Genomic DNA, 57671 nt, shown 5'->3' with positions numbered 1-57671 from the left:
GGCCCGCGATGGCGCTCACGAGCGCGAACCTCGCGACGATCCAGGGCTCCTACAGCGGCCTCGCCTCCGACGGCTGGACGAACTGGAAGCGCGGACTCGAAGTCGGTCTCGGCTCGTTCGCCGGGTTCAGCGACAAACCCGTCGAACTGACCATCGTGATCACCGACGGCAACCCGAACACGGTCGACCCGAACAACGGCGGCGAGTTCCCCGACGGGTCTCCCGGTGCTCTGGACCCGGCGATCCTCCAGGCCAACGCGATCAAGGGAACACCGTCGCACATGTTCGTGGTGGCGGTCGGTCCCAACGTCTCGCTCGGTCCGATCCAGGCGATCTCGGGCGGCACCGCGTTCGACGGCTCGAACATCGCGACCGCCGACTACATGACCTCGACCAACTACGCGAGCCTCGCCGACGATCTGCAGCTCGTCGCCAAGGCGCTCTGCGGCGGCAACGTCATCATCCACAAGCAGGTCGGTGCGGCGTTCCCCGGTGTCGCAGGAGGGGCGGGTTGGGAGTTCTCGACCGCGACCTCCGACGTCGATCCCACGAGCGACGCCACCGACGCGTCGAGCCAGACCGATCCCTACGAGGTGACCGGCTACGCGGCGCAGCCCGACCCGCCCGCTCGTCAGGTCGTCTTCACCGAGACGGCGAACGGCGGCAGCCTCCTCACGGGGGCCAGGTGCGGCACCACGCCGAATCTGAACGACGCGGCCGCGGTGCCGTTCGACTCGAACGCCCGCACCTTCACGGCCACGGTCGCGAAGGAGACCACGACGCACTGCTGGGTGCTCAACACCTTCGCGCCGCGGTGGCTCGCATGGAAGACGGTGAATCCGAGTGACGGCTCGACCGTCGAGCCCGGCCAGACCGTCACGTACACGCTGCATGCGGAGAACGACGGGGCCGTTCCGGTGACCGGAGCAGAGCTCGTCGACGACCTGAGCGACGTGCTCGACGATGCGACCATCCAGTTGCCGCTCGCGCCGGGGGCCGACCTCGACGGCACGACGCTGACCTGGTCGATCCCGGACCTCGATCCGGGGGGCAGCGCCACCCTCTCGTTCTCCGTGAAGGTCCACGACGACGCATTCGACGAGGTGCTGAAGAACGTGGTCACGCCAGGTGACAACGGGCGGTGCCCCGACGACGTGAAGTCCGTCGCATCGACGACGCCGATCGACGATTGCGTCACGAACAACCCGACGCCCGACATCGCGATCGACAAGAACGTCGTGCAGACGGATCTCGATGTGGCAACGGGGGACTGGACGATCGGCTACACGCTCGATGTCGAGAACACGGGCGACGTCGACACGAACTACACGCTGTCGGACGCCACGGACTTCGGTGACGACATGACGATCACGGCGATCGAGTACTGGGAGCCGGGCGAGGATCCGAACCTTCCGGGACATCCGCTGGTCGGTCCGTTCGATCCGGTCGCCGAGTACGTGCTGGCCACGAACGTGCCCATTGCGGTCGGCGTGACCGACAGCTGGTTCGTCCGCATCACCGCGACCATCGACGACGACGGCACGCCCGAGTACGGCTGCGACGGCGAGGAGGGCGGCGGGTTCTCCAACACCGGCATCGTCACGATCGGCACGGGAGTACGTGAAGACGAGGCCTGCGACGCCCCCGCGCGGCTGACGCTCATCAAGACGGTCGACAACGACGAGGTCGAGGGTATCCCCGACTTCCCGTTCGCCCAGCCGAGCGACTGGCTGCTGAAGGCCGAAGGGCCCGTCACGGTCGAGGATCCCGGCATGTCGGACCCGGGCAGGACCTACCTCGTTCCCGACGGCTGGTACGACCTGAGTGAGCGGCCGAACCCCGACTCCGACAACCCCTACGTCGACGACGGCACCTATGTGCCCGGCGACTGGGTGTGCGACGACGAGGATCCGGAGCTCGCGCGGCTGCAGTCCGACGCCGAGGTCTACGTGCCGGCAGGCGGCCATGTCACCTGCACGATCGTGAACACCGCGGACCCGGCCGACCTCGGCATCGTGAAGGCCTACGAGCTGAGCGAGGGCGTCGAGGCGATCGACAACTTCGATCCCGACGGCGACCCGGCGGACTCGGACTTCTGGTTCACGCTCACGGTGACGAATCACGGACCCGACGTTCCCGGTGCCATGGTGACCGACACCCTGCCCGACACGCTCGAGGTCCTCAGCGCGATCGAGATCACCCCGGCGGACCCCAACTGGGATGCGTCGTTCACGGGCAACGAATTCACCGCGGTGTACGACGGCGTCTACGCCGCCGGATCCGTGACCGAGTTCCGGTTCCAGGTGCGCTTCCTCGGCGAGCCGGTCGTGCCGATCCCCGAGAACCCCGAGGTGCCGCCCGAGCCCGTGCCCGCCGAGCCCGTGATGAACGAGGCGTGCGTCTCGATCGTCGTGCCGGACCCCGAGGCGCCGACCGACGACGTCGCCGCGCTCGCCGCGGTCGATGGTCCGTCGCTGCCCGTCAGCGACGTGAACCCCGGCAACGACTGCGACGACACCACGGTGCCCACGAAGGCCATGCAGGCGAACGCGTACGTCCAGTGCATCAACGATGTGCCGTGGCTGTACCACAACGTCATGACGGCCGGACCGGTGACGCCGTCGGACATCACCGTCACCTGGACGCCCGACCCGGCGTTCTACCCCGACGCCGTGCCGATCGTGCAGACGATCCCGTGGGCCGAGCGCAACGGACGCCTGCTGTGGCCGTACGGCGAGGTCAACGCCGAGGGAATCTCGATCGGCTGGCCAGGATGGCGCCTCGCCGAGCCGGGAGACGTCGTCGGCGAGGGCACGATCGTGGACTCGTGGGAGAACATGGTGAAGGACTCGTCGCTTCCGAGCTACGCGTTCGCCGACCAGCTGCACCCGATGACGATCACCTTCGAGATCAACCCGAGTCAGTCGGTGCTCGCCGTCTACCCGCAGGCGACACCCGCCTGTGCGGTGACCCGCGAGGCAGGGCCGCTGATCGAGAAGACCTCGAGCGTCACCTCGGTGATGCCCGGCGGAACGTTCGACTACACGCTGTCGATCACGAACCCGGGCCTCGGCGCGACGAAGGCGATGGAACTCTTCGACGAGATCCCGGGCCACCTCAAGGTGAACGCGATCACGACGCCGCCGGCTCCGGCGTTCCCGCGCTGGGACGACTGCGAGGTGACGGGCAAGGATGCCGGCGGCTACGGCGGCACCCTGCACTGCGTCCTGAACGGTCAGATCGGCGGCACCCGGCCGGATGCGCCCGACGTGGTGCTCTCGGTCACGCTGAGTCCGACGTCGACCTGGTCGAGCATCGTCAACACCGGTGAGATCTGCTGGAACGACCTGCCCGACGACCAGACCGCCCCGGCGGCCGAGGGAGCGTTCCTGCTCGATCCCGCCGAGCCGATCCTGTGCGACGACTCGACCGTCACCGTGCATGTTCCGCAACCCGGCGCTGCCATCGCGAGTACCGGCTTCGCCGGCGGACCGTTCGTCTGGATCGCGGCGGGCATGCTCCTCGTCGGCGGCATCGCGGTCGCGTTCGTCGTGATCCGGAGACGCCGCGCCGGGGGAGTGTAAGCGCGGGAGCCCAGATACGCGGATGCCGCGGCTCATGTGAGCCGCGGCATCCGCGCGCCCGGCCCGAGGTCGTGCCGCGCAGGATCTGCTTGTCCCCCATTCGGGGCACTTGAGAAAGTCTCGGGTACCCCACCTTCGGGTGACATTTCGTACGAACATCCCGATCAATACGGGATTCTTCGTCGTTTATGCCCCCCGGACTGGTGCCATGGCCGCTCTACCGTGTCCCCCATTTCCTCTGATTGACTCGCCGGGACTGGGCAACGGACTCAGGTTTTTGCTTTCTCACCCGAGCACAAGAAGGCCATCATGGACAGCTGGTTCGGCAACACTTCCCACGACGACGCACGGCCCCGCCGGTCGCGCCGACAGCGAGTGGAGACGAGGAAGCGCAGAGCCACCGCGCTCATCGCATCGCTCTCGGTCGGCGCCCTGCTGGCGATCGGGCTGCCGATGACGGCGTTCGCGGAGCAAGCGGTCGAGCCGGCACCGGATGCCGCGACGACGAGCGAGACGCAAGAGGCGACGACGAGCGACGAGACGTCGAGCGAGGCGCCCGCCACTGAACAGCCGGCCAGCGACGCCCCTGCCGTCGAGACGCCGAGCGAGCCGACTCCTGTCGAGGAGACGCCGTCCGAAGTGCCGGTCGACACTCCGCCGGCGAGCACCCCGCCGGAGGACAGCCTGCCTGCGCCGAACCTGAAGGCGCCGATGGACATCACGCCGATGGCGGTCTTCCCGGCCGACACCGCGGACTGTACGACGAACTGCGGCAGTCTCACCATGACGAACGTCGTCTCCGGCGGATCGGCGACCGCGGGTCAGTGGACCCTGCACGCCGTGCGCTCGAGCAACAGCGACAACTTCAACTTCACGTCGGGGCAGACCCGGCCGGTGCCGCGCAACAACACCTACACCCTCTTCGCCGACAGCGGGCCGGCGGACTACACGACCACCTTCACGTGCACGACCGGCGGCCCGGGCGGCGGCGACCCCACCTGGAACCAGGCAGCTCGAACGGTCACCTTCCCCGACAGCAACAACAAGACCGCGAACTGCACGTTCACGCAGACCTACACGGGCCCCGCCACGATCAACGTCCAGGTGGGCGGCTCGCGCACCGGCACCTCCAGCGTCGGCGGCCTCGGGGGAGTGACCCTGCAGCTCTACACCGACAACGGCGGTTCGTTCGGATCGGTCATCAACCAGCCGTGGGCCACGTGCGTGTCGACCCCCGCAGGCGTCTGCACCTTCAGCGTCCCGAACGCCAACAACTCCAACTTCTGGGTCGCCCAGGCAGTGCCCGGCGTTCCGGCAGGCTGGTCCGCCAATGACACGCTCGCCGTGGGCGAGACCCCCGCTTCCGCGCCCTACCGGTTCCGCATCGCGGACGTCGACGCCGGCGAGACCCTCAGCTCGTTGGCCGATTTCATGATCGCCACGGGCAACAGCGCGAACAACGCGTCCGGCGGCATCTGGCAGAACTCGCTCGCGAACCCGACGCGGGCGCAGCAGTGCGGCGTTCGCATCGCGCTCGTGATCGACCTCTCGGGCTCCGTCGCGCCGAACTTCACCGACCTGAAGAACGCCGCGAAGGGCTTCGTCACTGCGCTGCAGGGCACCCCCTCGCAGGTGGGCATCTTCACCTTCAACAACGTCGCCCCCGCAACGGCCGGCTCGAACCTCGGCATCACGCCGGTGTCGACGGTCGCCGGCGCGAACATCGTGCGCAACCACATCGACACCTTCACGACGCCGACCGAGGCGACGAACTGGGACCGCGGCATCTACCAGGTCGCGACGAGCGGCACGCAGTACGACATCGCGCTCGTGCTGACGGACGGCAACCCGACCGTCTACGCGAACGACGAGGGTCCGGGCAACCGCACCCGCTTCCGCGAGGTCGAGAACGGCGTGTTCTCTGCCAACGCGGTGAAGGCGCTCGGCACTCGCGTCATCGCCTTCGGGGTCGGCAGCGGTGTCGGCGGCTCGCCCGACAACCTCGTCGCCATCTCGGGCGACCAGCTCAACTCCGACTACTTCCAGTCGTCGAGCTACGACCAGGCCGGAACGATCCTCCGCAACCTCGCGCTCGGCGCCTGCCAGGGATCGGTCTCGGTCGTCAAGCAGGTCGTCTCGAGCTCGAGCACCGGTGAGCAGAAGACCGGTCAGACGCCTGCAGGCGGCTGGAAGTTCACCGCCGCACCGACGACCCCCGGCATCACCCCGCCCACCCAGGAGGGGACGACCGCTGCCGGCACCGGCGCCGTGAACCTGCCGCTCACCTTCGCGGGCGGCACCACCAACGGAACGGTGAAGGTCACGGAAGACCCGCAGGGCCACAGCATCGTGCAGACGGGCGGCAAGAACGCGGTCTGCACCGATCAGGCCACGGGCAACGCCATCACCGTGTCGAATGAGGCCAACGGGTTCTCGATCCCGGTGAGCTCGACGCAGGCGATCACGTGCAACGTCTGGAACCGGCCGCCATTGCCGCAGTCGAACTTCAGCGTCAACAAGGTCTGGGTGGTCAACGGCACCACCTACCAGCACGGCAACCAGCCGACCGGCCTCACCGCGCAGTTGACGGTCAACGGCGCCAACGCGCCGTGGGTGACCACGCAGGGCCCGCTGCCGGCGAACACCGTCGTCGCGCTCAACGAGACGACCGGTGTCGGCTCGCGCGACCTCTGCACGATCACCGACCGGAAGGTCACGCTCGCGAACGGCCAGGTGCCGGCCAACGGCTCCCTGCCCTTCAGCCCGACCCTCCAACCCGGTGACAACAGCTACACGATCACGAACACCGTCACGTGCGACTCCCAGCTGACGCTGAAGAAGACGGTGGCGAACGGCGGTGTCGCCGCGACCACGTGGAACCTCGACGCCGTGGCGCCCGGAGGCGCCCTCCCGGGCCCGAACGGAGCCACCGGCAGCGCCGGCGCGACCGCGCTCGTGACGCCGAACGTGACCTACCCGCTCACCGAGAGCGGCGACCCGCGCTACGTGCAGACGCTCGGCCAGAACGCCGTGCCGATTCCGGGCTCATCCGGCAGTTGGGACTGCGTGCAGACGAATGCGCAGGGAGCCGTCGTACCCGGATTCGCCGACGGCCTGAACGGCGGCGTGACGGTCCCGCTCGGGTTCCGCGTGCAGTGCACCGCGGTCAACCAGACCGCGCAGCTCACGCTCGTCAAGAGCGTGCAGGAGCTCGACGGCGTCGAAGCCGATCCGAGCGACTGGAACCTCATCGCGACGCCGAGCGGTTCGATCCCCGGCCTCACGCCCGTGCAGACGACGACCGGCAACACCGTGCTCGTCCGACCGGGCACGAGCTACACCATCTCGGAGAGCGGCGGCCCCGCCGGATTCGAGCAGGTGAGCATCCAGTGCAAGACGAGCCCCGACGGCCAGTACGTCACGACGACGACGATCACCCTGACGGCACTCGCACAGGGCACCTGCGTCATCACGAACAAGCCGATCCCGCCGCAGCTCAAGCTGACGAAGGTCGTCACCGGCAACGTGGCGCTGCCGACCTCGTGGAACCTCGCCGCCAAGGTGGGCGCCGTCATCGTCGCCCAGGGCGACGGCGGCACGGGTGGATTCGTGGATGTGCCCGCCGGTGAGACCATCGCACTCTCCGAGTCGACGGCGTTGCCGAACGCCGACCAGTTCCAGGCCGGCACGTGGCTCTGCTCGAAGAACGGCGGAGCAGCTGTTCCCGGCCCGTCGGTCCCTCCGCTCGCACCGGGCGACAAGGTCGACTGCACCGTGACCAACACGCTCAAGGCGATCACGCCGACGATCGTGAAGACCGCGGCCGTTCCCACTCCCAACGCCGACGGCGTGAGCTGGGACATCGGATACGACATCGTCGTGACGAACCCGAGCGCGTTCCAGGATCTGACGTACAGCCTCACCGACACGCTCGACTTCGGCGACAACGTCACGGTGAACAGCGCGAGCTACCAGCGCACGCTGCCGGCACCGCCGGGCTCGTCGACGCCGTGGAGTGCCGCGTTCGACAGCGAGCAGGCCTTCGCCGGTGAGCCCCCGCTGGTCAAGGGCACCTCGCACACGTGGCACGTGACCGTCAACGCGACGGTCGCACCGGGCGCCGACTTCGGCGGCACGAGCCCGACCGCCTGCGACGCCGGCACCCCCGGCACCGTCGGATTCCTGAACACGGCGGTCATGACCGTCGGCGGTGTCGCGTACCCCGCCCAGGACTGCTCGGTTCCGGTCAAGCCGACGATCGCCAAGGTCGGCGGCACGGCCGTCGACAACGGCGACGGCACGTGGACGCTGCCCTACACGATCACGGTGACCAACCCCTCGGCCACCACGAGCGTGCAGTACGACCTCGACGACGCGCTGGGCTACCCGGCATCCGTCGACGTGCTCGGCCGCACGGTCACCCCGCCGGCCGGCGTCGCGCTCGTGCCCGGCTGGACCGGCATCGCGCCGAACACGCTGCTCGCCGACAACGTGACGCTCGCCGGTACCGCCGGTGTCGACACGCACGTCTACACCGTCGCGATCACGGTCGCGATCGGCGCGGATGCCCCGGCGCTCCTCTGCCCGAACCTCGACAACACCGCGAAGGTGACGGCCGGCAACCAGACCGGCACCGCAACCGGTTGCGTCTCCGTCGACAAGCCGACGATCGTGCACGACAAGACCGTCGTCCCCGGCTCGGTGAGCCAGGCCGCCGACGGCACGTGGTCGATCGCGTACGACATCACCGTCAAGAACACCGGTGCCATCGGCGGCGTCTACGACCTCGTCGACGCGACGAAGTTCGGCGCCGGCGTCGATGTCTCGGGCGCGAGCTACACGCTCGCGAAGAACGGCGGCGCCGCTGCCCCGTGGACGGACGGCGCGTCGCTCGCGACCGGCGCCTACCTCGCGGCCGGCGACCCCGACCCGAGCGACGTGTACCGCATCACGGTGACCGGCATCGTGCTGACCGGCCCCACCCCGCTGCCGTCCCAGACGGCGTGCCCGGGCCCGAACGCCAACGCCGCGGCATTCAACAACGCAGCCACGCTGACCGTCGCCGGCGTTCCGACCGTCGACACCGCGTGCGATGCACCGAGCGTTCCGACGATCGTGAAGTCGGGGGCGACCGCAGCCCAGCAGCCCGACGGCAGCTGGAACGTGACCTACACCCTGACGGTCTCGAACACGGCGCCCGGCGCCAAGCCCTCGTACTACTCGCTCGATGACGAACCCGGCTTCCCGGCTGGTGTCGAGTACCACTCGTACCAGGTCGACGGCGGCTCGGTGGAGTCGTACGCCGGCGGCTCGATCGAGGTCGTCGGAAACACCGCGATCGCGGCCGGCGCCACGCACGTCTACACGATCGTGCTGAACGTCGATGTCCCGTCCGGCTCCGTGCCCGGCGCCGATCTCAAGTGCGTTCCGACCGCTCCGACCGCTGGCAAGGGCTTCTTCAACACGGCGGTGCTCACGAGCGGCCAGTTCGAGCTGGAGGACAGCGACTGCACCGACATCACCGACGGCGGTGTTCCGACGGTCGCGAAGGGCGACCCGACGGTCGTGCAGGGTGCTGACGGCGTGTGGACCATCACCTACCCGATCACGGTCACCGGCAACGCGGACTTCGTCACGAAGTACACGTTGGCCGACACCCTGAAGTTCGGTCCCGAGATCGACGTGCTGACCGCAGCCTGGTCGGGAACCACGTCGGGCAGCTGGGCCGACCCCGAGGGCGACCCGACCGCGACGCTCGTCAGCTCGCCGCGGACCATCGGCGTCGACGTCGTCGAGGAGTTCACGGTCACGGTGACCGCGAAGGTCGACAAGGCGGCCTTCGCCGACCCGACGACCGACACGTGCACGCCGAGCCAGGGTGCCCCGAACGTCGGGTTCCTGAACGAGGCGAAGCTCACCTCCGGCACGAGCACGCAGACCGATACCGGCTGCGGCGTGCCTGCCGAGCCCGAGGTGACGAAGGTCGCCCAGGGATCGGTCACGCGAGTGGGTGACCACTGGGAGGCGACCTACACCGTCACGGTGAAGAACCTCTCGCCGAGCCAGGAGCTCGTCTACGACCTCGAGGACGAGCCCGAGTTCGCGGATGCCGCGACCATCACGGAACGCACGGTCACGAGCGCCGACGCGACGGTCGACCCGGATTGGAACACTCCGTCGACGACCGACTCGATCGTGCAGGACCAGCCGCTCCCGGCCGGCGCGAGCGACGTCTTCACCGTGCTCGTGAAGTTCACGGTCGAATCCACGCCGAGCGATCCGTCGCTGAGCTGCGAGGAGCAGGGCCTGCTCAACACCGCGACCGTCACCTCCGGCGACACCTACACAGATGACGCCTGCTTCGACGTCCCGGTGGTCGTGGTCATCGAGAAGATGTGGACCATCGACGGCGGCTCGCCGATCGCGTGGGACAGCCCGTCCCTCCCGGCTGGCTTCACCGCCCAGGCCACGCTCGACGGCCAGAACGTGCCGTGGAGCACCGAGCAGGGACCGTACGTCGACGGCGCAGAGGTGACCGTCGGCGAGGGAGAGGTGCTCGTGCCGAGCGGCTGCGTCGCCGAAGACCCGATCGGCGTGGGCGACAAGACCCTCGCCGGCACGGTCAACACGTACACCGTGACGAACCCCGTCACCTGCACGCAGACGGTCACCCTCGAGAAGCACGTCGACAACCAGCACGGCGGCGCGGCAGTGCCGGCCGACTGGACGGTGTCGGCGAGCGGACCCGAGGACGGCTTCGGCGGACCGGGCACCGCGACCGGCCCGGTGGACCGAGGTGTCGGCTACACCCTGAACGAGGTCTCGACCGTCTGGGAGGACGGCGTCGAGTACGAGGTCTCGGCGACGTGGACCTGCGAGTCCGAAAGCGGCGAGGACGCGTTCACCCTGGTGAGCACGCCCGGTTCGAGGAGCGCGACCCTCACGGTCACCGAGCTCGGCGCCACCGTGGACTGCGACATCACGAACACGGATGTCGCGCCGAAGCTGACGCTCGAGAAGAAGGTGCTGCCGCTCGCGATCGCACCGGACTTCCCGCCGACGCTCTGGACGCTGACGGCCGCCGACGGCGACACGGAGGTCATCTCCGGCGATGGAACCGCAACGGGAACCGTCGACTCGAACCTGGCCTACACGCTCTCCGAAGCGGCGGCCTTCGCCGGTGCCGACGAGTTCACGCCCTCGCTCTGGAGCTGCGTCTCCACGAACGGCGTCGCGCCGCTCGTGCTCGACGCCGCTGACGGCGACGTCGTGCTGCAGCCCGGTCAGGAGGTGAACTGCGAGATCACCAACACCGCGGCCCCGGCCACGTACCTCTTCGACAAGGAGGTCATCGGGACCGAGCAGAACGCCGACGGCACCTGGACGATCGAGTACAAGATCACGGTGACCGACGAGAGCGTCGTCTCGGCCGTGACCTACGACCTCAGTGACACGCTCGCCGACTTCGGCGAGGGCATCACGATCGACGAGGCGACGTGGACCGGACCGGGTGGGTCGAGCGGCAGCTGGGCTGACCCCGCGATCGAACCCACGGAGGAACTCGCGAACAACGTGATCCTCACGGCGGGCGAGGGATTCCACGAGTACTTCGTGACCGTCGAGGCGACGGTGACCGAGGACGCATGGGTCGAGGAGACCGTCGAGTGCACCGAGGTCGAGGGCGGCTTCCGCAACACGGCCACCCTCACCGTCGGCGACCTGCCGACGGAGGCCAGTGCCTGCGATGAGCCGGGACGTGCCACTGCCGAGAAGACGGTCGTCGGCTCGCCGACGGAGAACCTCGACGGCACGTGGACGGTGAACTACGAGATCGTCGTGACGGCCGACCCCGAGAAGAACCTCTACTACGACCTGAGCGACGAGCCGGCCTTCCCGGCGGGTGCGACGTTCACGGCCACGGCTGAGGACCCGAACGGCGACCCGGTCGCCGACTGGACCGGCACCGGCGACGCCACCGTGCTCGCCGACGACCGACCGATCCTCGCGGGGGTCGACCAGACCTGGTCGATCACGGCCATCGTCGATGTCACGAAGATCACCGACATCGACCTCGCGAAGTGCGTCGCGACCGAGAGCGGCCACGGCTTCTTCAACGGGGCGCTCTTCACGAGCGGCCAGATCGAGACGCCCATCAGCGGCTGCGTCGACATCCCGATCGTCGAGGTCGGCATCGTGAAGACCGCGGTGCTGCCCGAGGGAGTCACCGCAGTCGAGGCCGGCACCGAGGAGAACACGTTCAACTGGGTGCTGACGGTGACGAACAACGGGCCGACACCGGTCGAGGGCGTCGTCGTGAAGGACGTGCTGGCCGACTCGCTCGAGTTCGACCCGGCCGACATCACGCTCGACCCGGTCGGATCGTGGACGTTCCTCCAGAACGGCAGCGAGCTGACCTGGACGACCGATGCGACCTTCGCAACCGGACCGATCGTGACGATCACGATCCCCGTGACGCTGAAGGATCCCGCCGTCGGGCCGGAACTGCCCGAGAACCCCGGTGAGGCTCCTCCGCTCGTGCCGGCGGAGAACATCGAGAACACGGCGTGCGTCGAGATCTCGGAGTTCGACGTCGATCCCACGAACGACTGCGACACCGCAGACGTGCCCACCAAGGCCATGCAGGCGAACGCCTACGTGCAGTGCGTGAACGACGTGCCGTACCTGTACCACAACGTGCAGACGACCGGCTCGGTCGCGCCGGGTCCGATCACGGTGACGTGGACGCCCGATGCGAGCGTCTACCCCGACGCGACTCCGATCGTCATGGAGATCCCGTGGGAGCAGCGCAACGGTCGCACACTGTGGCCGTACGGCGTGGTCAACGACGAAGGCATCTCGATCGGATGGCCCGGTTGGCGCCTGATCCAGGAGGGCGACGTCGTCGGCGAGAACGGCATCGTCGACATCTGGGAGAACATGGTGAAGGACTCGAAGCTCGAGAGCTACGCGTTCGCCGACCAGGTCAACCCGATGACGATCACCTTCCAGGTCAACCCGAGCCAGTCGGTGCTCGCGGTGTACCCGCAGGCCACCCCGGCCTGCGAGGTGCAGCGCGACCCGACGGTCGAGATCCTCAAGACGTCGAGCGTGACCGAGGCGAAGCCGGGCAGTTCGTTCGACTACACGCTCTCGGTCACCAACTCGGGGCTCGGTGCGGTCGAGGCCATGGAACTGTTCGACGAGATCCCCGGCGACCTCAAGGTCACCGCGATCACGACCGATCCCGCTCCCGCCTTCCCGCGCTGGGATGACTGCGAGGTCACCGGCAAGGATTCGGCCGGCTACGGCGGCACGCTGCACTGCGTGTTGAACGGCATGATCGGCGGCACCCAGCCCGATGCCCCGGACGTGGTGCTGACCGTGACGCTGAACCCCGCCTCGAAGAAGTCGAGCATCGACAACACGGGCGAGGTCTGCTGGAACGATCTGCCGGAGCCGCCCGAGGTGCAACCTGAAGGGGAGGTCTCGGTGCTCTCGGTGATCGATCCGGAGCTGCCGGTGATCTGCGACGACTCGACGGTCACGGTCAAGATCCCGCAGGCGGGCGCCATCGCCTCGACCGGGTTCGCGGGAGCGCCACTCCTGTGGGGCGCGGGCGGTCTGCTCGTCGCCGGCGCACTCCTGATCGCCGCGATGATGATCCGTCGTCGCCGTGCGGGGGAGGCCGCCGAGTAACGGCTCCGTCACCGCGAACGGGAAGGGCCGGGTCGTGACCCGGCCCTCTCTCGTGCCCTGACCGACACACGAAACGGGGCCGATGCCGTTCGGCATCGGCCCCGTTCAGGGTCGGTCTGGGGTGCTCGCCCTACGGCTTGCCGCGCATGACGGCCTGCTTGACCTCGGCGATCGCCTTCGTCACCTCGATGCCGCGGGGGCACGCCTCGGTGCAGTTGAAGGTCGTGCGGCAGCGCCACACGCCCTCCTTGTCGTTCAGGATGTCGAGTCGCGTCTGCGCGTTGTCGTCGCGCGAGTCGAAGATGAAGCGGTGCGCGTTCACGATCGCCGCAGGGCCGAAGTACTGGCCGTCGGTCCAGAACACGGGGCACGACGAGGTGCACGCCGCGCAGAGGATGCACTTGGTGGTGTCGTCGAAGATCGCTCGCTCGGCGACCGACTGCACGCGCTCCTTGCCCGCCTCGGGCTTCGAGTTCGCGACGAGGAAAGGCTGCACCTCGCGGAAGCTCGCGAAGAACGGCTCCATGTCGACGATGAGGTCCTTCTCGAGCGGCAGGCCCTTGATGGCCTCCACGTAGATGGGCTTCGAGATGTCGAGGTCCTTGATGAGCGTCTTGCAGGCCAGGCGGTTGCGGCCGTTGATGCGCATCGCGTCGGATCCGCAGATGCCGTGCGCGCACGAGCGACGGAACGTGAGCGAACCGTCCTGCTCCCACTTGATCTTGTGCAGGGCGTCGAGCACGCGGTCGGTCGCGTACATCTCGACGTCGAAGTCCTGCCAGCGCGGCTCGGTGTCGACATCGGGGTCGAAGCGGCGGATCAGGAACGTGACAGTGAACGACTGGATCGCGGCATCCGTGGACTGGGCTTCGAGCGTTGCAGTGCTCACGTCAGTACTTCCTCTCCATGGGCTGGTAGCGGGTGATCGTCACCGGTTTCCAGTCGAGCCGGATGTGGTCCGCCGCATCCGACGAGTGCGCGTCGCCCGACAGATACGCCATCGTGTGCTGCATGTAGTTGGCGTCGTCGCGGTTCGGGAAGTCGTCGCGCATGTGGCCGCCGCGGCTCTCCTTGCGGTTGCGGGCCGAGTACACGACGACCTCGGCGAGGTCGAGCAGGAAGCCCAGCTCGACGGCCTCGAGCAGGTCGGTGTTGAAGCGCTTGCCCTTGTCGTGCACTGCGACGTTCCGGTACCGGTCGCGGAGGCCCGCGATGACCTTCGTGACGTGCTCGAGCGACTCGTCGGTGCGGAACACCTGCGCGTTCTTGTCCATCTCGTCCTGCAGTTCCTTGCGGATCGCGGCGATGCGCTCGGTGCCGTCGGAGTCGCGGAGTTGCTCCAGCATGCCGCGCACGGCCGCGGCCGGGTCGGACGGCAGGGGAGTGAAGTCGACCGTCTTCACGTACTCGACCGCATTGCGCCCGGCGCGCTTGCCGAAGACGTTGATGTCGAGCAGCGAGTTCGTGCCGAGACGGTTCGAGCCGTGCACCGAGACGCAGGCGCACTCGCCTGCGGCGTAGAGGCCCGGCACGACGGTGTCGTTGTCGGAGAGCACCTCTGCTGCGACGTTCGTCGGGATGCCGCCCATCGCGTAGTGCGCGGTCGGCATGACGGGCACCGGCTCGAACACGGGGTCGACGCCGAGGTAGGTACGGGCGAACTCGGTGATGTCGGGGAGCTTCGTCTCGAGCACCTCTGCTCCGAGGTGGGTGCAGTCGAGCAGCACGTAGTCCTTGTGGGGGCCGGCGCCGCGGCCCTCTGCGACCTCCTGCACCATGCAGCGGGCGACGATGTCGCGGGGCGCGAGGTCCTTGATGGTGGGCGCGTAGCGCTCCATGAAGCGCTCGCCCGAGGCGTTGCGGAGGATCGCACCCTCGCCGCGGGCGCCCTCGGTGAGGAGGATGCCGAGGCCTGCGAGCCCGGTCGGGTGGAACTGGAAGAACTCCATGTCCTCGAGCGGCAGCCCCTTGCGCCAGATGATGCCGACGCCGTCGCCCGTGAGCGTGTGGGCGTTCGAGGTGGTCTTGTAGATCTTGCCGAAGCCGCCGGTCGCGAAGATCACGGCCTTCGCCTGGAAGACGTGGAGCTCACCCGAGGCGAGGTCGTAGGCGACGACGCCCGAGGGCTGCTTCGTCTTGGATCCATCCGGTCCGTCGACCTCCGTCATGACGAGGTCGAGCACGTAGTACTCGTTGAAGAAGTTGATGCCGAGGCGGACGCAGTTCTGGAACAGCGTCTGCAGGATCATGTGACCCGTGCGGTCGGCCGCGTAGCAGGCGCGGCGAACGGGCGCCTTGCCGTGGTCGCGGGTGTGACCGCCGAAGCGGCGCTGGTCGATCTTGCCCTCAGGGGTGCGGTTGAACGGCAGGCCCATGTTCTCGAGGTCGATGACCGCGTCGATCGCCTCTTTCGCGAGGATCTCCGCCGCGTCCTGGTCGACGAGGTAGTCGCCGCCCTTGACGGTGTCGAACGTGTGCCACTCCCAGCTGTCCTCCTCGACGTTCGCGAGCGCCGCGGCCATGCCGCCCTGCGCCGCACCCGTGTGCGAGCGGGTCGGGTAGAGCTTCGAGATGACCGCGGTCTTCGCGCCGGGGCCGGCCTCGATCGCCGCGCGCATGCCGGCGCCGCCGGCGCCCACGATGACGATGTCGAACTGGTGGTAGTGGACGCCGTCGATGACCGTGGTCTCGGCGTCGGCGCTCTGGGTGTTCACGGATCTCCTAAGCGGCGCAGAACGAGGGAAGCAGGTCGGCGGGTGCGCCGACAGGGCAGGGCTCGAAGGTGAAGACGACGAGCGTGCCGAGGATGATGAGCACGGCCGCGGCGGCGAAGAGGGCGCCCTTCAGCACCTTCTGCACGACGCCGGGGCTCGTGTAGTCGTTGACGATCGTGCGCATGCCGTTGGCGCCGTGGATGAGGGCGAGCCAGAGCATCAGCACGTCCCACCACTGCCAGAACGGGTCGGCCCACTTGCCGCCGACGAAGCCGAAGTCGATGGCCTTGACGCCGTCGCCGACCATGAGGTTCATGAAGAGGTGTCCGAAGATGAGCACGATCAGCACGACGCCCGAGGCGCGCATGTAGATCCAACCCCACTTCTCGAGGTTGATGCCGCGGCGGCGGGGGCGATCGGCTGGCTTCAGCGCCGACGTTTCGATGGCAGTCATGTCCCGCGGCTCCCTAGTGGCTGAAGACGTTGATGAGGTGGCGCGGCGTGAACGCGAGCATCGTCACGACCCACAGGGCGATGACGATCCAGAAGAGGAGCTTCTGGTTGCGCGTGGCCCAGGACCAGAAGTCCACGAGGATGATGCGCAGTCCGTTGAACGCGTGGAACACGATGGCACCGACCAGGGCGACCTCGCCGAGGCCCATGATGGGCGTCTGGTAGGTGCCGATGACCGCGTTGTACGCCTCGGGGCTGACGCGCACGAGCGCCGTGTCGAGGATGTGCACGAGGAGGAAGAAGAAGATCGCGACACCCGTGATGCGGTGCAGCACCCATGACCACATACCCTCACGGCCGCGGTACAGCGTGCCACCAGGCTTCTGTTTCGCAGGCTTCGCGGGTGCGGTCAGGGTTCCTGCCGAAGTCTCTGGCATGAACAACCCTCCCTGGCTGTGTGAATCGCCCCGAAGAGGCCGGGGCATGACGGGCACACGGCCCGATTCGAGTGTAGACCCGAGCCACAGCAGCCGCCGCTAAGGCCTGCCTAACTCTCTCGACGTCGAGATATCGGATGCCGCGGCGTCCAGGCCCGTGTCGCCGACGGGTGCTCCCGTTAAGCTGTGCGGATGGACGAATCCCCGATCGACGGCTTCTACAGCGTCATCCCCGCCGGCGGCGTCGGCTCCCGGCTGTGGCCGCTCTCGCGCGCCGACGCGCCGAAGTTCCTGCACGACCTCACGGGATCCGGTCAGACGCTGCTCAAAGACACGTGGGACCGGCTCGCACCGCTCTCGGGCGACGGCCGCATCATGGTCGTCACGGGTCGCGCCCACCGCGCAGCCGTCGAGGCCCAGCTTCCCGGGCTCGCCGACCACAACGTCGTGCTCGAGAGCGAGCCGCGCGACTCGACGGCCGCGATCGGCCTCGCGGCGGCGATCCTCGAACGCCGTGAGCCCGGCGTGATCATCGGCTCCTTCGCCGCCGACCACGTGATCTCGGGCACCGCGCTCTTCCGCGCGGCCGTGACCGACGCCGTCGCGGCGGCCCGCGCCGGCTACATCGCGACGATCGGCATCACGCCGACCGAGCCCGCCGTCGGCTTCGGGTACATCGAGTGCGGCGCGCCCCTCGAGGTCCACGGCGCCGAGCACGTCGAGGCTGTCGCGAGCTTCGTCGAGAAGCCAGATCTCGACACCGCCAAGCGCTACCTCGCCGACGGTGCGCACCTCTGGAACGCCGGCATGTTCATCGCACGCGCCGATGCGCTGCTCGCCGAGATCGCACGGAACAAACCCGAGCTGCACGCCGGACTCCTCGAGCTCGCCGAGGCATGGGACGATCCCGCGACGCGCGGGCCGGCCGTCGATCGCATCTGGCCGCGTCTCGAGAAGATCGCCATCGACTACTCGGTCGCCGAGCCGGCGGCCGCGGCCGGCCGGCTCGCCGTCATCCGCGGGCATTTCGTGTGGGACGACGTCGGGGACTTCGCCTCGCTCGCCAAGCTCAACACCGCAGGCCGCTCGGGTGAGCTCGCGATTCTCGGAGAGAATGCACGTGTGCTCTCCGACGCCTCGAGCGGCATCGTCGTCAGCCGGTCGAAGCGGGTCATCAGCCTCATCGGCGTGCACGACATCGTCGTCGTCGACACACCAGACGCGCTGCTCGTCACGACGAGCGAGCACGCCCAACGAGTCAAGGCCGTCGTCGACGCCCTCCGGCTCGGCGGATCCAACGACGTGCTGTAGGCACGAGAGAGCAGGTACCGGATGTCTCAGGGTCGAGGATCGCGCCGGCGAGGTTCCGTTCGTCGGTCGGCGCTGCGCCGAAGCATCTCCGTCGGGGCCGTGCTGGCCGCGGCATCCGTTGCGCTCGCGGCCTGCGCGCCCGCTCCCGAAGCCGGAGCCGGCGGCTCGGCGAGCGAGTCGTGCGTGCGGATGGTCACGAACTCGGGGGGCCTCGAGGACCGCTCCTTCAACCAGTCGAGCTGGGAGGGGCTGCAGGAGGCCGAAGACGAATACGGCATCGAAGCAGAGGCGATCGTCTCGACCGGTGAGACCGATCTCGCCCCCAACGTGGCGCAGGCCGTCGAGTCGGGCTGCGAGCTCATCGTCACGGTCGGTTGGGAGCTCGCGGAGGCGACCCTCGACCAGGCCGGCAAGAACCCCGAGCTCGCCTTCGCGATCGTCGACGAGACGGTCGAGGCCGACAACGTCAAGCCCGTCGTCTTCGACACCGCGCAGGCCTCCTACCTGGCCGGCTACCTCGCGGCCGGCGTCTCCAAGACCGGGGTCGTCGCGACATTCGGCGGGGGCAACCAGCCCCCGGTGACCCTGTTCATGGACGGGTTCGTCGACGGCGTCGCCAAGTACAACGAGGTGCACGGTGCACAGGTGCGCGCGCTCGGCTGGGACAAGGCCGCGCAGGACGGTGCGTTCACGGGCGACTTCGAAGACGTCAACAAGGGCAAGACGTTGACCGAGGGCTTCATCGACCAAGGCGCCGACGTCATCCTGCCGGTCGCGGGCCAGGTGGGCGAGGGGGCGGCCTCGGCAGCGCTCGAACGCGGCGGGGTGTCGATCATCTGGGTCGACAGCGACGGCTACGAGTCGCTCGCGGCGAAGTACCGACCCGTGATCCTCACGAGCGTGCTGAAGAACACGCAGGACGCGATGGTCGAGATCGTCGGCGCCGTGCTCGACGACGAATTCACCAACGAACCGTTCGTGGGCACGCTCGAGAACGGCGGGGTGGAGATCGCCCCGTACCACGACCTCGCCGCGCTCGTGACGCCGGCGCTCGACGGCGAGATCGAGGGGCTCCGTCAGGCGATCATCGCCGGCGAGATCGTCGTGGAGTCGCCGAGCGCGCCGTGATCCCCCCGTACGCGGGACACACGTGGTGCTCATATGAGCACAACATCGCGTCTTGATAACCATTGGATGTCGTGTGCCGTCCGCGCGGCGCAACATTCGGTAACGTGACTGCACGAGCCTCGGAACGGTCGGGGCGACAGTCTTTGGAGGACACAGTGAAGGTCACGACCAAGAAGGCCGCGCTCAGCGGCCTCGCGCTGCTCGGTGCAGCCGTGCTGCTCGCCGGTTGCGCATCCGCACCTGAAGAGACGGGCGACGGTGGCGAGGCCATCGACTTCAAGCCCTGCATGGTGTCCGACTCCGGCGGCTTCGACGACAAGTCGTTCAACCAGCTCGGTTTCGAGGGTGCCACGAAGGCCGCCGAAGAGCTCGGCGTCGAGCTCACCGATGTGCAGTCCGACTCCGAGACCGACTACGCGCCCAACCTGACGAACCTCGTCGACCAGGGCTGCGACCTCATCGTCACCGTCGGCTTCGCGCTCTCGGCCGCCACGGTCGAGTCCGCGCTCGAGAACCCCGACATCGAATACGTCATCATCGACGACGCGGCCGACAACGACTTCGACGGCGAGGTCGACGCGCCGAACATCAAGCCGATCCTCTTCGACACGGCGCAGGCCGCGTTCCTGGGCGGCTACGCGGCTGCCGACTACACGAAGACCAACACGGTCGGCACCTTCGGCGGCATGAACTTCCCGACCGTCTCGATCTTCATGGACGGCTTCAAGCAGGGCGTCGACTACTACAACGAGCAGAAGGGCAAGGGCGTCACCGTCCTCGGCTGGGACGGCACCGACGGCCTCTTCACCGGTGGCTTCGAAGCCAACGACACCGCGCGCCAGACCGCGCAGGGCCTGCTCGACCAGAACGTCGACGTGCTGCTGCCCGTCGGTGGCCCCATCTACCAGTCGGCGGCCGCTGCGGTCCGCGACGCCGGAGCCGACGTCGCGCTCATGGGTGTCGACGCCGACCTGACGCAGACCGACCCGTCGGTTGCCGACCTCATCCTGACCTCGATCCTCAAGGGCATCGACGTCGGCACCTACGAGGCCGTGCTCGCTGCCGGCAACGGCGAATTCGACCCGGCTCCGTTCCTCGGCACGCTCGAGAACGAGGGCGTCGGCCTCGCGCCGTTCCACGACTTCGAGTCGAAGGTCTCCCCGACGCTCCAGGCCGAGCTCGACGACCTCAAGGCCGCGATCATCGCGGGCGACGTGACGGTCAACTCCTACCTCGCCGGCTGAGTCGAGGCACCACCGGATCGGGGAGGTCGGCTTGCCGGCCTCCCCGATCTGCGTCCGGATGCGCGACCGCGCAGGCCGAACAACATTTGAGCGGGCCCGATTCCGGTCCCACAACATCCGCGCAGCATCTCCAACGAATGCGGCACTCTCACTAGGATCGGGAGCATGAAGCTCGAACTTCGCGGCATCACGAAGCGATTCGGCAGCTTGGTCGCCAACGACCACATCGACCTCACCGTGGAGGCTGGAGAGATCCATTGCCTGCTCGGTGAGAACGGCGCAGGCAAGTCGACGCTCATGAACGTGCTCTACGGTCTCTACCAGGCGGACGAGGGCGAGGTGCTCCTCGACGACGAGGTCGTGCACTTCGCCGGTCCGGGCGACGCCATGGCGGCGGGCATCGGCATGGTGCACCAGCACTTCATGCTCATCCCGGTCTTCACGGTCGCCGAGAACGTCATGCTCGGCCACGAGGCGACGAAGGCCGGCGGCATCCTCGACCTCGCGACGGCACGCGCCCGGGTGCGCGAGATCTCCGATCGCTTCGGTTTCGACGTCGACCCCGACGCGCTCGTCGACGACCTGCCGGTCGGCGTGCAGCAGCGCGTCGAGATCATCAAGGCGCTTTCGCACGACGCCAGGGTGCTCGTCTTCGACGAGCCCACCGCGGTGCTCACGCCGCAGGAGACCGACGAGCTGATGCAGATCATGCGTCAGCTGAAGGAGTCGGGCACGTCCATCGTCTTCATCACGCACAAGCTCCGCGAGGTGCGCGAGGTCGCCGACCGCATCACGGTGATCCGCCTCGGCAAGGTCGTCGGCGAAGCGTCGCCGACCGCGTCGAACGTCGAGCTCGCCGCGCTCATGGTCGGTCGAGCCGTCGAGCTCACGGTGCACAAGGACGCACCGAAGATCGGCGACGACGCACTCGTCGTCGAGGGACTCAGCGTCATCGACCACATCGGCCAGCTCGTCGTCAACGACGTGAGCTTCACCGTTCGCAAGGGAGAGATCCTCGCCGTGGCCGGCGTGCAGGGCAACGGGCAGACCGAGCTCACCGAGGCGCTCGTCGGCCTCCAGCCGCGCGTGCAGGGCTCGATCAAGCTCGACGGCGTCGAACTCACGACCGAGAACGTGCGCAAGATCCTCGACGCAGGTGTCGGCTTCGTTCCCGAGGATCGCAACGAAGACGGCCTCGTCGGCGAGTTCTCGATCGCCGAGAACCTCATGCTCGACCGCTCGAGCGGCGCCCCGTTCGTCAAGGCGGGCAACGTCCAGCGCGGGTTCCTCGCCGAGTTCGCACGCGACCGCGTGAAGGAGTTCGACGTCCGCACCCAGGGCATCGACGAGAAGGTCGGCCGGCTCTCGGGCGGCAACCAGCAGAAGGTCGTGCTCGCGCGAGAGCTCAGCCGCGATCTGAGCCTGTTCGTCGCAGCCCAGCCCACGCGCGGCGTCGACGTCGGGTCGATCGAGTTCATCCACAAGCGCATCGTCGCCACGCGAGACGCCGGAGTCCCCGTCGTCGTCGTGTCGACCGAGCTCGACGAGGTGGCAGCCCTCGCCGACCGCATCATGGTGATGTACCGGGGCCGCATCGTCGGCATCGTGCCCGGAGACACCCCTCGAGACGTGCTCGGCCTGATGATGGCCGGCGAAGTCCCCGCAGAAGGAGCCGCCGCATGAGCGACCCCCAAGAGCCGCGGGGCGACGCCCCCGACGGCAACGGCCCAGACGCAGACGTCGCGATCGAGGAGCCGGGCGCGGTCTCGCCCGGAGCCCCCGCTGCGCCTGCCGCCACGCCGGCGAGCAGTGACGAGATCGAGCCGCCCTCGCGCTGGCACACGATGCTCCGTCAGATCTCCACCGGCAACGCGCTCATCTCGGTGCTGTCGGTGCTGCTCGCTCTCCTCGTGGGCGCGATCATGATCGCGTTCACCGATGAGCGGGTGCAGGCCGCGAGCGGCTACTTCTTCGCTCGCCCCGGCGATACCTTCGTCGCGATCTGGCAGTCGGTGTCGGGTGCCTATTCGGCGCTCTTCCAGGGCTCGGTCTACAACTTCCGACGCGACACCTTCGCCGCGGGCATCCGCCCGCTGACCGAGACACTCACCTTCGCCACCCCGCTCATCGCGGGCGGCCTCGGCGTCGGCCTCGCGTTCCGCGTCGGCATGTTCAACATCGGCGGCCGCGGCCAGATGCTCATCGCGGCATCCGTCGCCGGCTGGATCGGCTTCGGCTTCGACCTGCCGATGGGCCTCCACATGCTGGTCGCCCTCGTCGGCGGTCTGCTCGGCGGCGCGCTCTGGGCCGGCATCGCCGGCCTCCTGAAGGCGCGCACCGGAGCGCACGAGGTGATCGTCACGATCATGCTGAACTACGTGGCCTTCTACCTGGTCTCATGGATGCTGCGCACCCCGGGCCTGCTGCAGGCACCGGGATCCTCGAACCCGAAGACGCCGGCGATGAAGGAGACGGCGATCTTCCCGCAGCTGCTCGGGCCGCAGTACAACCTGCACTTCGGCTTCATCCTGGTCATCGCGGCGACGATCCTCGTGTGGTGGATCCTGTCCCGCTCGAGCCTCGGCTTCAAGTTCCGCGCGGTCGGCGAGAACCCGAACGCGGCACGCGTCGCCGGCATCAACGTCAAGTCGATGTACGTCTACGCGATGCTCATCGCGGGCGCACTGCTCGGCCTCGCCGGCATCAGCCAGGTGCTCGGCACCGTGACGACCGGCTTCACGGCCGGCATCGACGCCGGCATCGGCTTCGACGCCATCACCGTGGCGCTGCTCGGGCGATCGACCCCGTGGGGCATCTTCGCAGCAGGCATCCTGTTCGGCGCGTTCAAGGCGGGTGGCTTCTCGATGCAGGCCGCCGAGGGCGTGCCGGTCGAGATCGTGCTCGTGGTGCAGTCGCTCATCGTGCTCTTCATCGCCGCTCCGCCGCTCGTGCGCACGATCTTCCGCCTGCCCGACCCGAAGGCCGGTCCGAAGCGACCGCGACCCATCGTCACGAAGGAGGTCGACGCGAAATGAGCACGACCGCAGAGCACCACCGCACGGCGCCGCGGCCCGAAGCGCTCGACACGACCGTCGTGACGAGCTGGAAGGCCCCGATCGCCTTCGCCGTGTTCACGCTCGCTGCGCTCGCCCTCGCGGTGTTCGCGCCGCGAGAGGGCGTCACGAAGTTCCGGCTCTCCTCGCCCACCGATGCGGTGCAGCTGCCAGAGGTCACGGTGCCGACGATGCCGGCGCTCTGGACCGTCGTGGTCCTCCTCGCGCTCGTGACCGCCTACTCTGCGTGGCTCGTCGCCTCGAAGAAGCGAGTGCCCCTCTGGACGATCGTGGTATTCGCGATCCTCTTCATGTTCGGCTTCCTCACCTGGGCGGCGGCCGGAGCATCGTTGCCGATGATCGGCCTGCTGTTCGGTTCGCTGAGCCTCGCCGTGCCGCTCATCTTCGGTTCGCTGGCCGGCGTGCTCGGTGAGCGGGTCGGCGTGATCAACATCGCGATCGAGGGTCAGCTCCTCGCCGGTGCGTTCACGGCGGCCGTCGTGGCCTCCATCACCGGTCAGCCGTGGTTCGGGCTCATTGCGGCCATGGTCGCGGGCATGCTCGTGGCCTTCGTGCTCGCGGCGTTCGCGATCAAGTACTTCGTCGATCAGGTCATCGTCGGTGTCGTGCTCAACGTGCTCGTCACTGGCCTCACGAGCTTCTTCTTCTCGCAGGTGCTGGCGCCGAACGCGGCCCTGCTGAACACTCCGCCACGGTTCGACCGGCTGCCGATCCCGCTGCTCGGCGACATCCCGATCATCGGGCCGGTGTTCTTCCGGCAGACCGTCGTCGTGTACCTGATGTACATCGCGGTTGCACTCGTCTACGTCGGGCTGTTCCACACGAAGTGGGGCCTCCGGCTCCGTGCGGTGGGCGAGCACCCGCAGGCCGCCGACACGGTGGGCATCAACGTCAATCGCACGAGGTTCTGGAACGTCGCCCTCGCCGGCGCGATCGCCGGCCTCGGCGGCACCTTCTTCACGATCGGCTCGGGTATCGCCTTCAACAAGGAGATGACCGCCGGCGCGGGCTTCATCGCGCTCGCGGCCGTCATCTTCGGCCAATGGGATCCGATCAAGGCGACGCTCGCGGCGCTGCTCTTCGGCTTCGCATCGAACCTGCAGAACACGCTCTCGGTCATCGGCTCGCCGGTGCCCAGCGAGTTCATGCTGATGCTGCCCTACGTCGTCACGATCTTCGCGGTGGCCGGCCTCGTGGGCAAGGTCAGAGGACCGGCGGCCGCCGGCAAGCCGTACATCAAATCCTGATCGGGCGCGCCGAGCGCCCGCAACCGACATCCTGGAACGGGGGAGCACCATGACCGCAACGGATGCGATCGACTGGAACGAGCTCCGCGGGCGCGCCCGCGAGGCGATGGCGAAGGCGTACGTGCCGTACTCGGAATTCCCCGTCGGTGCCGCGGCGATCGTCGACGACGGCCGCATCGTGAGCGGGTGCAACGTCGAGAACGCCTCGTACGGCGTGACGCTCTGCGCGGAGTGCTCGCTCGTCTCGGCGCTCGTGATGTCGGGCGGCGGCAAGCTCGTCGCGTTCGCCTGCGTCGACGGGCACGGTGCCGCTCTCATGCCGTGCGGGCGCTGCCGCCAACTGCTGTACGAGCACTCGGCCGAGGGCATGCTGCTCGACACGGTGTCGGGAATCAAGACCATCGACGAGGTGCTGCCCGACGCGTTCGGTCCGCGGCAGCTCGCCGAATTCAGAGGAGTGAAGTCATGAGCACGGTCGAACCGTTCGACGCCGTCGACCTGATCCGCGCGAAGCGCGACGGGCACGAACTCGAGACCCCCGAGATCGACTGGCTCGTCGACGCCTACACGCGCGGATACGTGGCCGACGAGCAGATGTCGGCCATGACCATGGCGATCTTCCTCAACGGCATGACGCGCCGCGAGATCCGCGACCTCACGATGGCGATGATCGCAAGCGGCGAGCGCATGGACTTCTCGGGGCTCGGGAAGCCCACGAGCGACAAGCACTCGACCGGCGGCGTCGGCGACAAGATCACGCTGCCGCTGATGCCGCTCGTGGCGACCTTCGGCGTGGCGGTGCCGCAGCTCTCGGGCCGCGGACTCGGCCACACGGGCGGCACGCTCGACAAGCTCGAGTCGATTCCCGGTTGGCGCGCCGACCTCACCAACGATGAGATGTTCGCGCAGCTCCGCGACGTCGGCGGGGTCATCTGCGCGGCCGGCGCCGGCCTCGCTCCGGCCGACAAGAAGCTCTACGCCCTCCGCGACATCACGGGAACGGTCGAGGCGATCCCGCTGATCGCGTCGTCGATCATGTCGAAGAAGATCGCCGAGGGCACCGGTGCGCTCGTGCTCGACGTCAAGTTCGGCTCGGGCGCGTTCCTCACCGACATCGACCGCTCGCGAGAACTCGCCCGCACCATGGTCGAGCTCGGTGAAGACGCCGGAGTGGCGACCTCCGCGCTCATCACGAACATGAACGTGCCGCTCGGCCTCACGATCGGCAACGCCAACGAGGTGCGCGAGTCGGTCGAGGTGCTCGCTGGCGGCGGCCCGGCCGATGTCCGCGAGCTCACGATCGCCCTCGCCCGGGAGATGCTCGCCCTCGCCGGGCAGCCCGACGCCGATGTGGAGGCCGCACTCGACGACGGGCGGGCCATGGACACGTGGCGACGAGCCATCCGCGCCCAGGGCGGCGACCCCGACGCGGCACTGCCGGTGGCGCGCGAACGGCACGTCGTGACCGCCGAGCGCGACGGCGTGCTCGTGGAGCAGCAGGCCCTGCCGTTCGGCATCGCCGCCTGGCGCCTCGGTGCGGGGCGCGCGCGCAAGCAGGATCCGGTGCAGCACGCCGCCGGCATCGAGCTGCACGCCAAGCCCGGCGACGTCGTGCGTGCCGGCGAGCCGTTGTTCACCCTGCACGCCGACGAGCCGGCGCGGTTCGCACGGGCGCTCGACGCCGTCGAGGGCGCGTGGCGCATCGGTGACGAGGGGGATCCGATCCACGACGGCGGACCCCTGATCGCCGACCGCATCGGGCGCTGACGGGAGCGTCGGCCATCGCTGCGGCCGGAACCCGGCAAGCGGCTCGCACCGCGGTCGCCTCCTCGCGCACACGCATACGTGACCGCGTGCGTCACCCGCATGACGGGTTGCTTCGAGATTGCCGAGACTTCGCGGGCACCCTGTCGCTATCGTTGACTCGTGAACACGATTCCGACGGAGTACCGCCTCGAAGGCGACGGCACGAACATCCAGGCCCTGCCGAAGATCTCGCTGCATGACCACCTCGATGGCGGACTGCGTCCGCAGACGCTGATCGAGCTCGCCGACGAGATCGGTCACGAGGTGCCCTCGACCGACGCAGACGGCCTCAGCCAGTGGTTCGCCGAGCAGTCGAACTCCGGCTCACTCGTGGAGTACCTGAAGACCTTCGACCTCACGACGGCCGTGATGCAGACTCGCGACGGGCTGGCCCGCGTCGCCCGCGAGTTCGTGCAGGATCTTGCGGCCGACGGCGTCATCTACGGTGAGATCCGCTGGGCTCCAGAGCAGCACCTCACGCGCGGCCTCAGCCTCGACGAGACCGTCGAGGCGGTGCAGTCCGGCATCGAGCAGGGCATCGACGACGTGCGCGGCCAGGGCCGCGGCATCCGCGTCGGCCAGCTCGTCACCGCCATGCGTCACGCCGATCGCGGCCTCGAGATCGCCGAGCTCGCCGTCCGGCACCGCGACCGCGGCGTCGTGGGATTCGACATCGCCGGTGCAGAGGCGGGCTTCCTGCCGAGCCGCCACCGCACGGCCTTCGACTATCTCGCGAGCCAGTACCTGCCGGTCACCGTGCACGCCGGCGAGGCCGACGGGCTCGAGTCCATCCGCAGCGCTCTCTTCGACGGGCGTGCACTGCGGCTCGGTCACGGCGTGCGCATCGCCGAAGACCTCATCATCGATCGTCAAGACGACGAGAACACCTACGTCTCGCTCGGCCCGATCGCCCAGTGGGTGCGAGACCGCGAGATCGCCCTCGAGACGAGCCCGTCGTCGAACCTGCAGACCGGTGCGATCGCGGCATGGGGCGACGAGCTCATCGATCACCCCTTCGACCTGCTGTACCAGCTCGGCTTCCGCGTGACCGTGAACACCGACAACCGCCTCCAGTCGGGCACGACGCTCACCCGGGAACTGGCGCTCCTCAGCGATGCGTTCGGATACGACCTCGACGACTTCGAGACGTTCCAGCTGAATGCGGCGGCGGCCGCCTTCCTGCCGCTCGACGACCGCGAAGAGCTCGCCGAGCAGATCCAGAACGGCTTCGACGACGCCTGACGTACGGATGCCGCCGAGCACCCGCCTGCATCACCTGAACGGACCCCGATGACCCTCCCGCCGCTCCCCGACGAAGCGATCGTGCTCAGGGCGCATGTCGACGACTGGCGCGCCGCAGTGCGTGAGGCCGGCCGGGCACTCGTGCGCTCGGGCTCGACCCGCTCGGAGTACGCCGACCGGATGATCGCGGTCATCGAGGAGTTCGGCGCCTACGTCGTCATCGCGCCCGGGCTCGCGCTCGCGCACGCCAGACCCGGGCCCGACGTCCGCCGCGAGGGGCTCGCCGTGGTGACGCTCGCAGAGCCGGTGCCCTTCGGACACCCGCACAACGATCCGGTGCGTGTCGTGGTCGGCCTCGCCGTGTCGAACGCCGAGGAGCACGTCGCCTCCGTCGCACGGCTCGCGAACGCGTTCAACGACAGCGGCATCGTCGGTCGAATGGCTCGAGCCGATTCGGCTGACGAGCTGCGCGCATTGCTCGGCTTCGACGGAGAGGCGGAGGCGTGAAGATCATCGCCGTCTGCGGATTGGGCATCGGCACCTCCGCGATCCTGAAGGTCAATGCCGAGCGCGCGCTCGACCGCCTGGGCCTCACGGCCGACGTCGATGCCAGCGACCTCGCCGGCATCGCCATCGCGGCAGCCGACGCGCAGGTCATCCTGACCTCGACGGAGCTCGGCGACGCGGTGCGCGCCGCGATCGGCCGAAGCTTCGCCGAGATCGTCGAGGTGTCGAACTACTTCGATGTCGAGGAGATCAGCGCGAAGCTCGAGACGTCGCTCGGCTGATCCGCTCGTCCACCGGCGCAGGCGCCGGCACCGACCCGACCCGACCGGCACCGACCCCACCGGCACTGGCCCGACCGGAACCGTGACGGCTACGCCACGAGCTCCCGCATGCCGGCGTCGAGGGCCGACACGGCGGCGGATGCCGCAGCGCGCCGTTCGGCCACCGATCCCGTCTCGGACACCGCGTCGATGTAGACCTTGAGCTTCGGCTCGGTGCCGCTCGGTCGCACCATGACGCGGCCGCCTCCCTCGAGGACGATGCGCAGCACGTCGGACGGCGGCAACTCGCCGAAGCCGTCGGCGAGGTCTTCGATGCGTTCGACGCGGATGCCGCCGATCGACGCCGGCGGCTCCGCCCGCAACCGCGCCATGATCTCGCCGATGCGTGAGAGCTCGGTGACGCGGATGGAGATCTGGCCGGAGTCGTGGCAGCCGAACCGTTCGACGAAGTCGTCGAGGTGATCGGCGACCGTGCGGCCGCCTGCCTTCAGCTGTGCGGCGAGCGAGAGGAAGGCGACACCCGCGGAGATCCCGTCCTTGTCGCGCACGGTGCCGGGGTTCACGAGGTAGCCGAGGGCCTCCTCGAAGCCGAAGACGAGCCCCGGCGCTCGCGAGATCCACTTGAATCCGGTGAGCGTCGCCTCGAAGTCGAGGTCGTAGGCCCTCGCGATCGCCTCGAGCCCGGGGGAGGAGACGATCGAGCACGCGAGCGCGCCGTTCGGGCCCGAATCCCCGGCGACGGCAGCGGCTCGCTCGGCGGCCTGCCAGCCGAGCACGAGCCCGACCTCGTTGCCGGAGAGCCGCCGGTACCCGGATTCGGCTGCGGCGTCGGGGATCGCGACCGCGAGCCGGTCGGCGTCGGGGTCGTTCGCGATGATGAGCTCGGCGTCGACCTCGCGGGCGCGGGCGAAGGAGAGGTCCATCGCGCCGGGCTCTTCGGGGTTCGGGAACGAGACCGTCGGAAACGCCGCGTCGGGCTCGATCTGGGCCTCGACGAGCCGCGGCGCCTCGAAGCCCGCCGCGTCGAGCACGCTCGCCATCGTCTGCCATCCGACACCGTGCATCGCGGTGTACACGACGCGCGGTTGCGCCGCCGGGGCGGCGGCGACCTGCGCGGTCTGGCGGATGTACTCGTCGATGACGGACTCGGACGCCGTCTCGAACACGCCACGGGGCAGATCGGGCACGAGCAGCGTCTCGGCGACGCGTCGGATCTGGGCCGCGATCTCGGCATCCGCCGGCGCGACGATCTGCGATCCGTGGTCGTCGCCGCCGAGGTACACCTTGTAGCCGTTGTCGTTCGGCGGGTTGTGCGAGGCCGTCACCATGACACCCGCCGACACGTCGAAGTACCGCACGGCGAACGCGAGCACGGGGGTCGGCAGCAGCCGGGGCAACAGGATCGCCCGGACGCCGGCACCCGCCATGATCTCGGCGGTGTCGCGCGCGAACACGGCCGAGTTCTTGCGACCGTCGTAGCCGATCACGATCGACGGGGTCTGCCCGAGCGCCGCGTGCTCGACGAGGTGCGCGGCGAGGCCCGCCGCCGCCTGGGAGACGAGCACGCGGTTCATGCGGTTCGGGCCCGCCGCGATCTCACCTCGGAGGCCCGCAGTGCCGAAGGCGAGGCGCTGATCGAAGCGATCGGCGAGGTCGGCGGATGCCGCGGCGTCGCCGCCGCGCACCGCGTCGACGATCGACGTGAGCTCGGCGACCGTCTCGGGGTCGGGATCCTGATCGATCCACGCCTCGGCGAGGGCGATGCGCTGCTGGTCGGCGTCGGTCTGCGACATCCGCTGCCCCTCAGAGCTCTGCGACGATCTTGGCGAGCAGGCTCGAGATCACCGGTTCGGCCATGCGGCCGGCCTCGATGACCTCTTCGTGGCTCAGCGGCGTCTGCTGGATGCCGGCCGCGAGGTTCGTGATGAGCGACATGCCGAGCACCTCCATGCCGGCCTGGCGCGCGGCGATCGCCTCGAGCGCGGTCGACATTCCGACGATGTGGCCGCCGATGATCTTCGCCATCTGCACCTCGGCGGGGGTCTCGTAGTGCGGCCCGCGGAACTGGCAGTACACGCCTTCGTCGAGGGTCGGGTCGATCGAGTGCGCGAGGTCGCGGAGCCGCTTGGAGTAGAGATCGGTGAGGTCGACGAACGTCGCGCCCTCGAGCGGCGAGTCGGCCGTGAGGTTGATGTGGTCGCTGATGAGGACCGGGGTGCCGGGCGTCCAGTGCTCCTTGATGCCGCCGGCGCCGTTCGTCAGGATCATCGTCGTCGCACCGGTCGCAGCGGCGGTGCGCACCGAGTGCACGACGCGGCGCACGCCGTGGTCTTCGTAGTAGTGCGTGCGGGCGCCGATGACGAGCGCGCGCTTGCCGCTCGGCAGCAGCACCGAGCGCAAGGTGCCGACGTGGCCCTCGAGCGCGGGCTTGGAGAACCCGGGCACCTCGGTCGCGGCGATCGTGTGCGTCGTCTCGCCGATGAGCTCGGCGGCGCGGCCCCAGCCGCTGCCGAGGGTGAGGGCGATGTCGTGGCGCTCCACCCCGGTCAGTTCGGCGATGCGCTCGGCCGCGAGGGCGGCGATCGCGAACGGGTCGGCAGTGGGGTCGTCGAGCGGGTTCACAGCGTGCATCATCCCACTCTAATGAGCAGCGGATGCCGCGGCGAGGGCGTGCTCGTTTGCTGGCGTACGCGCGACAACTGGCAGAATATGAGCATGGCCTATGAGTTCGAGCGCACCCAACGTATTGCCGTACTCGGAGGAGGGCCTGGAGGCTATGAGGCCGCGCTCGCCGGCGCGCAGCTCGGGGCCGAGGTCACGCTCATCGAGCGCGCCGGAGTCGGCGGCGCGGCGGTGCTCACCGACGTGGTGCCGTCGAAGTCCCTCATCGCGACCGCTGAGGCGTCGAACGCGGTCAAGGAGGCCGCCGACCTCGGCGTGCAGTTCTTCGCGAAGGGCGACTCCGAGAAGGCCGTGAAGCCGAACGTCGCGATCAACCTCGCGGCCGTCAACAAGCGACTGCTCGGCCTCGCCGCCCAGCAGTCCGAGGACATGCGATCGAATCTCATCGAGGCCGGTGTGCACCTCGTGCAGGGCGAGGGGCGCCTCGACGGGCCGAACGCGGTCATCGTCTCGACCGCGAAGGGCGGCACCGACTTCGACCGCATCGAGGCCGACACGCTCGTGATCTCGGTCGGCGCCTCGCCCCGGGTGCTCTCGACCGCGGTCCCCGACGGTGAGCGCATCCTCACGTGGACCCAGCTCTACCACCTGCAGGTCGTGCCCGAGCACCTCATCGTGGTCGGCTCCGGCGTCACCGGGGCGGAGTTCGCCTCGGCGTACCGGGCCCTCGGTGCGAAGGTCACGCTCATCTCGAGCCGCGACCAGGTGCTTCCGGGCGAAGACGCCGACGCGGCATCCGTGATCGAGAAGGTCTTCAAGCGCAACGGCATGAAGGTCATGAACAAGTCGCGCGCCGAGTCCGTCGTGCGCGACGGCGACAGCGTCGTGGCGACACTGACCGACGGGCGCGAGGTGCGCGGCAGCCACTGCCTCATGGCGGTCGGCTCGGTGCCGAACACCCTCGACCTCGGCCTCGAAGACGCGGGCGTGCAGCTCGCCGAGAGCGGCCACATCCGAGTGAACCGAGTCGCGCGCACGTCGATGCCGAACATCTACGCGGCCGGCGACTGCACCACGTTCCTGCCGCTCGCCTCCGTCGCCTCGATGCAGGGGCGCACCGCGGTGTTCCATGCGATGGGCGACGTCGTGAACCCGCCCGAGCTGCGCAATATCACCTCGAACATCTTCACCCAGCCCGAGATCGCCACGGTCGGCTGGACCGAGAAGGAGATCGAAGAGGGAGTCGTGCCGGGCGTCGTGTACAAGCTGCCGCTGTCGTCGAACCCGCGAGCCAAGATGATGGGCATCCGCGACGGGTTCGTGAAGCTCTTCGCGTCGAGCGGGTCGGGAGCGATCATCGGCGGCGTCATCGTGGCGCCGAAGGCCTCAGAGCTCATCTTCCCGCTCGCGCTCGCCGTCGAGCACCGGCTCACGGTCGACCAGTTCGCCGAGGCGTTCCCGGTGTATCCGTCGCTCAGTGGTTCGTTGACGGATGCCGCGCGGGCCATGCACGTCGTACGCTGAGGTTTGCAGCGTCGCGGGGGCGGCGCGCTGACCTCTGGGGGTAGCGATGAACCTGCGAGTGAAATCGGTCGAATCCTCGATCGCCGACTCCCATGACGAGGAGCGGAGCCTGAAACGCTCGCTCGGCACATGGGACCTCGCCCTCATGGGCATCGCGGTCGCGGTCGGCGCCGGCATCTTCTCGGTCGGCGCGCAGGCCGCGGCGAACTTCGCCGGGCCGAGCGTCATCGTCTCGTTCGTGCTCGCGGCCGTCACGTGCGGGCTCGCGATCATGTGCTACGCGGAGTTCGCCTCGACCGTACCGGTCGCCGGAAGTGCGTACACCTTCACCTACGCGACGATGGGAGAGCTCCTCGCGTGGATCATCGGCTGGGACCTCATCCTCGAGCTCTTCACCGCCGCGGCGGTGCTCGCGAAGTACTGGGGCGTCTACCTCGGCGAGGCACTGCTCGCCTTCGGCCTGCCGTTCCCGTCGACGTTCCAGCTCGGCGGCATCGAGGTCAGCTGGCCGGCCTTCCTCATCGTGGCAGTGTTCACGGCGCTCCTCGTCGCCGGCACGAAGCTCACGGCGCGCGTCGGCGCGGTCTTCACGATCATCAAGGTCGCGATCGTGCTCTTCGTGATCGTCGTCGGGTTCTTCTTCGTCAATGCGGCGAACTTCACGCCGTTCATCCCCGAATCGGTGCCCAAAGAGGGTGGCGCGACGGATGTCTGGACGCAGTCGCTGTTCTCGTGGATGACCGGCGCCGCGCCCGCGCAGTACGGCGTCTTCGGCATGCTGTCGGCGGCGGCGCTCGTCTTCTTCGCGTTCATCGGCTTCGACGTCGTCGCCACGAGCGCCGAAGAGGTGCGCGACCCGCAGAAGCGGTTGCCGCGCGGCATCTTCATCGGGCTCGGCATCGTGACGCTGCTCTACGTGCTCGTCTCGATCGTCATGACGGGCATGGTGTCGTACACCGAGCTCGCGGCCGAGGAGACGCCGTCGCTCGCGACCGCCTTCCGGCTCGTCGGACAGGACTGGGCGTCGGCCGTGATCTCGCTCGGAGCGCTCGCAGGCCTCACGACGGTCATCATGATCATCCTCCTCGGCCTCTCGCGCATCGTCTTCGCGCTCAGCCGCGACGGACTGCTGCCGCGTTGGCTGTCGAAGACGACCGAGCACACCAAGACGCCGGCGCGCATCCAGATCATCGCGGGCACGGTCGTGGCGTTCGTCGCCGCATTCACCGACGTCGGCCTCCTCGAGGAGATGATCAACATCGGTACGCTCTCGGCCTTCGTGCTCGTGAGCATCGGCGTCGTCGTCCTGCGCCGCACGCGGCCCGACCTGCAGCGCGGCTTCCGCGTGCCCTGGTCGCCCGTGCTGCCGATCCTCTCTGCGGCGCTCTGCGTCTGGCTCATGTTCAACCTGACGACGCTGACCTGGGTGCGTTTCCTCGTCTGGCTCGCGATCGGCATCGTCATCTACCTGTTGTACGGGCGCCGCCGTTCGCGGCTCGGCCTCGAGCTGCGCGTGAGCGAGGTCGAGCTGCCGACGGTGCAGGGCGCGGAGCCGCCGAGGAGTTGATGGCGACACGGGATCGGTCGCTCCGGCGGGGCGATCGATCGCGTCGGCCGCTGCGTGATCGAAACGTGATCCGGAGCGTCGAGTCCGGATGGCCGGTGGCCAGTAGATTCATCTCGCCGGAGCCTTCCGGCATCGGATGGAGGCGTCATGGAACGGCGAACGACCGGGCTCGCGATCCTGCTCTTCACTGCGACGCTGGTGCTGACGGCGTGCGTGCCGTCTCCGCCCGATCCCAAGCCCACCGGCACTCCCACGCCCCATGCGTCGGCGGCGCCGATCGAATCCGTGCCGCCGACGGAGCCTGACGGCGTCGCGGATCCGGTCGTGACGCGCATCGTCGTGCGGCCCGAGCACCTCGAACTGACCAACCGCGCAGGGGCGGTGGTCGATGAACTCTCCTACGACGCCGATGCGGTCGCCTTCGTCGACGCGTTGTCGAACGTGCTCGGCGGTCCGCCCGACGTGGAGGAGCGGCCGGGCGGTCACGAGTGGTTTCCATGGACGAAGTACAGCTGGCCCGGAGTGGTCGTCGTCGACGACCACGAGCCCGACGGCATCTCGTCCGACATGAACGTGGCGGTCGAGTTCACGCATCCGGTCGTCGGCGACGAGATCTCGGTCGCCACCGTCCAGGGATTCCGGCCCGGCGATGACGCACAGGCCCTCGCCGCCGAACTCGGCGAGACATGGCAGGGGAACGGATACGACGAGTTCGCCGCGGAGACCGGCCCGGACATCGGGGAACGCGCCTACTCCGAATGGGATGGCACGTACGGGGAGGCGAATGCGAACGCCGTCGCCGTGAGCCACTGGAGCAGGGAGAGCGATCCGACGGTGACGAGCGTGATCCGCGCGCCGTGGAACTTCGGCATCGGGCACGTCTGAGCATTCGTCGGCTCTGAGCCGCAACATTGTTGTCAACGCCGTTGCGCGGCGTCGTGATGCGCGGTACTGTCCGAATGCAGCATCCGTTCGTCGACCGGTTCCGCGTCTCGCGGCCCGTCGGCGGCCACCTCAGACAACGACGTTTCCAGGAGGCACGATGTACGACGAAGACTCGAACCCGGCCACAAGCAGCGAGCGAGGGCCGAGTCGCCGCGCCGTGCTCGCCGTCGGCGCGGCCGGCGTAGCGGGGCTGGCGCTCACCGCAGCCGCGCGTCCCGGCAGCGGCATCCCGGGTTCCTACCACCGCATGTGGGACGCGATCGTGATCGGCGCCGGTGCATCCGGTCTCGGTGCGGCACGCGTGCTCGCCGACGCCGGCAAGCGCGTGCTCGTGCTCGAGGCGCGGGATCGCATCGGCGGCCGCATGTGGACCGACCGCACCTCGATGTCGATTCCGATCGAGCGCGGCGCCGAACTGGTGCACGGCACCACGGTGTCGACCTGGGGGCTCATCAACCAGCTCGGCCTCTCGACCCGGCGGCAGACGACGGTCTTCGGGCGCCTCCGTCCGGATTCGCCGTGGATCGACGCGTTCGACTTCGAGGTCTGGCGCTTTCCGCTCGGCGCCCCGCCGTTGCCCGGCGGCCTCCCCGACCCGGTCGACGGCGAGACGGCGCTGGCATGGCTGGAGCGGATCGGCCTCCCTCCCGAGAACTATCCGATCTCACTGGCCGCGATCGAGGTCGACTCCGAGCAGTTCGACGTGCTGCCGGCGTGGTTCGTCGTCGACACCGTCGCCGCCGCACTCGAGATGCAGGAGCTGTCGGGACCGATGCCGCCGGAGGAGTACGGCGACTACCGGGTGATCGGCGGATACAGCCAGGTGCTGCAGCCGCTCGCCGCCGGCCTCGCGCTGCTGCACGGCGCTCGCGTGCACACCGTCGAGCACCGGCCCGGCAGGGTCGACGTGCACTCGGCACTGGGGTCGTTCAAGGCCAAGTCGCTCGTGGTCGCCCTCCCCGGCGGCGTGCTGAAGCACGGCGACATCACGTTCGACCCGCCGCTCCCCGCCGACAAGCGCGACGGATTCCAGGAGATCGAGTACCTGCCGGTCTTCAAGGGCATCCTCGAGTTCGCGCAGCCCGTGCTGCCGGCAGGGCACCCGATCCCTCGGGCGTGGGACATCATGACGACCTTCTCGAAGAACCCGCCGAGCCTCTGGAACGGCTCCGTCGGCACCCCCGGCTACGACGGCGAGGTCGTCGTCGCGTGGATGACGGGAGGCAAGGCGCAGGAACTGCTCGACCTCTCGGAGGCCGAGCGGTTCCAGGCGGCGCTCGACAACGTCCGCACGGCGGTCGGCGATCACGGACTGCAGTACGTCAACGCCTCGACCTACGACTGGTCGAAGGACGAGCTCGCCCGGGGCGCCTACCCCGGACCGTTCTCACGGCGCAGCGGCCTGAACGCGCCGATCGCTGACACGATCTTCTGGGCGGGCATGGTGACCAGCACCATCCATTCGTCGCGCAACTCCGGCGTCGCCGCGGCGAACGCAGCGCTGACGGCGCTCGTCGCGCGCTGATCCGACTCCGCCGTACCTGCGGCCGACCGAGCGGCCGCGGGTACGGCGAACGTCGTCGATGTCGCGGACGACGCGAATCCGGCGACCGGATCTCGCGGACCGGACCGACGTCGCGGGCTAGGCGTCGACGATGGCGAGCAGCAGGTGACCGCTCGAGACCGTCGCGCCCGCCTCGGCGTTCACCGTGCCGATGACACCGTCTTTGTGGGCGAGGATCGGCTGCTCCATCTTCATCGCCTCGAGCACGAGCACGAGGTCGCCCTTGACGACCTTGTCGCCCTCGGCGACGGCCACCTTCACGATGGTCGCCTGCATCGGGGCCTTCACGGCGTCGCCCGTGCCGGTGTCGACGGCGTGCGATGCGGCGCGGCGGCGAGGTGCGGCACCAGCGGTGCGGGAAGCGGAACCGGATGACCCGCCGCCGACGATCTTCTTCGGCAGCGTGACCTCGACCCGACGACCGGCGACCTCGACGACGACGCTCGTGCGTTCGGCGGGGCCCGCGTTGTCGGCGAGTTCGCCCGACCACGGCTCGAGCCGGTTGTCGTACTCGGTCTCGATCCAGCGCGTGTAGATCGTGAACGGCGCATCGCCGTCGGGCGCGAAGGCCGGATTGCGCACGATGTCGCGGTGGAACGGCAGCACGGTCGGAAGCCCGGCGACCTCGAACTCGTCGAGTGCGCGGCGGGCGCGCTCGAGGGCGTCCTTCCGGTCGCGGCCGGTGACGATGAGCTTGGCGAGGAGCGAGTCGAAGGCGCCCGAGATCTCGTCGCCGGACGTGACGCCGGAGTCGATGCGGATGCCGGGACCACCCGGGAAGCGCAGCTGGTGCACGGGTCCGGGTGCGGGGAGGAAGCCGCGGCCCGGGTCCTCGCCGTTGATGCGGAACTCGATCGAGTGACCGGTCGTCACAGGGTCGGCGTAGTCGAGCACGCCGCCCTCGGCGAGACGGAACTGCTCGCGCACGAGGTCGATGCCGGTGACCTCTTCGGAGACGGGGTGCTCGACCTGGAGGCGCGTGTTGACCTCGAGGAAGGAGACGGTGCCGTCCTGGCCGATGAGGAACTCGCAGGTGCCGGCGCCGAGGTAGCCCACTTCGCGCAGGATCGCCTTCGAGGACTCGTAGAGCGCCGTCGTCTGCGCCTCGGTGAGGAACGGCGCGGGGGCCTCCTCGACGAGCTTCTGATGACGGCGCTGCAGCGAGCAGTCGCGGGTCGAGACGACGACGACGTTGCCGTGCGCATCGGCGAGGCACTGGGTCTCGACGTGGCGCGGCTTGTCGAGGTACTTCTCGACGAAGCACTCGCCACGGCCGAACGCGGCCACGGCCTCGCGGGTGGCCGACTCGAAGAGCTCGGGCACCTCTTCACGGGTGCGTGCGACCTTGAGGCCGCGCCCGCCGCCGCCGAAGGCCGCCTTGATCGCCACGGGCAGACCGTGCACGTCGACGAAGTCGAGCACCTCCGAGGCATCCGCGACGGGGTTGAGCGTGCCGGGAGCGAGCGGGGCGCCGACCTTCTCGGCGACGTGGCGCGCGGAGACCTTGTCGCCGAGGCGTTCGATGGCCTCGGGCGACGGGCCGATCCAGATGAGGCCGGCGTCGATCACGGCGCGGGCGAAGTCGGGGTTCTCGGCGAGGAAGCCGTAACCCGGGTGCACGGCGTCGGCGCCCGAGCGGCGGGCGATCGAAAGGATCTTGTCGATCACGAGGTAGGTGTCGGCGCTCGTTGCGCCGTCGAGGGCGTACGCCTCGTCGGCGAGCTTCACGTGGCGCGCGTCGCGGTCCTGATCGGCGTAGACGGCGACGGAGCCGAGACCGGCGTCGCGGGCGGCCCGGATGACGCGGACGGCGATCTCGCCACGGTTGGCGATGAGGACCTTGGAGATGCGCGGCATAATGCTCAAGCCTATTGCGCCCGCCGGTCGGCTCTTTGGGTGCCTTCCACAAAAAGAGCGGATGTCTCTTGCGGGCATCGACAATCGACCGAACGGGTCACTCGGCGGAAGGCGTGCGATTCCAGAGCGACGGCCATGCCACGCCGAGCTCGCGCACGAGGTCGCGGAGCGTCGAGAGCGAGAGGCCGACGACCGTCGAGGGGTCGCCCTCCACCCGCCGGATGAACGGCCCCCCGAGGCTGTCGATCGTGAAGGCACCCGCCACGAGCAGCGGCTCGCCGGTCGCGATGTAGGCGTCGATCTCGGCCTCGTCGAGCGCCGCGAAGCGCACCGTCGCGACATCCGCTCGCCCGACCGCCCCGTTCACCCGGCCGCCTCGGTGGTCGATCAGCCAGTGGCCCGACCAGAGCTCGCCGTGCCCGCCGTTCTGGGCCAGCCAGCGCTGCCTGGCGACGGCGGGCAGGTGCGGCTTGCCGTGGATCGAGCCGCCGGTGAGGAATGCGGAGTCGCCTCCGAGGATGAGTCCGTCGATGGGCTCCCCGCCCGGCTCGGCGCCGATGAGCGCCTCGGCCTTCGCCTGCGCGAGCAGCTGCACCATCTCGCGTGCGGCGAGCGGTCCGGAGGCGGCCTCGTGCGCTGCGACGACCGCTTCCTCGTCGACCCCTGGTGGTGCCGCGATGGGCTCGATGCCCGCCGCGCGAAGGGTCTGCAACCGGGCGGGCGAGGTCGAGGCGAGGTAGAGGCGCATGCGTCCATCCTGCCCGCCGGCTCCCCGCTGTGGAATGCTCGATGCATGCCAGAGAACCGACGCCCACGTCGAAGCGGTGGGCGGAAGCCCTCGCGATCGCCCCGCCCCGCCCCGAAGCCGCCGGCCACCGACGGGCCCGTGATCGAGCTCGACGTCGAGCGCGTCGCGCACGGCGGCGTCTTCGTCGCGCGGCACGAGGGCCGCGTCGTGTTCGTCGCCGACGCGATCCCGGGGGAGCGCGTGGCCGCTCGCGTCAGCGACCAGAGCAAGGCGAAGTTCTGGCGAGCGGAGACGGTTGAGGTGCTCGAGGCATCGCCCGACCGCCGTGAGCACGTGTGGGCCGAGGCATCCGTCGACCGGGCACCCGAACTACGAGCCGGCGGCGCCGAGTTCGGCCACATCCGCATCGAACGCCAGCGAGGGCTGAAGGCCGAAGTGCTGCGCGACGCGCTCTCCCGCATGGCGGGCGTCGAGGTCGACGTCGAGGTCGCCCCCGTCGATCCCGCGCTCGCCGACGGCGTCTCGGTCGACGACGGCACAGGATGGCGCACGCGCATGCGCCTCCACGTCGGCGCAGACGGTCGTGTGGGGCCGTACGCGGCCCGGAGCCACTCGATCGTCCCGGTGGCATCCGTTCCCCTCGCCGTGCCCGAACTCGCCGCGCTCGCACCGCTCGGCGACCGCTTCCCGGGCGCCACGGCGATCGATCTCATCGCCCCGAGCGCCGGCGATCCCGCGATCGTCATGGTCGAGGGCGACCGCCCGGCACGCGGAGTGCGACCGACGATCGAGGAACGCGTGGGCGAACGCAGCTTCCGGCTCGATCGCGACGGATTCTGGCAGGTGCACCGCGGCGCGGCCGCGACGCTCAGCCGTGCCGTGCAGGAGCTCATCGACGGCGACCTGTTCGATCCTCGCGCGGCCAATCACGACCTCTATGGCGGTGTCGGACTACTGGCCGCTGCCGTGGGGGACCGCTTCGGCGAGACCGTCCGCATCACGACCGTCGAGTCCGACGCGCGCGCGACCGAGCACGCCGGGGCGAATCTCTCCGAGTGGCTCGGTGCTCGTGCCGTGACGGCCCGCGTCGACCGATACCTCGCCGAGCTCGAAGCCGACTCGGGCGCCGCCGAGCGCGCGCGGCTCCGCGACGCCACGTTCGTGCTCGACCCGCCGCGCGCCGGAGCCGGCCGCGAGGTCGTCGAGCGTCTCGCCGAACTGCGTCCGCGACAGCTCGTCTACGTCGCCTGCGACCCGGTCGCCTTCGCCCGCGACGTCGGTCTCCTCCGCGAACGGGGCTACGAGCTCGAGGAGCTCCGCGCCTTCGACCTGTTCCCGAACACGCATCACGTCGAGGCGGTCGCCCGCCTCCGCGCTATCGTGTGAACGTGACACAGGGGGACGTCGGAGCAGCAGGGCCGACACGACAAGCGGATGCCGCGGCGACCGTCGCGATCGTCGACGACCACGAGGCGGTGCGACTCGGCCTGCGGGCGGCATGCCGCGACGCGGGGTACGACGTCGTGATCGATGCGGCGAGCGTGCCCGAGCTGCTCGACGGCCTCGCCGGTCGCGCCTGCGACGTCGTCGTGCTCGATCTCTCGCTCGGCGACGGCTCGTCGGTGACCGACAACGTGCGGGCGGTGCTCGCGACGGGCAGCGCCGTGCTCGTGCACAGCATCGCCGACCGCGTCGCGGCGGTGCGCGAGTCGCTCGCCGCAGGGGCCGCCGGCGTGATCCCGAAGGCGTCGCCGATGTCGGCCGTGATCGGCGCGATCGCCACGGTCGCGCGCGGCGAGGTGCTCAACAACGTGGAATGGGCGAGCGCGATCGAGGCCGATCGCGACTTCGCGAAGGCCCAGCTCGGGCGGCGCGAGCACGATGTGCTGCACCTGTACGCCTCCGGCCTGCCGTTGAAGCTCGTCGCCGCCCAGCTCGGCATCGCGCACTCGACTGCGCGCGAGTACCTCGACCGCATCCGGGCGAAGTACATCGAGGTGGGTCGTCCGGCGCCGACGAAGGTCGACCTCCTGCGTCGAGCCGTCGAGGACGGGATCCTCCCCGGGCTCGACGATGGTGGAGATGCCCGCCGTTGACTGGCGGGTGACGCGACTCTCGCGTCGCCGCTCCACGGTCACCCGGGCTCAAGTCGAGACCGTCACGGGCCGTGCCCTCGGCCTCTTCGGGCTCGTGTTCGGCGCCCAGACGGTGCCCATGGCACTGGAGCAGGCCGACGCGCTCCTGCCCGGTGCCGGCGCAGCGCTCATGGCGGTGCTCTACGGTGCGATCGTCGGCCTCGCCGTCGCGACGGTGACGAAGGTCGCGGCGCGCACCGCGAGCCTCGCCTTCGCGCTGCTGTACGCGGTCGCCCTCGTGGCGTGGCCCTTCCTCGTCGATGATCCGGCGGCGCTCGTCGGTGCCACTCCGTGGCTCTACTACCTGTGCACCGTCGCGACCACGGCCGCGGTCGTCGCGGTGCTGCCGGTCTGGGCGGCCGTGTACACGCTCGTCGTTCCCGCCACGTACGGCGTCATCCGGCTCCTGCCGTCCGGCGGCGACGCAGGCCCGCTGCTCGCGGTGCTCGATGCTCTGTACGCCGTCGTGCTCGGCGTGGTCGTGCTCGTCATCGTGACGATGCTGCGTCAGGCCGCCGAATCCGTCGACGCTGCGCAGGAGGCCGCCCTCGAACGCTACGACGTCGCCGCGCGGCTGCACGCCAACGAGATCGAGCGGGTCAAGGTCGATGCGCTCGTGCACGACAGCGTGCTCACGACGCTCCTCTCCGCGGCTGCCGCGACGACGCCGGAGCAGCAGCAGCTCGCCGCCCGCATGGCACGCGATGCCGTGCAGCGACTCGATGAGGCCGGAGCGACCGGGCCACGAGCGCTCGACCGCGTCGGCCTGCCGGTGCTCGTGCGGCGGCTGCGCGCCGCGCTCACGACGTTCAGCACGCCGTTCACGGTGCGTGTCGTGAACGCCGGTGGCGTCGAACTGCCGGTCGAGGCCGTCGAGGCGCTGTACGCCGCCGCGGTCCAGGCGATGGTCAACAGCCTGCAGCACGCCGACGAGCCTGGCCTGTCGACGCGTCGCGAGCTCCGCATCAGGGGAGTGCGCGCCGGAGGCTGCGTCATCGAGATCGCCGACAACGGTCGCGGGTTCGCACTCGATCGTGTTCCCGAGGAGCGACTCGGCCTGCGCGTCTCGATCGAGGAGCGCATGGCCAACGCGGGCGGGATGGCGCACATCGAGTCGAGGCTCGGACACGGCACGACCGTGACGGTCGCGTGGCCGCAGGGAGCGGGTGGCGGAGCATGATCTCCATTCCCCGCTGGCTGCTGCTCGTGCTCGGTGCCCTGTTCTCGGCGTATCACGTCGTGCTCGGCATCTACTCGCTCGGTCGGGCGGCATCGCCGTGGCCGGCGGTGGTCGCGTTGTTCCTGTACACGGTCGCCACGACGCTCAGCCTGTGGCCGGCGAAGCGCGTGCGCATGCCCGACTGGCTCGCCGCGTTCGACCTCGCCGTCTCCATCGTGCTGCCGCTGCTCGTGACGAGCCAGCTCGACCCCGATGCCGAGAACGGATACGCCACGTGGTACGTCGCCGCGGTGGGCACGCTCATGACGATCACCGCGGCGAGGCGCCAGCTGACGGCAGCGTGGCTCGGGGTCATCGCGCTCGCGGTGCAGAGCGTCGTCTGGGCCGGTCCGTTCTCGCTCGGCGGCCTCGGCGTCATCGGCAGCGTCGTGTGGGTGGGCATCGCCCACATGCTGACGAGCGCGCTGGCGAACGCGGCACGCGAGACCCGCCGCTACGCCCAGGCCGAGCGGGAGGCAGCCGCGTGGCAGGCCGCACAGGACGCGCACCTGTTCGAGGGGCGCATGCGCCTCGCCCACACCAATCGCCTCTCGGCACCGATGCTGCGGCGAATCGCGGATCGGGGCGGCGCGCTCACCGAGGCGCAGCAGGCCGAGTGCCGCATGCTCGAAGCGGCGATCCGTGACGAGATCCGTGGGCGGATGCTGCTGACCGACGCGGTCCGCTTCGAGGTGCAGCGCGCTCGTGCCCGCGGCATCACGGTCACCCTCCTCGACGAGGGCGGCATCGACGACCTCGACGAGGCCACGCGCAACCGCGTGCTGTCGCGTCTGGCCGACGCCGTCGCCGGGTCCTCGGCCGATCGCATCATCGTCCGCACTGCGGCGGAGGCGTCGCCCGTGGCGGTCACGGTCGTCGGGCTGCGCGAGTCGGACGGCTCCGCGTCCGACTCCGACTCCGACTCCGACTCCGACGAGGCCGAGGTCGAACTCTGGCTGGAGATCCCCAGGGTGTTCTGAGCCGAGGACGGCGAGCGATGGCTCGCGGCGGCGATCGGTACTCGGACTCGTTCGCTCACCGGGGCCGGACATGAAGGTGGGGGGCCGATCCGAGATCGACCCCCCATCAAGCCCGAGTCACCGCGACAACCCGAATGTCGCCCTGACTCGCCCCCAACTGCCATCGGTTACCCGACCGATGACGGCGGCGACTCCTGTGGAGCCTGCACTGACAATAGTGCTGCACCAGTCGTGACCCGCAAAGTCGTCATTTCGGGGGACACGAGGTGTCCCCCCTCCGTCGATCCGTGAAGTTCCGGGCGAGCCACGTCGAGCGCCGACCGTTCGGAGTGCGGAATTCGGGGGACACGGGCTCAGTCGCCGCTGCGCACCCAACGGCCGGGGCCGGCCTCGAAGGGCCGGCGCATCGCACCGCTGCCCCGGACCCAGGCGCTGCGCCCGAGATCGACGGCGGCCTCATCGACCGTCTGCTCGTCGATGGCCGCGATCAGTACTGCGGTGACCGCGGCCGCGTCCTCGGGTGTGACCACTCGGGTCTCGAAGCGCAGGGAGGCCGCACGGTCGTCGATGTCGTCGCTCATGTCGTCCACCCCTACAGCGGGATGTTCCCGTGCTTCTTGGACGGGAGGCTCGCGCGCTTCGTGCGGAGCGCCCGCAGCGCCTTCAGCACCGCCACTCGGGTCGCCGCGGGCTCGATGACGCCATCGAGTTCGCCGCGCTCGGCCGCGAGGAAGGGGGAGGCGACGTTGTACGTGTACTCGTTGGCGAGCTTGGTGCGCACGGCCGCGACGTCTTCGCCCGCCTCCTCGGCGCGCTTGATCTCGCCGCGGTAGAGGATGTTGACCGCGCCCTGGCCGCCCATCACGGCGATCTCGGCCGTGGGCCATGCCAGGTTGATGTCGGCGCCGAGCTGCTTGGAGCCCATGACGATGTAGGCGCCGCCGTAGGCCTTGCGCGTGATGACCGTGACGAGCGGCACGGTCGCCTCGGCGTAGGCGTAGAGCAGCTTCGCGCCGCGGCGGATGACGCCGGTCCACTCCTGATCGGTGCCGGGCAGGTAGCCGGGCACGTCCACCAGGGTGAGGATCGGGATCGAGAACGCGTCGCAGAAGCGAACGAAGCGCGACGCCTTCTCGCCGGCCGCGATGTTCAGCGTTCCCGCCATCTGGCTCGGCTGGTTCGCGATGATGCCGACGGATCGACCCTCGACCCGCGCGAAGCCGATGAGGATGTTCGGGGCGAACAGCGGCTGCACCTCGAGGAAGTCGCCGTGGTCGACGATGCCCTCGATGACCGAGTGCATGTCGTACGGCTGGTTCGGCGAATCGGGGATGACGGTGTTCAGTCGACGGTCGTCGTCGGTGATCTCGAGCTCGGCCTCGGCGTCGTACACCGGGGCATCCGTCATGTTGTTGTCGGGCAGGAACGAGATGAGCGTGCGCGCGTAGTCGAGTGCGTCGGATTCGTCGCTCGCGAGGTAGTGGGCGACGCCCGAGACGGTGTTGTGCGTGAGTGCGCCGCCGAGCTCCTCCATGCCCACGTCTTCGCCGGTGACCGTCTTGATCACGTCGGGGCCGGTGACGAACATCTGGCTCGTCTTGTCGACCATGATCACGAAGTCGGTGAGCGCGGGGGAGTAGACGGCACCGCCGGCCGCAGGGCCGCACACGATCGAGATCTGCGGGATGACGCCGGAGGCCTGGGTGTTGCGGCGGAAGATCTCGCCGTACTTGCCAAGCGCGACGACGCCCTCCTGGATGCGGGCGCCGCCCGAGTCGAGGATGCCGATGATCGGCACGCCCGTCTTGAGGGCGAGCTCCATGACCTTGATGATCTTCTCGCCGGCGACCTCGCCGAGCGAACCGCCGAAGATCGTGAAGTCCTGGGAGTACACCGCCACCTGGCGGCCGTGGATGGTGCCGGTGCCCGTGACGACGGCGTCGCCGTAGGGGCGCTTGCCCTCCATGCCGAACGCGTGCGTGCGGTGCCGCACGAACTCGTCGAGCTCGACGAACGAGCCGGGGTCGAGGAGTTCGGCGATGCGCTCGCGCGCCGTCATCTTGCCTTTGGCGTGCTGCTTCTCGATCGCCGCCTCACCCGACGCCGTCACGGCTTCGTGGTAGCGCAGCTTGAGGTCGGCGAGCTTGCCGGCGGTCGTGGAGAGGTCGGGGCCGTCAGTCGCTTCGGTCACGCCGTTCACTCTACCGCTGAGCAGATGGCCGACTTCTTTGACGGATTCCCACAAAAACGGTCGCGCCACTGGTGGCAATCGCCATGCGAGGGGACTCGCTCGCGGCTGGGTAGGGTGATCGCATGGATTGGGAGCGATCGCGCGCGGCGGTGCCGCGGTTCGAGTTCCGCGACGAGGTCGGGTCGACGAACGACGAGCTGCGGGCGGCTGCGAGCGGGCCGGATGCCGCGGAGTGGGGCCACGGCGCCGTGCTCGTCACCGACAACCAGACGCACGGTCGAGGTCGCCTCGGGCGGGTCTGGCTCGCCCCGACGGGCAAGACGCTCGCGATCTCGTTGCTGCTGCGCCCCGAGCTCGACGGCGGCCGGCCGCTCCCGCCCGACGCCTACGGCTGGATCCCGCTCATCGCAGGGGCCGCGATGACCGAGGCGGTGCGACGTGCGGTCGAGCTGCACGTGCCGGCCGCCGCGGCGCCCGGGTCGGCGCCCACGACGCCGGAATCGGGTGCGCCCGAGCCATCCGCTCGCCGGAGCCGGCGCCGCACCCGTGTCGAGGAGGACGAGGGGCAGGACGACAGCGGCGGCGTCGAGGTCGAGCTCAAATGGCCGAACGACGTGCTCGTCTCGGGCTACAAGATCTGCGGCATCCTCTCCGAGCTCCTGCCCGAGTCCGGAGCGGTCATCGTCGGAGCCGGGTTGAATCTCACGCTCGACGAGCACGACCTGCCCACACTGACCTCCACGTCACTGCTGCTCGTCACCGGAGCCCAGCCCGACGCCGACGCCGTGCTCGCCGACTACCTCGGCACGTTCCTCGAGATGTTCGACGCGTTCGTGCGGTCGGGGGCGGATGCCGCGGCGAGCGGCATCGCCGCCCGCGTCGCCCGACTCTGCGGCACGATCGGCAGCGACGTGCGCGTCGAACTGCCCGGCGACCGCGAGCTGCTCGGGCACGCAGACCGGCTCGACGCCGATGGACGACTGGTCGTGATCGACCGCGAGAACGGTGGGCCGTGGTCTGTCGCCGCAGGAGACGTGACGCACCTGCGGTATTAATGGCGTATGAGGCCTGCCGTGACACCCGAGGCGGCCGTGCCGGCGGCGCAGCCGCCCGAGCGCGTCGTCGCGCGAGTGCGCCGGCACGCCCGCATCCTGATCCTTCCCGCGATCCTGCTGATCCTGGTCGCCGGCGCGACGGCCTACGGCGTCGGCATCGCGCCCGAGGCCTGGCAGGTGCTCGCGATCCTCGGCGGCGGCGTTGTCGTCGTGCTGCTCGGCTCGTTCCTGCCCTTCCTCGCGTGGCTCACGCGGCGCACGACGATCACGACTCGCCGGGTCATCGCTCGCAGCGGCATCTGGGTGCGAGTGCGTCAGGAGCTGCTGCTGTCCCGCGGGCGCGACGTCACCGTGCGCGGAACGTGGGGTCAGAGCGCATTCGGATCGGGCGATGTGCGCATCGACACGGGCCACGAGAAGCCGTTCGTGCTGAAGGACGTGCCGAAGCCGGTGCTCGTGCAGGGCGCGTTGCAGGAGCTCATGGGCGAGGAGCAGGCGCGGGTCGCGGAGCGGCGACGCGCCGAGCAGACGATGATCGACGGCGACACCGTGGCGTGGGGCGGGCGCTGAAACTGAGCGATCGTGCAGCGGGACGTCGATTAAGGACGTAACGTGGACAGGTGGTCTCGCGTCGCCCGAGCGCGAGCCGCACGATGAAGGGTTTCTCTTGGCCGACGAATGCAAACACGGTTTCGATGACGGCCTCTGCGCCATCTGCTTCCCCCCGCCCGAACCGGAGGCGAAGCCCGCGCCCGCTCCGGTGGCCCGCTCGGCACGGTCGACGACGACCCGGAGCGGTCGGCCGCCGGCACGCGTGCCAGGGGCCTCCCGGCCGACGATCTCGTCGGATGCGCCGCGACTCGACCTGAAGGCGATGCGCATCTACCACGTGACGCACATCGACAACCTGCCGCCGATCCTCGACGCAGGCGCCCTGCTCGCCGACGCCGCCGGTGCAACGCCGGTCGTCGACCTCGCCGCGCCCCATGCACGCGAGTACCGGCGCGGTGCGGCGATCGACGGCACCGACGCCGTCGTCGCCGACTACGTGCCGTTCCTGCTCACGACCGACGCGCACGTCTGGAACGCGGTGCGCACCGCGACGCCCGATCCTCGCCTCGGCGATGAGGCGGTCAAGCGCGCACCGGCCGACTTCGTGATCTTCGTCAGCTCGCTCACGAGCGCGCAGGCGGGCAAGGCCGAGGTGGCGGGCACGATCGTCGTGAGCGAGTCGGATGCCGCGGTCACCGGCACGACCGTCGCGACCGAGTGGGCCGACGTGCAGCGCCTGCTGCAGCGCCTGCACCGCGACGAGGAGGGTGCAGGCCTCGACGGGGCCGAACTCCTCGTGCGCGAGTGCCTCCCGCTCGACGACGTGGCGCTCATCGCCGTGGCCAACGAGCCCGTGCGCGACCGGGTGCGAGCAGAACTCGCAGGCGCCGGCGTGCGCGCCCGTGTCGCGGTCTACCCGCCGTGGTTCCAGCCGACCGCCGAACCCGCGGAGTAGGTCTCGCTCAGGGGGCGTTCGTCGGCGACGACGCCCCCTCCGGGTCCTCGAACGACGCCGCCGTCCCCGGCTCCTCGAACAGGGCGCGCTGCGCCTCTTCGACGCGCGCGAGGTTCGAGAGGCCGTCGGCCCGGTGGTGCCCGAAGACCCAGTAGCGGTAGAGCACGAAACGGAACGCCGTGCCGAGAGCGAGGCCCACGACGTTCGTCGCGATGTTGTCGGCCAGGAGGCTCGTGTAACCGAGCCAGTGGTGGCTGACCCAGAGGCATCCGAGCGCGATCGCCATGCCGCCGAGCGAGACGATCGCGTACTCGACGAACTCGCGCACGTAGTTGCGGCGACGGTGCCTGCGGAACGTCCAGTAGCGGTTGCCCAGCCAGTTGAAGACGATGGCGACGCTCGTCGAGATCGTCTTGGCGCCGATCGCCGACTGCGCCCAGTGGTCTTCGCCGAAGACGCCGAGTCGCAGCAGATTGAAGAGGGCGACGTCGATCACGAGGCCGATGAGGCCCACGACCCCGAACTTCACCGCGTAGGCGAACAGGCCGTCCCAGAGGCGTTCGAGGGCGCTCGCGAAGCGGGTGGACACCGGCACATCCTATGCGGTCGAGCGCGGCCTAGACTGAACTGGGCGCCCGCGCGGGCGCCGTCGGCTGCGGTGAACGGAGTGCATGGCGTGCGGGTCGGAGTGATCGGTGGAGGGCAGCTCGCCCGGATGATGATCCCCGCGGCGATCGAGCTCGGAGTCGACCTCCGAGTGCTCGCCGAGGCCGAGGGCATGTCGGCGGCCATCGCCGCCGATCAGATCGGCGACTACACCGACGCGGCCACCGTGCTCGCGTTCGCGCGCGAGGTCGACGTCGTCACCTTCGACCACGAGCACGTGCCGCAAGACGTGCTGCGCGCGCTCGTCGACGCCGGCGTCGCAGTGCACCCGGGGCCCGACGCGCTCCGCATCGCGCAAGACAAGCTGGTCATGCGCGAGCGCCTCTCCGAACTCGGCCTTCCGGTGCCCGACTGGGCCCGTGTCGAGACCCCCGGCGATCTCGACGACTTCATCGCCGACCACGGCGGTGTCGCGGTCGTGAAGACGCCTCGCGGCGGCTACGACGGCAAGGGAGTTCGCGTCGTGCGCAGCGCCGCCGAGGTCTCCGAGTGGTTCGCGACGATCGCCGAAGACGGGAGCGCGGGCGCACTCCTCGTCGAGGAACTCGTCGACTTCCGCCGCGAACTGGCGCAGCTCGTGGCCCGACGTCCCTCCGGCGAGGTCGTCGCCTGGCCGCTCGTCGAGACCGTGCAGGTCGGTGGGGTCTGCAGCGAGGTCATCGCCCCGGCGCCGCGGTCGGCGGGCAGGCTCGCGGATGTCGCTGCAGAGGTCGCGATCACGATCGCCGAGGGCCTCGGGGTCACCGGTGTGCTGGCCGTCGAGCTCTTCGAGACGAGCGACGAGCGAATCCTCGTCAACGAGCTCGCGATGCGACCGCACAACAGCGGCCACTGGTCGATGGACGGCTCGACCACCGGGCAGTTCGAACAGCACCTGCGCGCCGTGCTCGATCTGCCGCTCGGCGCCACCGGCAGTCGAGACGACTGGTCGGTGATGGTCAACGTGCTCGGCGGGCCGGCCGAGGGATCGCTTGCCGATCGCTACGCGGCGGCACTCGCCGACCACCCCACCGTGAAGGTGCACAACTACGGCAAGGCGCCCCGACCGGGTCGCAAGATCGGCCACGTCACGGCGACGGGCGACGACCTCGACGCCGTCGTCTACGAGGCGCGCGCCACGGCGGCGTTCTTCCAGGACTGACACGGCACGTCGTCGTGCGACGGGTGCCGCGCGCCCTGCGGAAATCTCACAGCACGCGGCCCTACACTCGATCAAGTGATTGAGACGAACACCGCACCCCTCGTCGGCGTCGTGATGGGATCCGACTCCGACTGGAACGTGATGAGCGAGGCATCCGCCCTGCTCGACGAGTTCGGCGTCGCCCACGAGGTCGAGGTCGTCTCCGCCCACCGCACGCCCGAGAAGATGATCGCCTATGGCAAGGAGGCCGCCGGTCGCGGCCTGAAGGTCATCATCGCCGGTGCCGGCGGAGCCGCGCACCTGCCGGGCATGCTCGCCTCGGTCACGACCCTGCCCGTCGTCGGGGTGCCCGTGCCGCTGTCGCGCCTCGACGGCCTCGACTCCCTGCTCTCGATCGTGCAGATGCCCGGCGGCATCCCGGTGGCGACCATGGCCATCGGCGGCGCCAAGAACGCCGGTCTCTTCGCAGTGCGCGTGCTCGCGGCATCCGACCCCGCCCTCGCCGACGCGCTCGGCACGTACGCCACCGACCTCGCCGCACTCGTCGAGGAGAAGAACGAACGGCTCAAGCAGAACCGATGACGCTCGCCGCCAGCCCGATCCGCTACCCGGACGTCGCCTCGCGCACGGTGATGACCCGCCGCGCGTGGTGGCTCGTCGTGCTCAACTTCCTGATCCCTGGTGCGCCGCAGGTGCTCGCCGGCAGTCGCAGGCTCGGCCGGTTCGGGCTCGGGTCGACGCTCGTGCTGTGGACGCTGGCGATCGTGGCGATCGTCGTCTGGTTCCTCTGGCCCGCGACGCTCTACACGGTCTTCTCGATGTCGATCACGCTCTGGATCGTCGCGCTCGTGCTCGCCTTCTACGCCGTGCTCTGGGTGATCCTGACCCTCGACACTCTGCGGCTCGTCCGGCTCGTGAAGACCGCGCCGTCAGCCAGGGTGTGGGTCGCCGGCCTCACCACCCTGGTGATGGTCGGCGTCTCGGGCGCCGCCGCGTACGGCGCCTACTTCGCCACGACCACGAGCGGATTCATCGCGTCGGTGTTCGCAGCCGGGCCGAGTGAGCCGCCCGTCGACGGGCGGTACAACATCCTGCTCCTCGGCGGCGACTCCGGCCCCGACCGCGAGGGCATGCGGCCCGACAGCATGACCGTCGTCTCGATCGATGCGGAGACCGGCCAGGCCGTCACGATCGGCCTGCCGCGCGACCTCGAGTACGTTCCGTTCCCGGAGGACTCGCCGCTCGCCGCGGTCTACCCCGAGGGCTACGGCGCGATCGACGGCTGCGAGGTCGACGTCTGCCAGCTCAACTCGATCTACACCGAGGTCGAGCTGAAGAGCCCCGAGATGTACCCGAACGCCGTCGCCGAGGGCAGCGAGCCCGGCATCGAGGGCGTCAGGGATGCCGCAGAGGGCATCACCGGCCTCGAGATCCAGTACTACGCGCTCATCGACATGCAGGGCTTCCAGCAGCTCATCGACGCGCTCGGCGGGGTCGACATCAACGTCGACGTCCGCATCCCGATCGGCGGCGACGAGAACAACGAGGGCGTCGACGGGTGGATCGAACCCGGGCAGCAGCACCTCGACGGCTACCACGCGCTCTGGTACGGTCGCGCACGCTACGGCACCGCCGGCGGCGACTACGAGCGGATGGCCAGGCAGCGCGTGCTGCAGGAGGCGGTGCTGCAGCAGTTCACGCCGACGAACGTGCTCTCGAAGTTCCAAGAGGTCGCGTCGGCGGGCGCCGACACGGTGAAGACCGACATCCCGCAGTCGATGCTCGGCTACTTCGTGAACCTCTCGATGAAGACCAAGGAACTGCCGATCACGACGGTCGAGCTCGTGCCCGCGAACGGGGTCGACCCGACGGATCCCGATTGGGACTACATCCGCTCGCTCATCGAGCCGGCCGTCGCGCCCGCCACCGAGGAACCCGCAGCGGAGTGAGTCCGACGATCGAGCGGATGCCGCGGCATCCGCTCGATCTCGTGGCGCTCGAAGGGCCGCGCCGCAGCGCTGCGCGATTCAGAGGTCGGCGTGCAGCTGCCAGATGCGCTCAGCGGAGTCGCGCCAGCTGAACGCGTGCGCGCGGTCGCCCGCGGTGACGGAGAGCCGCTCGACGAGCGCCGGGGACTCGACCAGGGTGCTGATCGCGGCGGCGAGTCGTTCGGTGTAGCCGCCGCCGATCCCGATGGGCACGACGAGCCCGCTCTCGGCCGCCACCTCGACGTAGGCGGGGGTGTCGGAGTGGATCACCGGCAACCCGAATGCGAACGCCTCGATCAGCGAGGTGCCGGAGCCCTCGTCGTGGCTCGGTGCCACGAAGGCGGTGGCCCCGGCCAGGATCACGGCCAGGTCGGTCGCGTCGTCGGTGTCGATGGCGTGGACCCGACGCGGATCGACGCCCGACTCCTCGGCGACGGTCGCGAGATGCAACTCGCCCCACGTCGGCGGGCCCACGACGACGAGGTCGATGTCGGGCATGCCGGGCCGGCCGAGCGCCTCGAGCAGGTCGATGATGCCCTTGCGCGGGTCGAGCGTGCCTGCCGCGACGAGGTAGGCGGGCGGCAGGGCGAGCCTGGCGGCCCGTGCCGCGGCCTCTGCGGGGTCCGCTGGGACGGTGAGACCGGGCCTCGCGGCCGTGCCGATGACCCGCACCCGATCGCCGAAGTCGGCGACGCTCGCGAGCCGCTCCGCGAGCGCATGGGTCGGTACGACGACGGCATCGGCGTGCTTGCGCGCACGCTTCAGCATTCCCTTGTGCCAGGCGACCGACGCGCTCGTCAGCGACTCGGGGTGGGTCCAGGCGAGGAGGTCGTTCACGGTCACCACGACCTGGTCGCCGGAGACGGTGCGGTCGTGGCGGCGGAGCGGTGCGAAGAGCCCGGGGGCGTGGATCATGCCCCCGCCCGGTGAGGTCGTCAAGCCGAGCTGCCACGCAGCGGCGAGCTCACGACGGGCGAGCGTGGTCTTGTAGAGGCCGGAGAGGCCGGGGAACGTCGATTCGAGCCGTTCGTAGTCGGCAGGAGCGGACGAGGAGACGATGCCCTCGACCTCGCAGCCGGGAGGCGTCGCCTGGATGAGCGCGCGCGTGAGCGCCTCTGCGTAGAGGCCGTGGGGTCCTGGAACCGGTGCGATGACCTGATCGACGATCACTCGCAGGGTCGTGGGCATGGGGCTCCTTCGTCTGGACTCTTCAATGTAGCGACGCTGATCGAGCATTGCATGAGAGCAGCCGATCGCGATGCCCATGAGAGAATGCCATGATCTCCCGCGCAACGCGGGAGTGTGTCCGTCACTGACGTTCCCCCCTCTGCGTTCGCGCGGTTGTTCAGAAGGACTTGCACCGGCATGAGTACTCCCACCATCGCGCCTTGGCGCGCGTCGGCCGAGGTCGACAGCACCACGACCGTCGGACGCCGTGACGACATCGACGGTCTCCGTGCGCTCGCAGTGCTGCTCGTGGTCGTCTACCACGTGTGGCTGGGGCGCGTCTCGGGCGGTGTCGACGTCTTCCTCATGCTCTCGGCCTTCTTCCTGACGCTGTCGTTCACGCGACGGCTCGAATCCGGAAACCCGCTCGGCATCGGTCGGTACTGGATCCGCACCTTCAAGCGGTTGCTCCCGGCGAGCGTCGTGGTGCTGGTCGCGGTGCTCGCCGCGACGGCTCTCCTGCTGCCGCCGACGCAGTGGCCGACGATCTGGCAGCAGAGCTGGACCTCGTTGTTCTACGTGCAGAACTGGCAGCTCGCGGCGACGGCCGTCGACTACTACGCTCCGCACGGCGCCCTCGTCAGCCCGCTCCAGCACTTCTGGTCGCTGTCCGTGCAAGGCCAGGTCTTCATTCTCTGGCCGTTGATCTTCGTGCTCGCCGGCGCCGTCGTTCGCCGCAGTGGACGACAGGTCCGAACGGTGCTCGCCGTACTGTTCGGGGCGGTGATGATCGTCTCGTTGGCGTCCTCGGTGGCGGAGACCGCGCTCGCCCAGGACTTCGCATACTTCGATACGGGTGCCCGACTCTGGGAATTCGCCCTCGGCTCCCTCGTCGCCCTCGCACTGCCCTTCGTGAACCTGCCCGACTGGGCGCGTGTCGCCCTCGGCTGGGGCGGCATCGCAGCGCTCTTCATGTGCGGTCTCGTCCTCGACGTGCGTGGTGGATTCCCCGGCTTCCTCGCGCTCTGGCCGACCCTCGCCTGCGCCGCCGTGGTGCTGGGCGGCACGCGGCCGACGCGGTACGGACCAGGGCGTCTGCTCGCGTCACCGCCGCTTCGACGCCTCGGCACGTGGTCGTACGCGCTGTACCTCGTGCACTGGCCGGTCCTGATCTTCTGGTTCGCGATCACCGGTCGCAACTCGGCCGGGTTGTTGAGCGGAATGGCGATCATCGCCGTCTCGATCTGCCTGGCGTACCTCGTCCATCGTCTCGTGGAGCAGCCGGTACGCGCATGGAGATGGGCCGACGTCACCCCGCGCCGCGGTGTCGCGGTCATCGTGGCCGCGGTACTCGTGGTCGCCGTGCCCCTGACCTACTGGCAGGCGAACGAGCAGCAGCGCGCAGAGGAGTTGAGTCGGATCGGCGATCACCCGGGTGCGGAAGTCCTCGCCGGAGGGTTCCCCGACGGATTCGCAGCCAGTACGCCGGCGGTACCGCTCGCCACCGCACTCGATGCCGAATGGATCGCACTCGACGGTCCGTGCACCGGGGCCTTCGTTCCCGAAGACCCGGAGCTCGAAGGGTCGTGCACGCAATCGATCGGCGCGCCCTCCGACGCCCCGACGATCGTCGTCGTCGGCGACTCGCACGCCGAGCAGTTCATGGGAGCACTCCTGCCGATCACCGAGGAGGAGGAATGGCAGGTGGTCGCGCTGCTCAAGGGCGGCTGCCCGTTCGCGGTCGACGAAGGCAAGTGCAGCGTCTGGAGCGAGGCAGCGCTCAGGTACGTGGTCGAGCTGGCACCCGAGGCCGTGTTCACGATCGGAACGGCGGCGGAGATCGATGGTTCGGGGGAACAGCTCGTGCCGGGCATCATGCGCGTCCTCGACGAGATCACCGATGCCGGCATCGATGTCATCGCGGTGCGTGACAACCCGCGCTACTCCGTGAATCGCTACGAGTGCGCGCTCGCGAACGGGCCGGACCACTCCGCATGCCAGGTCGCGGTCTCCGATGCGCTCGCCGATCCGAGCCCGCTTGACGACGTCGCGTGGATGAGCGGCGTGCATCCCGTCGATCTGACGCCGTACATCTGCCCCGATGACGTGTGCATCGCGGTCGTGGGCAACGTCTACGTCTACCTCGACGACAACCACCTGACGGGAACCTACGCGACGTCCCTCGCGCCGATGCTCCGGGAGTCCATCGACGGCGTGATCTTCTGAGGTGCAGGGAAACCCCGCGGAGACAGGGCAAGATGGAGTGTTCCCCATCCACTGAGCCCAGAGGGTCCATGAGTTCGTCACCCGTTCCCCCGCGCGTGGTCGCGGTCGTCGTCGCCTACAACCGGCGCGAGCTGCTCGTCGAAGTACTCGAGGCGCTCGCCGCCCAGGAGCATCCGGTCGCCCGCGTCGTCGTCGTCGACAACGCCTCGACCGATGATTCGGCCGAGGTCGCACGGGCGGCCGGCGATTTCGTCGACCTCGTCTCGCTGTCGCGCAACACCGGGGGAGCCGGCGGGTTCGCCGCGGGAATGGCCGTCGCCATCGAGCGGCATGCGCCCGACTGGCTGTGGCTCATGGACGACGACACCGTGCCGACCTCGACCGCTCTGGGCGCGCTGCTCTCCGCGGTCGACGGCACCGAGGTCGTGGCAGCGGGATCCCGGGTGGTCTGGACCGACGGCACCGAGCACCCGATGAACACGCCGAGATCGAAGCCGTTCGTCTCGAAGGCCGAGCGCATCGACGCAGCACGGCGCGGCGGCATCGCGATCAGGAGCACATCGTTCGTCTCGATGCTCGTGCGCTCCGACGTCGTTCGCGAGGTCGGCCTGCCGATCGCGGACTACTTCATCTGGAACGACGACTTCGAGTACTCGACTCGAGTGCTCCGGGGGCGACGCGGCCTCCATGTTCCGGCATCCGTCGTCGTGCACAAGACGAAGGTGCTCGGATCGACCGACGCGGACCCGGGGCCGCGCTTCTACTACGAGGTGCGCAACAAGCTCTGGATGTTCCGTCGGTCGCAGAGTCTCTCGCCGTTCGAGAAGACGGTCTACGGGGCCTCGAGCGTGCGGCGCTGGATCAGGACGTTCGCGCGTTCGGAGGACCGCTCCGTCCTCCGCGACGGATGGCGTCGGGGGTATCGGGACGGCACGAGGACCCGTCCCCGACCCAATGCGATGTCGCTGGCCGGGCTGGACACGGTCAGCGACGCGGTCGCTCGACTGGAGCGCCGATGAGCGAGCCGTTCACGCTCTTGATGCCCGTGTACCGCGGCGACGATGCGGCGCACTTCGCGAAGGCCTTCTCGTCGAGCGTGACGGCGCAGACCCGGCGTCCCGATCAGGTCGTACTCGTGCAGGACGGACCGGTCGGCACTGCACTCGCAGATGCCATCGATGCCGCGGTCGCCACGCCGGACCTGTCGATCGTGCACCATACGATCGCCGAGAACGTCGGGCTCGCCTCAGCGTTGACCGTCGGGCTGTCCCTCTGCGAGCACGACATCGTGGCGCGCATGGACGCCGACGACATCTCGCTGCCCGAGCGGTTCGCGAAGCAGCTGCCGCTCATCGAGGGCGGACTCGATCTGGTCGGCACGGGGATGCTCGAGTTCCTCGATGACGTCGGCTCGATCGTGGGTCAGCGGGTGCCGCGCACGGAGCCCGAGGAGATCGGGCGGTACGCGCGGTTCCACGACCCGTTCAGCCACCCCACGGTGGTCTACCGGCGTGCTGCGGTCGAGCAGGCGGGCGGCTACCAGCCGCTCGGCCTCATGGAGGACTACTGGCTCTTCGCTCGCATGATCGGCAACGGGGCGGCCGTGGGAAACCTCGCCGAGCCGCTCGTGATGTACCGAGTCGGTGCCGGCGCATACGCGCGGCGCGGCGGGCGGGAGCAGTGGCGCAGCGAGCTGCAGTTGCAGCGGGCGATGCGGCGCATCCGTTTCACGACCCGAGGCCAGTACCTTCGCAACGTCGCAGTACGCGGCGCGTATCGCTTCATCCCCGAGCCGATCAGGCGAGTCGTCTATCGGCGCTTCATCGCTCGAGGTGCGACCGGCTG

At 69.4% G+C, this 57671-nt stretch carries 42 protein-coding genes (2 of these 42 running past the window's edge); 30 read left to right on the top strand and 12 right to left on the bottom strand.

Annotated elements, in window-relative coordinates:
* On the top strand, positions 1-3584 hold the 3' portion of the coding sequence (locus tag ACFCVM_RS04455) for a hypothetical protein (protein ID WP_375834355.1). Its footprint begins 718 nt before the window's first position; 3584 of the gene's 4302 nt are visible here — the last part of the coding sequence; the start codon falls outside the window, past its left edge; it ends in the stop codon at positions 3582-3584.
* 309 nt (positions 3585-3893) lie between these two features.
* Positions 3894-13280: a hypothetical protein gene (locus tag ACFCVM_RS04450; protein WP_375834353.1), complete on the top strand. Its 9387-nt coding sequence runs from the start codon at positions 3894-3896 to the stop codon at positions 13278-13280.
* 130 nt (positions 13281-13410) lie between these two features.
* On the opposite strand, the gene ACFCVM_RS04445 is transcribed toward ACFCVM_RS04450, so the two are convergent.
* Genes ACFCVM_RS04445 through sdhC form a run of 4 tightly spaced genes read right to left on the bottom strand, consistent with a single transcriptional unit; the run spans position 13411 to position 16884 of the window.
* Entirely contained in the window at positions 13411-14169 is a 759-nt protein-coding gene (locus ACFCVM_RS04445) for a succinate dehydrogenase iron-sulfur subunit (RefSeq protein WP_056652159.1), read from the bottom strand.
* A gap of 1 nt (position 14170) precedes the next feature.
* Positions 14171-15994: a succinate dehydrogenase flavoprotein subunit gene (sdhA, locus tag ACFCVM_RS04440; protein ID WP_375834349.1), complete on the bottom strand. Its 1824-nt coding sequence runs from the start codon at positions 15992-15994 to the stop codon at positions 14171-14173.
* A 7-nt stretch (positions 15995-16001) separates the two neighbouring features.
* Positions 16002-16448, bottom strand: a complete 447-nt coding sequence (locus ACFCVM_RS04435; RefSeq protein WP_375834346.1) for a succinate dehydrogenase hydrophobic membrane anchor subunit — start codon at positions 16446-16448, stop codon at positions 16002-16004.
* 13 nt (positions 16449-16461) lie between these two features.
* Complete coding sequence (sdhC, locus tag ACFCVM_RS04430) at positions 16462-16884, bottom strand: succinate dehydrogenase, cytochrome b556 subunit (RefSeq protein WP_375834343.1); 423 nt, start codon at positions 16882-16884, stop codon at positions 16462-16464.
* 192 nt (positions 16885-17076) lie between these two features.
* On the opposite strand from sdhC, the gene ACFCVM_RS04425 reads away from it, so the two are divergent.
* From ACFCVM_RS04425 to ACFCVM_RS04375, 11 genes are all read left to right on the top strand, one after another.
* Positions 17077-18195 (top strand): mannose-1-phosphate guanylyltransferase, encoded by a 1119-nt coding sequence (locus tag ACFCVM_RS04425; protein ID WP_375834340.1) that lies wholly within the window; start codon positions 17077-17079, stop codon positions 18193-18195.
* A gap of 21 nt (positions 18196-18216) precedes the next feature.
* Positions 18217-19323: a BMP family protein gene (locus ACFCVM_RS04420; RefSeq protein ID WP_375834338.1), complete on the top strand. Its 1107-nt coding sequence runs from the start codon at positions 18217-18219 to the stop codon at positions 19321-19323.
* Positions 19324-19478: 155 nt separating this feature from the next.
* Positions 19479-20567: a BMP family protein gene (locus tag ACFCVM_RS04415; protein ID WP_375834336.1), complete on the top strand. Its 1089-nt coding sequence runs from the start codon at positions 19479-19481 to the stop codon at positions 20565-20567.
* Positions 20568-20732: 165 nt separating this feature from the next.
* On the top strand, positions 20733-22250 hold the full coding sequence (locus ACFCVM_RS04410) for an ABC transporter ATP-binding protein (protein ID WP_375834334.1): 1518 nt from the start codon (positions 20733-20735) through the stop codon (positions 22248-22250).
* Positions 22247-23602 carry an ABC transporter permease gene (locus tag ACFCVM_RS04405; RefSeq protein WP_375834332.1) on the top strand — a complete coding sequence of 452 codons (1356 nt, stop codon included), beginning with the start codon at positions 22247-22249 and terminating at the stop codon, positions 23600-23602. The genes ACFCVM_RS04410 and ACFCVM_RS04405 overlap by 4 nt, the downstream gene beginning before the upstream one ends.
* On the top strand, positions 23599-24888 hold the full coding sequence (locus ACFCVM_RS04400; RefSeq protein ID WP_375834330.1) for an ABC transporter permease: 1290 nt from the start codon (positions 23599-23601) through the stop codon (positions 24886-24888). The genes ACFCVM_RS04405 and ACFCVM_RS04400 overlap by 4 nt, the downstream gene beginning before the upstream one ends.
* A 49-nt stretch (positions 24889-24937) precedes the next feature.
* Positions 24938-25357 carry a cytidine deaminase gene (locus ACFCVM_RS04395; RefSeq protein WP_375834328.1) on the top strand — a complete coding sequence of 140 codons (420 nt, stop codon included), beginning with the start codon at positions 24938-24940 and terminating at the stop codon, positions 25355-25357.
* On the top strand, positions 25354-26655 hold the full coding sequence (locus ACFCVM_RS04390) for a thymidine phosphorylase (protein WP_375834326.1): 1302 nt from the start codon (positions 25354-25356) through the stop codon (positions 26653-26655). The genes ACFCVM_RS04395 and ACFCVM_RS04390 overlap by 4 nt, the downstream gene beginning before the upstream one ends.
* A 159-nt stretch (positions 26656-26814) precedes the next feature.
* Complete coding sequence (locus ACFCVM_RS04385) at positions 26815-27936, top strand: adenosine deaminase (RefSeq protein ID WP_375834323.1); 1122 nt, start codon at positions 26815-26817, stop codon at positions 27934-27936.
* A 48-nt stretch (positions 27937-27984) separates the two neighbouring features.
* Positions 27985-28443 carry a PTS sugar transporter subunit IIA gene (locus tag ACFCVM_RS04380; protein ID WP_375834321.1) on the top strand — a complete coding sequence of 153 codons (459 nt, stop codon included), beginning with the start codon at positions 27985-27987 and terminating at the stop codon, positions 28441-28443.
* Positions 28440-28724 (top strand): PTS sugar transporter subunit IIB, encoded by a 285-nt coding sequence (locus tag ACFCVM_RS04375; protein ID WP_375834318.1) that lies wholly within the window; start codon positions 28440-28442, stop codon positions 28722-28724. The genes ACFCVM_RS04380 and ACFCVM_RS04375 overlap by 4 nt, the downstream gene beginning before the upstream one ends.
* A gap of 89 nt (positions 28725-28813) precedes the next feature.
* Here ACFCVM_RS04375 and ACFCVM_RS04370 read toward each other — a convergent pair whose 3' ends face one another.
* Together ACFCVM_RS04370 and ACFCVM_RS04365 are read right to left on the bottom strand one after the other, a co-directional pair.
* Positions 28814-30517 carry a phospho-sugar mutase gene (locus ACFCVM_RS04370; protein WP_375834316.1) on the bottom strand — a complete coding sequence of 568 codons (1704 nt, stop codon included), beginning with the start codon at positions 30515-30517 and terminating at the stop codon, positions 28814-28816.
* Positions 30518-30527: 10 nt separating this feature from the next.
* Positions 30528-31358, bottom strand: coding sequence for a purine-nucleoside phosphorylase (locus ACFCVM_RS04365; RefSeq protein WP_375834313.1), 831 nt, complete (start codon positions 31356-31358; stop codon positions 30528-30530).
* An 81-nt stretch (positions 31359-31439) separates the two neighbouring features.
* Between ACFCVM_RS04365 and ACFCVM_RS04360 the strand changes: the two genes are divergently transcribed.
* The 4 genes from ACFCVM_RS04360 (at position 31440) to ACFCVM_RS04345 (ending at position 36907) form a co-directional block, all read left to right on the top strand.
* Positions 31440-32870 (top strand): NAD(P)H-quinone dehydrogenase, encoded by a 1431-nt coding sequence (locus ACFCVM_RS04360; RefSeq protein WP_375834311.1) that lies wholly within the window; start codon positions 31440-31442, stop codon positions 32868-32870.
* Positions 32871-32916: 46 nt separating this feature from the next.
* Positions 32917-34437: an APC family permease gene (locus ACFCVM_RS04355; protein ID WP_375834308.1), complete on the top strand. Its 1521-nt coding sequence runs from the start codon at positions 32917-32919 to the stop codon at positions 34435-34437.
* Between the two features lie 147 nt (positions 34438-34584).
* Positions 34585-35322, top strand: coding sequence for a hypothetical protein (locus tag ACFCVM_RS04350; RefSeq protein ID WP_375834306.1), 738 nt, complete (start codon positions 34585-34587; stop codon positions 35320-35322).
* 157 nt (positions 35323-35479) lie between these two features.
* Positions 35480-36907 (top strand): flavin monoamine oxidase family protein, encoded by a 1428-nt coding sequence (locus tag ACFCVM_RS04345; protein ID WP_375834304.1) that lies wholly within the window; start codon positions 35480-35482, stop codon positions 36905-36907.
* A 117-nt stretch (positions 36908-37024) separates the two neighbouring features.
* Here the strand turns inward: ACFCVM_RS04345 and ACFCVM_RS04340 are convergent, their stop codons facing one another.
* Both ACFCVM_RS04340 and ACFCVM_RS04335 read right to left on the bottom strand, forming a co-directional pair.
* Positions 37025-38803, bottom strand: a complete 1779-nt coding sequence (locus tag ACFCVM_RS04340) for an acetyl/propionyl/methylcrotonyl-CoA carboxylase subunit alpha (RefSeq protein ID WP_375834301.1) — start codon at positions 38801-38803, stop codon at positions 37025-37027.
* 97 nt (positions 38804-38900) lie between these two features.
* Entirely contained in the window at positions 38901-39551 is a 651-nt protein-coding gene (locus tag ACFCVM_RS04335; RefSeq protein WP_375834298.1) for a Maf family protein, read from the bottom strand.
* A gap of 138 nt (positions 39552-39689) precedes the next feature.
* Between ACFCVM_RS04335 and ACFCVM_RS04330 the strand changes: the two genes are divergently transcribed.
* The 4 genes from ACFCVM_RS04330 to ACFCVM_RS04315 are packed head-to-tail and all read left to right on the top strand — an operon-like array spanning position 39690 to position 43885.
* Positions 39690-40937 (top strand): class I SAM-dependent RNA methyltransferase, encoded by a 1248-nt coding sequence (locus ACFCVM_RS04330; RefSeq protein WP_375834295.1) that lies wholly within the window; start codon positions 39690-39692, stop codon positions 40935-40937.
* A gap of 2 nt (positions 40938-40939) precedes the next feature.
* Positions 40940-41647 carry a response regulator gene (locus tag ACFCVM_RS04325; RefSeq protein ID WP_375834293.1) on the top strand — a complete coding sequence of 236 codons (708 nt, stop codon included), beginning with the start codon at positions 40940-40942 and terminating at the stop codon, positions 41645-41647.
* Positions 41634-42866 (top strand): sensor histidine kinase, encoded by a 1233-nt coding sequence (locus ACFCVM_RS04320; RefSeq protein ID WP_375834290.1) that lies wholly within the window; start codon positions 41634-41636, stop codon positions 42864-42866. The genes ACFCVM_RS04325 and ACFCVM_RS04320 overlap by 14 nt, the downstream gene beginning before the upstream one ends.
* On the top strand, positions 42863-43885 hold the full coding sequence (locus tag ACFCVM_RS04315) for a hypothetical protein (RefSeq protein WP_375834287.1): 1023 nt from the start codon (positions 42863-42865) through the stop codon (positions 43883-43885). Before ACFCVM_RS04320 ends, ACFCVM_RS04315 begins: the two co-directional genes overlap by 4 nt.
* A 353-nt stretch (positions 43886-44238) precedes the next feature.
* Here ACFCVM_RS04315 and ACFCVM_RS04310 read toward each other — a convergent pair whose 3' ends face one another.
* The gene (locus ACFCVM_RS04310; protein WP_375834285.1) at positions 44239-44466 is read right to left on the bottom strand and encodes an acyl-CoA carboxylase subunit epsilon; all 228 of its coding nucleotides are present in this window, start codon (positions 44464-44466) and stop codon (positions 44239-44241) included.
* Between the two features lie 11 nt (positions 44467-44477).
* Positions 44478-46076 carry an acyl-CoA carboxylase subunit beta gene (locus ACFCVM_RS04305; protein WP_375834282.1) on the bottom strand — a complete coding sequence of 533 codons (1599 nt, stop codon included), beginning with the start codon at positions 46074-46076 and terminating at the stop codon, positions 44478-44480.
* Between the two features lie 122 nt (positions 46077-46198).
* Between ACFCVM_RS04305 and ACFCVM_RS04300 the strand changes: the two genes are divergently transcribed.
* From ACFCVM_RS04300 to ACFCVM_RS04290, 3 genes are all read left to right on the top strand, one after another.
* Complete coding sequence (locus tag ACFCVM_RS04300) at positions 46199-47131, top strand: biotin--[acetyl-CoA-carboxylase] ligase (RefSeq protein WP_375834279.1); 933 nt, start codon at positions 46199-46201, stop codon at positions 47129-47131.
* Between the two features lie 6 nt (positions 47132-47137).
* The gene (locus ACFCVM_RS04295; protein WP_375834277.1) at positions 47138-47701 is read left to right on the top strand and encodes a PH domain-containing protein; all 564 of its coding nucleotides are present in this window, start codon (positions 47138-47140) and stop codon (positions 47699-47701) included.
* Positions 47702-47945: 244 nt separating this feature from the next.
* Positions 47946-48638 carry a DarT ssDNA thymidine ADP-ribosyltransferase family protein gene (locus ACFCVM_RS04290; protein WP_375834275.1) on the top strand — a complete coding sequence of 231 codons (693 nt, stop codon included), beginning with the start codon at positions 47946-47948 and terminating at the stop codon, positions 48636-48638.
* Between the two features lie 7 nt (positions 48639-48645).
* Here ACFCVM_RS04290 and ACFCVM_RS04285 read toward each other — a convergent pair whose 3' ends face one another.
* Positions 48646-49227 (bottom strand): GtrA family protein, encoded by a 582-nt coding sequence (locus ACFCVM_RS04285; RefSeq protein WP_375834272.1) that lies wholly within the window; start codon positions 49225-49227, stop codon positions 48646-48648.
* 87 nt (positions 49228-49314) lie between these two features.
* Here ACFCVM_RS04285 and ACFCVM_RS04280 point away from each other — a divergent pair, with 87 nt between their 5' ends.
* From ACFCVM_RS04280 to ACFCVM_RS04270, 3 genes are all read left to right on the top strand, one after another.
* Positions 49315-50445, top strand: coding sequence for a 5-(carboxyamino)imidazole ribonucleotide synthase (locus ACFCVM_RS04280; RefSeq protein WP_375834270.1), 1131 nt, complete (start codon positions 49315-49317; stop codon positions 50443-50445).
* Positions 50446-50559: 114 nt separating this feature from the next.
* On the top strand, positions 50560-51027 hold the full coding sequence (gene purE, locus ACFCVM_RS04275) for a 5-(carboxyamino)imidazole ribonucleotide mutase (RefSeq protein ID WP_375836651.1): 468 nt from the start codon (positions 50560-50562) through the stop codon (positions 51025-51027).
* The gene (locus ACFCVM_RS04270) at positions 51024-52394 is read left to right on the top strand and encodes an LCP family protein (RefSeq protein WP_375834268.1); all 1371 of its coding nucleotides are present in this window, start codon (positions 51024-51026) and stop codon (positions 52392-52394) included. The genes purE and ACFCVM_RS04270 overlap by 4 nt, the downstream gene beginning before the upstream one ends.
* Before the next feature lie 78 nt (positions 52395-52472).
* Here ACFCVM_RS04270 and ACFCVM_RS04265 read toward each other — a convergent pair whose 3' ends face one another.
* Positions 52473-53621 (bottom strand): glycosyltransferase, encoded by a 1149-nt coding sequence (locus ACFCVM_RS04265; RefSeq protein ID WP_375834265.1) that lies wholly within the window; start codon positions 53619-53621, stop codon positions 52473-52475.
* A 177-nt stretch (positions 53622-53798) separates the two neighbouring features.
* Here ACFCVM_RS04265 and ACFCVM_RS04260 point away from each other — a divergent pair, with 177 nt between their 5' ends.
* From ACFCVM_RS04260 to ACFCVM_RS04250, 3 genes are all read left to right on the top strand, one after another.
* Entirely contained in the window at positions 53799-55826 is a 2028-nt protein-coding gene (locus ACFCVM_RS04260; RefSeq protein WP_375834263.1) for an acyltransferase family protein, read from the top strand.
* Between the two features lie 68 nt (positions 55827-55894).
* Positions 55895-56845, top strand: a complete 951-nt coding sequence (locus tag ACFCVM_RS04255; protein WP_375834261.1) for a glycosyltransferase — start codon at positions 55895-55897, stop codon at positions 56843-56845.
* Positions 56842-57671, top strand: partial view of a glycosyltransferase gene (locus ACFCVM_RS04250; RefSeq protein WP_375834259.1) — the 5' portion only. Its footprint extends 1 nt past the window's final position; 830 of the gene's 831 nt are visible here — the first part of the coding sequence; its start codon is at positions 56842-56844; the stop codon is cut by the window's right edge — 2 of its three bases fall inside, at positions 57670-57671. The genes ACFCVM_RS04255 and ACFCVM_RS04250 overlap by 4 nt, the downstream gene beginning before the upstream one ends.

The sequence above is a fragment of the Agromyces sp. NPDC056389 genome (genome assembly GCF_042262385.1).
GTDB lineage: Bacteria > Actinomycetota > Actinomycetes > Actinomycetales > Microbacteriaceae > Agromyces.
Note: the sequence above shows the minus strand (reverse complement) of the source record. Positions and strands in the feature narration are given on the sequence as shown.

Coding starts and splice junctions, on each gene's coding strand:
- ACFCVM_RS04295 (WP_375834277.1), top strand. CDS start 47,138: ATGAGGCCTGCCGTGACACCCGAGGCGGCCGTGCCGGCGGCGCAGCCG.
- ACFCVM_RS04450 (WP_375834353.1), top strand. CDS start 3,894: ATGGACAGCTGGTTCGGCAACACTTCCCACGACGACGCACGGCCCCGC.
- ACFCVM_RS04400 (WP_375834330.1), top strand. CDS start 23,599: ATGAGCACGACCGCAGAGCACCACCGCACGGCGCCGCGGCCCGAAGCG.
- ACFCVM_RS04300 (WP_375834279.1), top strand. CDS start 46,199: ATGGATTGGGAGCGATCGCGCGCGGCGGTGCCGCGGTTCGAGTTCCGC.
- ACFCVM_RS04340 (WP_375834301.1), bottom strand. CDS start 38,803: ATGCCGCGCATCTCCAAGGTCCTCATCGCCAACCGTGGCGAGATCGCC.
- ACFCVM_RS04425 (WP_375834340.1), top strand. CDS start 17,077: ATGGACGAATCCCCGATCGACGGCTTCTACAGCGTCATCCCCGCCGGC.
- ACFCVM_RS04260 (WP_375834263.1), top strand. CDS start 53,799: ATGAGTACTCCCACCATCGCGCCTTGGCGCGCGTCGGCCGAGGTCGAC.
- ACFCVM_RS04405 (WP_375834332.1), top strand. CDS start 22,247: ATGAGCGACCCCCAAGAGCCGCGGGGCGACGCCCCCGACGGCAACGGC.
- ACFCVM_RS04320 (WP_375834290.1), top strand. CDS start 41,634: ATGCCCGCCGTTGACTGGCGGGTGACGCGACTCTCGCGTCGCCGCTCC.
- ACFCVM_RS04270 (WP_375834268.1), top strand. CDS start 51,024: ATGACGCTCGCCGCCAGCCCGATCCGCTACCCGGACGTCGCCTCGCGC.
- ACFCVM_RS04380 (WP_375834321.1), top strand. CDS start 27,985: ATGACCCTCCCGCCGCTCCCCGACGAAGCGATCGTGCTCAGGGCGCAT.
- ACFCVM_RS04435 (WP_375834346.1), bottom strand. CDS start 16,448: ATGACTGCCATCGAAACGTCGGCGCTGAAGCCAGCCGATCGCCCCCGC.
- ACFCVM_RS04355 (WP_375834308.1), top strand. CDS start 32,917: ATGAACCTGCGAGTGAAATCGGTCGAATCCTCGATCGCCGACTCCCAT.
- ACFCVM_RS04350 (WP_375834306.1), top strand. CDS start 34,585: ATGGAACGGCGAACGACCGGGCTCGCGATCCTGCTCTTCACTGCGACG.
- ACFCVM_RS04360 (WP_375834311.1), top strand. CDS start 31,440: ATGGCCTATGAGTTCGAGCGCACCCAACGTATTGCCGTACTCGGAGGA.
- purE (WP_375836651.1), top strand. CDS start 50,560: ATGGGATCCGACTCCGACTGGAACGTGATGAGCGAGGCATCCGCCCTG.
- ACFCVM_RS04395 (WP_375834328.1), top strand. CDS start 24,938: ATGACCGCAACGGATGCGATCGACTGGAACGAGCTCCGCGGGCGCGCC.
- ACFCVM_RS04345 (WP_375834304.1), top strand. CDS start 35,480: ATGTACGACGAAGACTCGAACCCGGCCACAAGCAGCGAGCGAGGGCCG.
- ACFCVM_RS04265 (WP_375834265.1), bottom strand. CDS start 53,621: ATGCCCACGACCCTGCGAGTGATCGTCGATCAGGTCATCGCACCGGTT.
- ACFCVM_RS04370 (WP_375834316.1), bottom strand. CDS start 30,517: ATGTCGCAGACCGACGCCGACCAGCAGCGCATCGCCCTCGCCGAGGCG.
- ACFCVM_RS04255 (WP_375834261.1), top strand. CDS start 55,895: ATGAGTTCGTCACCCGTTCCCCCGCGCGTGGTCGCGGTCGTCGTCGCC.
- ACFCVM_RS04310 (WP_375834285.1), bottom strand. CDS start 44,466: ATGAGCGACGACATCGACGACCGTGCGGCCTCCCTGCGCTTCGAGACC.
- ACFCVM_RS04410 (WP_375834334.1), top strand. CDS start 20,733: ATGAAGCTCGAACTTCGCGGCATCACGAAGCGATTCGGCAGCTTGGTC.
- ACFCVM_RS04420 (WP_375834338.1), top strand. CDS start 18,217: ATGTCTCAGGGTCGAGGATCGCGCCGGCGAGGTTCCGTTCGTCGGTCG.
- ACFCVM_RS04315 (WP_375834287.1), top strand. CDS start 42,863: ATGATCTCCATTCCCCGCTGGCTGCTGCTCGTGCTCGGTGCCCTGTTC.
- ACFCVM_RS04335 (WP_375834298.1), bottom strand. CDS start 39,551: ATGCGCCTCTACCTCGCCTCGACCTCGCCCGCCCGGTTGCAGACCCTT.
- ACFCVM_RS04390 (WP_375834326.1), top strand. CDS start 25,354: ATGAGCACGGTCGAACCGTTCGACGCCGTCGACCTGATCCGCGCGAAG.
- ACFCVM_RS04365 (WP_375834313.1), bottom strand. CDS start 31,358: ATGATGCACGCTGTGAACCCGCTCGACGACCCCACTGCCGACCCGTTC.
- sdhC (WP_375834343.1), bottom strand. CDS start 16,884: ATGCCAGAGACTTCGGCAGGAACCCTGACCGCACCCGCGAAGCCTGCG.